Source organism: Deinococcus deserti VCD115, assembly GCF_000020685.1.
In the GTDB taxonomy this organism is placed as follows: domain Bacteria; phylum Deinococcota; class Deinococci; order Deinococcales; family Deinococcaceae; genus Deinococcus; species Deinococcus deserti.
In genome coordinates, this window is record NC_012526.1 from 1444205 (window position 1) to 1501668 (window position 57464).

Sequence of the window (57464 nt, forward strand, 5' to 3'; positions counted from 1 at the left end):
AGGTCATCAACCTGAGCCTGGGGGGCGCCATTTCAGCCGAGCAAGCCCGCCCCCTGTGCGACGCTGTGCATGCAGCGAAGTCGGCTGGATCGCTGGTCTTCGTCGCCGCCGGGAACGCTTACGGCACCACACCCTATTACCCGGCTGCCTGTCCCGGCGCCGTGGCCGTGGGCAGCGTGACCCTTTCCGGGGGCAGTGCTCCCAGGCACGCGTCTTACAGCAATGCCTATCCCGAAGTGCAGCTGAGCGCTCCTGGCGGAACAGACCAGTTTTCTGACGTATTCAACGGCGGGCTCCTGAACAACAAGGCCTTCCCGGACATGGTGTTTTCCACCGGCTGGGACTATGTCAAGAACGAGCCTCAGTACGAAGCCATGTCCGGCACCAGCCAGGCCACCCCTCAGGTCTCGGCGCTCGCAGCGCTGCTTCTGAGCAAGGGCGTGACCAGTGACGCGGCCGGCACCCTGGCGCGCCTGACTGCGACGGCCACCGACCTTGGAGCGCAGGGCCGGGATGACCAGTTCGGCTTTGGCATGGTCAACGCAGCTGCGGCCCTTGGCGCTCCTGCCATCAGCGACACGCTGGGGCTGCGGCTGCAGAACGCCCGGGGATTTGTGTTCCAGCCCAGGCTGGACAATCTCGGGCGCTTTGAGGCATACCTGGGCGACGGCACTTTCCGGGTCGTCGGCGGACGGGACCGCGACCGCAACCAGATCTACGGCGAAACGCATGAGCCGCGTGACGAGCGTACGGTTAAGCTTGGCCCGGATACTCCACAAGTCGAGCTGGGAACCCTGGAACCCAAATAAGGTCCGGGTTATGGAAGAGGGGGTGACGAGACTACGGTCACCCCCTCTGTAGTGCACCTGTGAATCTGCATATCAGGCTGGGCACCCGCCTTGAGTCTTACCTAGTCACATCAATCACAGTTCGGCCCCGGACCCGTCCAGCCAGAATTTCCTGCGCCAGAGCAGGCAGTTCGCTCAGGCCGCGTTCCTGGGTCATGGGAGCAAGCGTCGCGGCAGGCAGCTCGTGGGCCAGCCGGGCCCAGGCGGATTCGCGCCGCTCGGTCGGGCAGGTCACACTATCTATGCCGAGCAGATTCACGCCGCGCAGAATCATGGGATAAACCGTGGTGTTCAGCTCAGCCCCTCCCGCCAGTCCACAGACCGCCACGCTACCGTGAGTGCGGGTCGAGGCATAGGCGCCCGCCAGTGTGGCTCCCCCCACCGTGTCCACCACGCCCGACCAGCGCTCGCCTTCCATGGGACGTTTCAGCGCAGGCATCTCCTCGCGGCCAATGATGTGGCGCGCACCCAGGCCCGTCAGATAGTCGGCCTCTTCCAAGCGGCCGGTGCTGGCCGTCACCTCATACCCTGCGCGCGCCAGCAGGGCCACAGCCGTGCTCCCGACGCCTCCGGCTGCCCCCGTCACGAGGACCTCGCCAGCTTTCAACCCCTGGTCCTCAAGGGCCATCACCGCCAGCATGGCGGTAAATCCAGCCGTTCCGACCGACATGGCCCAGAATGCATCGGTGCCCTCCGGCGCCCGTACGATCCAGCGTGCCGGAACGCGTGCCAGGGTCGCGTAGCCTCCATCGTGGCGCTCGCCTACGCCCCACCCCGTCACAATGACGGTCTCACCAGGGGAATAGGTACCACTTTCGTCCTGCAGAACAGTGCCTGCAAAATCGATGCCCGGGGTCATAGGATAGCGGCGCAGGATCCCGGGGCGCCCGGCGACCGCCATGCCGTCTTTGTAGTTCAGGCTTGAGTGGGTCACTTGTACGGTGACCTCGCCTTGGGGCAGATCAGCGACAGGCAGGGTCTGCCGCTCGGCCTGGACAGTGCCCTGGGCGTCCTTAAATACCCGCAGGGCCTGGAATGTGGTGGGAAGAACAGCGCTGTCTGTCATGACCAATACACCTCGCACGAAAGAAAATTCTGGAGCCCTTACCTTAGCGTCTTACCGGGATGCCAGCCGGCTTGGGCATGATTGTGAGGGCCGGGCATGATAAACTGGCGTCTGTTTATGGAGCCTCCTAGTTCTGGCTCTCCTCTGACGCCCGGTGAACACCGCCCGACGGCGGCGTTTTTGCTGTGGTTTTCTGTCTTTTCCGGTCACCGACGCTGCGCCTGCAACAGGCGGCAGTGGGCAGCATGAGCCTTGCGGATCACCGGGGCGCGGCATGGAGCGCGCCACCACATGAATGACGTTTTCGGCCTTGTGGCCATGTTTGCACTTGTTCTGATGAACGGGTTCTTTGTTGCGGCGGAATTTGCGCTGGTGAGTGTACGCCGCACCCGAATCGATCAGCTGGCCGAGGAAGGCAATGCGACCGCGCGCCTGACGCAGAAGGCCCTGCAGAACCTCGACCTGTATATCGCTGCCACACAGCTGGGCATCACCATGGCCAGTCTGGCTATTGGCTTTGTCGCAGAGCCAGCGATCGAGCATCTGATCGAACCCCTGTTCGGAGAGGGTCAGTTCTCGGAGAGAGAAATCAAAACCATCTCCTTCGGCACGGCGTTTGCCATCAGCACCGTGCTGCATATCGTGATTGGCGAACTGGCCCCCAAGACCTGGGCATTGCAGCGCAGTGAGCAGGTCAGTCTGCTTGTCACGCGTCCCCTGCGAGTCTTTACCCTGCTGTTCCGATGGGCCATTGTGGCGCTGAATGCCATGGGTAACTGGGTGGTCAGGCTTTTCGGCATGCGTGGCGTGGCCGGACATCACACCGCCTATTCGGAAGAGGAAATCCGTATGATCGTCTCGGCGTCCAGCCAGGAAGGCGTGCTCGAAGACAGCGAGAAGGAACTCGTGTACAACGTGTTTGACCTTTCTGACACGACCGTGCGCGAGATCATGACGCCGCGGGTGGATATGGTCGTCACCGACAGCGCACTGCCCCTGAGGCGCCTGCTGGAACTGCGTGCCGATCATGGCTACTCGCGGGTGCCGGTCTACCAGGACACCGCTGACAACATTGTGGGTATCGTGCATACCAGCGATGTGCTGAGCCACCTTGATGCTTTGGACACCACCACACTGGCAGACATCATGCGTCCGGTCTTCTTCGTGCCGGAAAGCATGAAAATCAACGATCTGCTGGCCAAGATGCGGGAGAAAAAGAGCCACCTGAGTATCGTGGTGGACGAATTTGGGGGCACCTCGGGTCTTGTGACCCTGGAAGACGCCCTTGAGGAAATTGTCGGCGAGATCTACGACGAGACCGATGAGGAAGAACTGTCCAGGATTGAAGTGCTGGGCGAGGGCATCTACCTGATGGACGCCAGTCTGACCGTGCATGAGGTCGAGGAGCGCATCAACAGTGACATCGAGGACGGCGAGGGCGAATTCGACACCCTGTCAGGCTTTATGACCAGTCACTTCGGGGATATTCCCGAAATCGGCCAGAATTTCGTGCACAATGGTTGGTCCTTTACCGTAGAGGACGCGGACCAGCGCCGGGTCAACCGTGTGCGCGTCGAACGAGCCCCAGATACCGACCCTCTGACCCTACCGGAGACTTCAGTCCATGAATAACCCCAATGTCCTTAACCTCGTGCCAGATCCCCAGCTGCTGGAAGGCGCTGTTGCCGCGTTCAAGCAGGCTTACGCGCCGTATAGCAGGTTCCGGGTCGGCGCTGCCCTACGTACCGCAGACGGACGGGTCTACTTTGGCGCCAACGTAGAAAATGCCAGCTACGGCCTGGGGCGCTGCGCGGAACAGAGCGCCGTCCAGGCCATGGCCACGGCGGGAGCCCGCGAATTTACGGACATCGTGGTGTACTCGGAAGCCAGCCCTCCGGCCAGCCCATGCGGAGCCTGTCGTCAGGTGCTTTACGAATTTGCACCGGATGCGCGGGTCGTTTGCGTCAATCAGGACGGGGAGATTCTAAGCGGTCTAGTAAGGGATTTCCTGCCGCATGGCTTTCGACTGGAACAGCCAGAACAGGCTGAGGCTGTCGCGGAGTAAAAATCGGTGACCTGAGTGCCTATTGTTCTGACATGCCCCGCGACTCTGGATGAGATCGCGGGGCATGTTCTCATGATCCTGGCGGTGTCGAGCACTCGTCCTGAGCGGTGGTTATGCACGAAGCGTCAGTTCGGCTCTGGTCTGGTCTGCGGACGCCAGCAAACTGAATCACACCCCTTTCCTTGGCTCTGGCAACGGTAATTCCAGGTGGCCTGTGCGGCCTTCGAAATTGCGACATTCAGGACGTTGTGACTGCAGGGCTCATGTTGCAGCCAGTGGTGGAAACGTGACTACAAATGTCGTACCTACCCCAACTTCCGTTTCCACAGCTATGTCGCCGTGAAAGTGCCCGGTCACGATGTCGTGGATGATCGACAGCCCCAGGCCGGTGCCTTTCCCCACGTCCTTGGTCGTAAACATCGGGTCGAAGATACGCGGCAGAATTTCGGCGGGAATGCCTGTCCCCGTATCGGACACCCGCATCACCGTACGCCCGTTATCGGTGTCAAAGCTGACCGTTACCTGTCCTTTCGGGCGGCCGCTGTCCGAACAGGCATGTACGGAATTGACCACCAGGTTGGTGAGCACTTGCGTAAAGCGCCCTGGTTCACCTCGTAACTCAACCGGGCTTTTGGGCTGCTCGAGCAACAGATCGATTCCAGCACTCCTGGCTTCGTGCGCCACCATAATCAGCGTTTCAGAAGCCATTTTCACCGCGTCAAAATCCTGTACACCACTGACGGTGTCCCGGGTATGGCCACGCATACTCCGGATGAATTCTCCAATACGCGCGGCCGTTTTGGCCCCTTCCTCGATGGCGCCACACAATTCAGTGGCAATCTCGCGGTGATCGTCTTCGGTGACTTCAGAAACGCCCACCGAGTCCCTGTATTCCCGGGCCAGACGCGCCGCCTCATGCAGATAGTTCATGGTCGCGGCCAGGGGGGTGTTGACCTCATGAGCCAATCCGGCCGTCAGGCGTCCCAGACTGGCCAGCTTCTCGCTGGACAGCAGCCGGCTCTGACTGGCCCTGAGCGCCTCCTCCGCAGCCTTACGTTCGGAGATATCGCGCTCGATACTCAGCATCAGTTCCCGGCCGCCGATGTTGACCAGGGCAAGGTGAATTTCGATCGGAAAGAGGCTGCCGTCCTTCCGCCGGTGCGTGGACTCCATGCGTAGGCGCCCCTGCGCTCGGACGCTTTCCCGGAACTGATGATCGGCGGCAGGGTCAGCCATGAGTGTGTCCCCATGGGGCACAGTGATGTAAACGCTCTGCCCGATCAGCTCGTCTCTGGTGTAGCCGTTCATGACTGCCGCCACCTCGTTGCAGTGCACAATAGGCATGATGCCCTCGAAATCGATCAGCATGATGGCGTCCGGAGAGTGCTCAAACAGGACTTCGAAGGTACGGCGGCTTTCTTCCAGCGCTTCTTCAGAGGCCTTGCGCTCACTGACATCACGCGAGTTCATGACAATGCCCCGGACATGTGGGTCGTCGAGTCGGTTGGTGGCCACCCACTCCAGCCACCGGTAAGTGCCGTCCCGATGCTGGAAGCGGCTCGTCAGGGTACGCGTTGTTCCCGGGCCACCAAATACCGTCTGGGCAAATGCCTCCTGAATTTCTCCGAATTCATCCGGGTGCAGAAAATCCATCACCTGCCGTCGGAGCATTTCATCCGCTGGATATCCCAGGATGTGGATCAGCGACGGGCTGGTGTAGGTCATGTAGCCACCGCGGTTAACGACGGACACCATGTCGCTGCTGTGCTGAACCAGTGCCTTGAACCGCGCTTCACTGGCTGACAGCGCCGCTTCTGTTTTCTTGCGCTCGGTCATGTCCTGAGTAATGATCAACAGGACATCCTCGCTGTCCAGGTTCAGCAGTTCGGCAGACAGAAGCACATCCCGCAGTTCGCCGGTAGGGAAGTGATGCAGCTGGCTCTCGAAATCACGTACGCTGCCGCCCTCCTTGAGCCCCTGAACGATCTCGTCCCGGTCCCGTGGGTTGACCCATGGATCGACCTGCTCCAGACCACTGCCTACAAAAGCTTCCCGGGAGCAGCCGATGATCTCGAGAAGGGCATCATTGGTGTCCATGACGCGCCCGCTCTGAAGGCCGGTAAGCCCGATTCCCACCGGACTGGCAGAGAATACTTTGGCCAACCGGTCATGCGCTGATCGCAGCTGGTCTTCCGTCTTCTTCTGTGCCGTAATGTCCATCATGACGCCGCCGAGCTTAACCATCCGCCCCCTTTCATCGAACCTCGGGGTAATGCGGTCCCGTATCCATACGTATCGCCCGTCGCTGGCCTGAAGGCGGTAGTCAAGTTCATATGGTGCGCCGATTCCAATGAGCCGGTCGGTTTCTGCCAGGACTCGGTCCCGGTCGTCGGGATGGATCCGGTCCTCCCAGAAGCCGGGAGCAGTCGTCCATTCACTCTGCGTATAGCCGAGAAGAGACTCGACCATCGCAGAGACAAAGGTGTTGCGGCCAGTCTCAGGATCCGCTTCCCAGACGATTCCGTTGATCAGGTCCAGTAGTTCCAGAAGGTCCTGGCTCAGGCTTGTTGGGGCATTCCTCGCCTGATCTGCAGGACGCCCGGTAGGAAGGAAAGACATAGCTCTGACTGTAGAGGTTGTTGTCTTACTACCTTCATGTGCCAGGGCGGATGAATCCCTTCCGGACGGCAATCCATAAATGGTTCACCGGGGCTTGCTGGTGACTGACCTACTGGGCGACCGGGAGATGCTGACCGGCGAAGTGCCAGAAGTTCAGCATGGCGTCAAGCCTTGCTTCAAAGTCCTTGTAGGTCGAGGGTTTCAATACGTAAGAACTCACTCCAAGGCTGTAAGCCAGAGCAACCGATGCCATGTCATCAACGCTGGACAGTGCGATCAGGGGAATAAATCCTGACCTGGGATCGTTTTTTATTGTACGGATGAGGTCAACACCGGACTCTTTGGGCAGATAAGGCTCCATCAGAATCAGGTGTGGGAGGGTAAGGTCCGGATCACGAAGGGCACTGAGCACATCGGCAGCGCACTGACAGCAAGTCACAGCCACCGCAGGATGTCGGGACAGGGCTTCCTGCACCAGCAGCAGATCACCAGGATCTGGCTCCAGAAGAAGAATGCGCAGGGTAGGCCTCATAGAGCGTCATTGTGTTGCGCAGGCGCCCTGAGAATTCCATGGGTTTGACCAAACAAAGGAGAGCTTCCGGCCGTCCCCCCTCCAAACGTCGACGTTTCCTCAAGAATGGGCGCAGCCAGCCACGCTTCATCTGAGAATAAGCGCCGCGAGTTCAGGATGTTGCCAGACCACCGAACCGGGTCGCTGGTAACCGGGTCAATGCGCAGATATTCTGATGGGCTTGCCTATTACCCGGCACAGCTTCCAGAAGTCCACCAGCGCATTGTCTGCCGAACAACCATTAACTTTTCTGGGGCCTTGACGATGCAGGCGGTGGCACGAAGAGTGTAGGGCTGCACAATGTCTGGACGCCCGGAATCGGAGAGCATCACCACTGGCAGGTGAGCCAGCTGGGGATCACTCTTGATGGCTGCCAGAAGGCTCAACCCATCCAGGCCTGACGGATTCATATCAAGGACAACCACATCAGGCCACGGGCTCTCGGGGCCCCGGAGAGTCAGAAATGCCTGTTCCACACAGTGGCAGTCTGCGAGGTCATTTCCCGCGCCAATTTCATCGAATAGTGTCTCTGCCTCACGGTCCCTGTCTCATTTCCGTTGACAAACAGGAGGCGCAAAGACATAGCTAAGGAGTATGAAAAGCAGCGTAGACCAACCCATCCCAAGTGAGGACCTGAAGCCTTTGAAGGCTGATCCGATACACGCCTGAGGGGAGAGCCGGTGAAGGCTCTCCCCTATTGGGCGGTCATGGCGCAGCCGGAGGCTGCCTTGATGGGTTGGGGTCAGTCGTGCGCGCCAGCCAGCTCCTTGCCGAACTGCTCTGCTTCAGTGCTGCCTGCCAGGGCGGTTGTGCTGCTCTGGCCGCCGCCGGCTGCCGTACTGACCAGGTCGAAGTAGCCGGTGCCGACCTCGCGCTGGTGCTTGATGGCCGTAAACCCGCGTTCCTGCGCAGCGAACTCGCGCTCCTGCAGTTCCACGAAGGCGCTCATCTGGCTGCGGGCGTACCCGTAGGCGAGATCGAACATGCTCATGTTCAGGCTGTGGAAACCAGCCAGGGTGATGAACTGGAACTTGTAGCCCATCTTGCCGAGTTCCACCTGGAATTTGGCAATGGTTTCGTCGTCGAGGTTCTTCTTCCAGTTGAAGCTGGGGCTGCAGTTGTACGCCAGCAGCTTGCCGGGGAACTGGGCGTGCACAGCTTCTGCAAAGCGCCGGGCGTCTTCCAGGTTGGGCACGCTGGTCTCACACCAGATCACGTCGGCGTAGGGGGCGTAGGCCAGGGCGCGGCTGATCGCCTGCTCAATGCCGGGCTTGACGTAGTAGAAGCCCTCTGGCGTGCGCTCACCGGTGGTGAAGGGCCGGTCGTTCTCGTCGATGTCACTGGTCAGCAGGTTGGCAGCGTCGGCGTCGGTACGGGCGATCAGGACCGTAGGCACGCCACTGACGTCGGCGGCGAGGCGCGCAGCGTTCAGGGTCCGGATGAACTGGCTTGTGGGCACCAGCACCTTGCCGCCCAGGTGACCGCACTTCTTCTCGCTGGCCAGCTGATCTTCGAAGTGCACGCCGGCGGCGCCCGCCTCGATCATGGCCTTCATCAGCTCGAAGGCATTGAGGGGCCCACCAAAGCCGGCCTCGGCGTCAGCGACGATGGGCACGAAGTAGTCGATGTCGTGCTTACCTTCGCTGTGCTGGATCTGGTCGGCGCGGCGCAGGGTATTGTTGATGCGTTTGACCACGTCCGGCACGCTGGAAGCGGGGTACAGGCTCTGGTCGGGGTACATCTGCCCGGCGTTGTTGGCGTCACCGGCAACCTGCCAGCCGCTCAGGTAGATGGCCTTGAGCCCCGCCTTGACCTGCTGCATGGCCTGGTTGCCGGTCAGGGCGCCCAGGGCGTTGACGAAGGGCTCCTCTTTCATCAGGCGCCACAGCTTGTTCGCGCCGTGCTTGGCCAGGGTGTGCTCGATGGGCAGGCTGCCGCGCAGACGGACGACTTCATCGGCGCTGTAGTTGCGGCGGATGCCCTGCCAGCGTTCTTCGGTTTTCCAGGTCTTCTCCAGGATTTCGGCGGGCGTGCGGGGGGTAGAGGTCATGGTGGGCTCCTTGGGGTATGAGAGGCTGGCCCCTTGCCGTCAGGGCAAGGAACTGGGTCAGAGTGGCGGTGGCGCTCAGGCCAGGTGCTGGTAGCCGGGCAGGGTCAGGAAGTCCTCGAATTGCTCCTGGGTCACCAGGCGCTTGAGGAGAGTGGCAGCTTCGGAAATGCGGTCCTCACGGCCGGGCTGTTCAGCCTTCAGGCGCGCGGCGTGGGCGTCGATCAGGCGGGTCAGGCCTTCAGGGGTGATGGGCGTGCCTTCGTCGGTGCGCTGTTCGTGATGTGCCCACTGCCACAGCTGCGCGCGGCTGATCTCGGCGGTAGCAGCGTCTTCCATCAGGTTGTGGATGGGCACCGCGCCGCGTCCTTCGAGCCAGGCGGCGATGTACTGGATGCTGACGTCCACGTTGGTGTTGACGCCGCCTTCTGTAATGTGCCCTTCAGGAGGGGTCAGCAGGTCAGCAGCTGTGATCTTCAGGTCTGCCTGCTTGCCGCTGTCGATCTGGTTGGGTCCGGGCATCAGGCGGTCGAAGACTTCGGTAGCCAGCGCGACCATGCCGGGGTGGGCGACCCAGGTGCCGTCGTGGCCGTTGGTGGCTTCGCGTTCCTTATCGGCCTGAACCTGTGCGAAGGCACGTTCGTTGGCCGCTTCGTCGTTCTTGACCGGGATAAAAGCGCTCATGCCGCCGATTGCCGGGGCGCCGCGCCGGTGACAGGTCTGGATGGCCAGCTTGCTGTAGTTCTGCATCATGGGCGTGGCCATGGTGACCACGGCGCGGTCTGGCAGGATCTTGTCGTGCCGGCTGCGGAACTTCTTGATGAAGCTGAAGATGTAATCCCAGCGCCCGCAGTTCAGACCCGCACTGTGCTCGCGCAGCTCGTAGAGAATCTCGTCCATCTCGAAGGCAGCCAGGATGGTTTCGATCAGCACGGTGGCGCGGATGGTGCCTCGCGTCAGGCCGAGGGTCTCTTCCGTAAAGGTGAAAACGTCGTTCCACCAGCGCGCTTCGAGGTGGGATTCCAGCTTGGGAATGTAGAAGTACAGCCCCGTTCCCTGGGTGGTGCGCTCCTGCGCGTTGTGGTAGGCGTACAGCCCAAAGTCGAACAGGCTTCCTGACAGAACTTCACCGCCCAGGGTGGCGTGCTTTTCTTCCAGGTGAAGGCCGCGGGGGCGAACCAGCAGGGTGGCCGTCGTGTCATTCAGACGGTAGCTTTTGCCGCCCTGTTCCAGAGCAATGGTCCGGCGCACTGCGTCCATCAGGTTGACCTGACCCTCGATGCAGTTGGCCCAGGTGGGGCTGTTGGCGTCCTCGAAGTCGGCCATGAACACGCGGGCCCCGCTGTTCAGGGCGTTGATTACCATCTTGCGGTCCACCGGACCGGTGATCTCAACGCGGCGGTCAAGCAGGTCAGCGGGCAACGGCGCGATCTTCCAGTCAGCAGCCCGGATGTGGGCGGTGTCCGGCAGGAAGTCAGGAAGCTCGCCGGCGTCGAGCTGTTGCTGGCGCTCCTGACGGGCTTTGAGCAGTTCACGGCGACGGGCATCAAAACGGGTATGGAGTTCGTCCAGGAATGCCAGGGCACCTGCGGTCAGCACGCGGCCCGCGTCGGGGTGCGGCTGGTACTGTATGCGGGTGAGGGTCGTCTGCGTCATTCGGGGTGTGCCTCCTCTTTCGGTTGTGACTATTGTGCTTGGTCAATAGTCTCCAGATAGGTGGTGTACACGAAAATCACAGAAGTACACCAGAAGGACAGGTACACCACCGAGTGTAGGCTCATAAAAAACCGGGGCTGAGCCCCGGTCACCGAAAAACTTCCTTGTTACCGCACGGGTGGCGCAGTGTTCAGCCATTCGCCTAGCCGCGCCTCGAAGTCGGCGTGATGATCATGGTGGTAGAGCAGTCCATAGAATCCTGCCGCGTTGGCTGCGTCGATATTCTCCTGAACGTCATCCACAAAGGCCACCTGAGAGGCTGGTACTCCCATGGCCGCTTCCAGAGCTGCAAAAGCTTCAGGAGCGGGTTTCTTATGACCGATCTCATTACTGAACACCAGGGCGTCAAACCGGCCGAAACGGGCGTCGCGCCGCAGGTGGTCGCTGACCACCGGATAGTTGTTACTGAGCAGACCAACCTGCACTTCAGCAGGCAGGGCGGCCAGGGTGTCGTACATCGGCAGGTTATCCAGCACACTGCCCAGGTAGAGGGCCTCGAAATCACCGTAAGGGAGCGGCAGGCCAGCTTCCTCCTGCATGACGGTCCAGAAGTGCGGCAGGGTCCAGGCGCCCACTTCCAGCTGCCGCACGTGACGGAAGTAGCTTTCACGAACGCGCTCTACGGGAACTCCTGTCAGGTCAGCGAGGTTCTGTGTGCTGCGGCCGTCGAAGGTTCCCACGGTGAACACGCCACCCCAGTCAAAGGCCACATGGCGGGTCGGCAACTTGGAATCGGTCATGGGAGGCATTGTTCCTCAGGCAGACCAGCAGCACTCAGCGGCTGTGCAGACGGCCACCCAGTCGTCATCCAGCCGTACCGGTGGTGCCGGGGTCCTCGAGCAGCAGTCCACGCCGGGCCCAGGCCGCAACGTTCAGGGTATGAAGCGTCTGCCACGTCCGCATCCAGCCATTGGCATCCGTGGTCATAAGCCTCTGTGCCCGGCCATGGCGCAGCACATGCTGCCGGTGCGCAGCCAGAAGTTCTTCGGCGCCTGCACCAGGATGCTGATGTAGATCCACCTCCTCGCTGGGGGCCGGAGTTACTGCCCGGGAATTGCTGATGGAAAGCACACAGGCCGAGCCACTGGCCCGGTCCCGGAGCAGCGACAGGAATTCCAGATAAGCCACGGCTGTCCGGGACGACTCGGGCGTTTCGCTCCAGCGCAACGAGACGGCGATATCTGACTCCAGCAGGTACGCCCTGGCATGACGAACCTCGCTGACCAGCGGGAGATAAAACACTCCCAGCGGCGTAGCACCGCAGGCGCGCAGCTGCGCGTCATGGGAACCCAGCGCCCGGGACTGCTCGGGGGTGGCACCCCAGGAACGGTCTTCCAGCGGCTGGGCTTCGAAGGTCGTATTCAGCACAGGCCCCGCCAGGGCGCGCTGTTCCAGGCGTGCGCGGCTGACTTCCGGAAGCCGCAACTGCGCGCCGTCCTCACCGAACAGGGCCGCAAGTTCCTCGGGGGTCAGCGCAGCAAGGTTCAGGCGGACAGACACACCCGCCAGCATAGCGTGGGCAAGGCCAAGGAACCTGGAAGCGCACGATTATACTCGCCGGGTGATTGCCCACAACGATTCCAGCCCTCACTATGCCAAGGAAGTTCGTAGCGCCGCCGAGCTGTTACGCCTGCACCCTGGGCCGATCGTCGTGGTGGCGCACGAGAATCCTGATGGCGACGCCTTGGGCAGCGTCCTCGGACTGACCCGGGCCCTGCGCGCCATGGGCCGGGAAGTCATTGCACCGATGACCGTGCCGCGCTACCTGAGCTTCCTGCCCGGGCTGGGGGAACTGAGCGAACCGCTGACCTCGTGGCCCGAAGGCGCGTTACTGGCCGTACTGGATGTGGACAATAATGACGCCGCCCGGGTAGCTGGAGGTGACCTGAGCACCTTTTCCGGTCCGGTCGTCAACCTTGACCATCACGGCACGAATCTGCGGCAGGCCACGGCAGGTGTGGTCGATCCGGCCAAGCCTGCTGCTGCCATGATCGTGGCGGACGTGATCGATGCTCTGGGTGTGGAGTGGTCAGAGGCCATCGCTACTCCGCTGATGCTGGGCATGATCACCGATACCGGAAATTTCCGGTTCAACAGTGTGACTCCCGAGGCTTTTGAAACCGCTGCCCGTCTGCGCTCCCACGGCGCCCGCCTGGGATGGCTCAGTGACCAGCTGAGTCAGAACCCGAGAACCTATTACCTGCTGCTGCGTGAGGTGTTAGGAGGGCTGGAGTTCCTGCACGACGGCCGCGTGGTCCTGGCCAGGGTGGATGAGGAGATGCTCGCCCGCGCAGGAGCAAGCTGGGAAGAGGTCGAATCCTACGTGTCGATGCTGCGCAATGCCGAAGGTGCACAACTTGCAGTCATGATCAAGGACTATGGCCACCGGGTGAAGCTTTCCCTGCGTTCGCGGGGAAACGTCAGTGCACAGAACGTGGCCGTAGCCCTGGGCGGGGGCGGACATGTGCCGGCGGCAGGCGCCAGCATTGACGCACCCTACCCGGAGGCGCGTGCCCGACTGGACGCGGCTATCCTGGCGGAGCTGACCCGCAGCGCTGCTGAAGGCTGAAATCCCGGATCTGCCTGCGCCCAGGTCGCCTGTCAGTCCTGCGCTGCCTTGCTCATCATGGAATTCTGGCGGCTCAGGACAGCGTCCACGCCCGCATTGATCCAGGCGAAAGCACGCTTGGTCAGCGGCATGGTGTAGGGCTGATCAGCTCCATGCTGCATAAAGGCGTAGACCACGTGACGTCCGTCTCTGGTCTGGAAATAGCCGCTGTAGGTCAGGATGCGCCAGCCATTTCCTCCCTTTCCTCCAAAGGAAGCGACATTCCCAGCATGGTGAACTCGAAGCGCTGAACGGCCATAACCGCTGGCCATCACTTCGTGCTGCCACTTCTGGGCGCGTGGGGAAAGGCCGGGCTTGAGAAACTTGTGCGCCAGGAGGGTTCCCAATTCGTATGGCGTGCTGAGATTGTGCACGCGCAGGTCATCGTCGGGGTGATACCGCTGCTCAAAATAATCGTCGAGCCTCCGCTGGAGATAATCGGAGCGGTAAGCCTGGGCGTCCCGGTCAATCTGCATGGCCAGCTTCAGGCGGTCCTCACCCCTGGCGGATGCCCAGCGCGTTGTGCCGTTAAAGGTTTCAGACAGGCCGACCTGCGCGACCCACCAGTCACGCGTGGGCAGGATCAGGCGCGTATGGCACAGGCCCAACCCGTCAGCCACAGCCTGTACCCTGTCCAGACCAACCCGCCGGTGAAGAATGTCAGTGGCGGTGTTGTCACTGAAGCGGATCATGCGCATGGAAAGATCGCGCAGGCTGGTGCCGTCGTAGGGATAGCCTCCCAGGCTCTGGTTCTGACGGGTCACGTCGAACCTTTCGGTCGGTGAGATCCGGCCGGCGTCGAATTCCCGCAGCACCGCCCAGAGCACCGCCTGCTTATAGGTGCTGGCCAGCGGAAACACGCGGTCGGGATTGGTTGCCACTGCCCTGACCGGGGCCAGCGTGACCGGGTCCACCTCAGCAACCCATAGTCCAAGTCGCCCACTCAGGTGCAACGGCGGCGGTGGAGCTTTGGTGACCGCCGGGGCGCTGTTCAGACAGCCGTCAGGACCACGGAGCGGAGCGGACTTGGGCAGATCAGGAGTCTCAGGCAGGACCTGGCGTTCCAGCACCAACGGCGAGTGTGCCGAGCCGAGATCCGCCTTCCGGCAGCCACCGACAGTCAGGGACAGGCCCAGCAGAGCCAGTGTCAGAACAAGAGCCTTCACGTCAGACGGTGACTGGTTCCATGACAGCGCCGACTGTACCAGGGCCGGCATGCGTGCCGACAACCGCACCGATCTTGTGGTTGCCCAGATCGTCGAACCTGACCCCGCTGAGGCCTGCGCGGACCTCTTCCACAAAAGCCTCGCCCTCCACAGTGGACATCAGCGCCACGCGCGCGCCGCCGTGGGTGTCGATGTACTTGCGCACATAATCCACGATGTCCTGGATTGCCTTCTTGTGTCCGCGCACCCGGCCGCCGGACTCGACCCGCCCATTACGGACCACCAGCACAGGTTTGATGTTCAGCATTCCGCCGAGCAGTGCAGCGGCGCCCCCGATACGGCCATTGAGCTTCAGAAATTCCAGCGTACCTACGGTGAAACGGATATCAGCCTGACGGGCCACTCGCTCCAGGGTCTGCACAATGTCCGGCACGCTGTGTCCCTGACGGGCCAGTTCTGCAGCACGCAGCGCACGCAGACCCAGACCCATGCTGACCGAACCGCTGTCCACCACCGTGACGCGGTCTCCGAATTCCTGCGCCGCCAGGCGTGCGCTGCCCACCGTGCCCGAAAGCTGGCCACTGATATGGATACTCAGCACCTGCTCTGCCGACTCGAGCACCCGGCGGTACACCTCAGCAAATTCAGCCGGACTCGGTTGACTGGTGCTTGGAGTCTTTTTCCCCGCCCTAAGACCGGCAAACAACTCCTCTGGAGTCAGGTCAATGCCGTCCTTGTGCATCTTGCCGTCAAACAGCACATACAGGGGCACGCTGACAATACCGTAGTGATCCAGCAGTTCCGGGCTGAGGTCACTGGTGGAGTCGGTGACGATGGCGATGGTCATATCTCCAATACTACCGTGAGTCTGGACATGAAGAAAACCTGAACACAATGCCGCGCCGTTTATCAGAAAACGGCGCGGCATGTGAGTTGATCAGTTCTTCTTGGGTTGCCACTTCTTGCGGCCCGACGCGGCCTGGCTGTCGGGTGCCGGCTCCGGCTCCAGGGCCGGTAGAGCCTGTGACTCAACTTCCGCCTCCGCTGGCTCAGCCTGAACCGTCACTTCGGCAGCTGGTTGTGCGTTCCCCGCGCGTGCTTTAGGTGTCCACTTGGGTCTCTCAGCCGGAGCAGCAGTGGCAGTAGTTTCAACGCTCGCAGGCGACGTATCGGCGTTCTGAACCCCGGGTTCCTGGGACCCCGGATCCGAACTACTGACAGGTTCCTGCGGCTGAACCGAAGCAGTGGTCCGGGGTGCCCACTTGCGCCGTTCACCGGAAGAGGCCGGCGGAGCGACAGGACCCGGCACCGGAGCCAATGCTTCAGCCTGCGGGGAGGTTTCTATGGGAGACGGTCCAGGCTTGACGACACCGTCAGGCTCAGCTCCCGCAGGAGCCTTGGGCTTCCAGGCTTTGCGCGCCGGTTCCGCGGTCGCTGGCGTGGCCGTCGCAACGTCAATGGCAGGCGCAGTTTCACCTGCAGGCGCGGGGTTGACGTCAGCCGCCGGTTTAGGTTTCCAGGCTTTGCGCACGGCGGGCTCAGAGGTCACCGGCACCGGGGAGGAACTGACATCATCACTGGACTTGGGCTTCCAGCTTTTGCGGGCCGGGGCACTGTCACCGGGCGCTGATGCCACTTCAGCCTGGGCCTGTTTCGCTTGGTCTGGCTCTGTCGCCGCAGGAGCCGGCTGAACTGGCGCGGCGCTGACGTCGTCGCTGGGCTTAGGCTTCCAGCTTTTTCTGACTGGGGCGTCTCCCTGGCTGGTCAGGGGACTGGGCGCAGCAGCCTGGGGTTCAGGCTGGGTATGCGCGTTGTCCAGCGGGCTTCCCGGCTGAGCATTCTCGGTTTCGGCGCTGGTGGTGCCCAGTACCCCCTGCGGGGCGTCGGCCGAAGGAGTCTCATGGGTGCGTTCCATGGGGGTCTGCGTGTTGGGAACAGCAACGTCGTCGGCTCCGGGGGCAGCCGTGGGGGCTGCCCATTCACCTGTGGCCCGCTGAACGCTTTCAAGCATCAGCTCGGCCACGTCCTTGACCACGATATCGTCCCGTTTGGCCTTCTCGGGGGTGGAGTTCATCATGGACTTGCAAAAAGGGCAACCCACAGCAACGACCTTGCCGGTCTGCTCGAACTCGGCGCTGGCTTCTGCGGCACGGTCCAGGCGGGTCTGCAACTCGCGGAAACGGTTGTCGCTGACGCGCTCGCGGCCCTCTTCCTCTTCCTTCCAGAACTGGGCGCCACCGGCACCGCAGCAAAAGGAGCTTTCGCGCTCGCGCTCCAGGCTCAGCACCTCGCCAGCCATTTTGGTAATCAGCGTGCGCGGCGCGTCGTACACGCCATTGTGACGCCCGAGGTAGCAGGGATCGTGGTAGGCGACGTTCTGGTCAAGCTCGGCCAGCGGCAGCTTCCCCAGGGTGACGAGCTGCTCGAGGTACTCGGTGTGGTGAACGGTGCGGTAATCCCCGCCGATCTGGCGGTACTCGTTACCGATGGCGTTCATGCAGTGCGGACAGGTTGCCACGATCAGCTTGGGCGCCACCTGATTGAGGGTCTCGACATTTTCCTGGGCCAGCTGCTGGTACAGGAACTCGTTCCCGGCCCGGCGGGCGCTGTCGCCGGTACAGGCTTCCTTCTTGCCCAGGACGGCGTAGTTCACGCCGGCCTTGTCGAGCAGCTGCACGAAGGCGCGGGCAACCTTCTGGGCACCGGGGTCATAGCTGGCCGCGCAGCCAACCCAGTAGATGACATCCGGCTCCGGGTTCTCGTCGATGGTGGGGACCTTCAGGCCTTCGGCCCATTCCATACGCTTGTCCCGTGAGATGCCCCAGGGGTTGCTGGCACGCTCCATACCGCGAAAAGCCGTCTGAAGCTGCGCCGGGAACTCGCCAGCGACCATCACCTGATGGCGGCGGATATCGATGATGTCGAGCATCTGCTCGTCCTGCACCGGGCAGACTTCCATGCAGGCGCCGCAGGTGGTGCAGGCCCACACCGCTTCCTCGCTAATGGCGTACTCGAGCAGCGGGTGAGCCGTTGACGCCCCGGTCTCGAAGGCCGCCGGCTTCAGCGTGAAGGGGCTGGGATGCGCGGCGATCACGTTGAGTTCCATCCGCTTGTTGATTTCCAGCGCAGCCGGGCTCAGCGCCTTGCCGGTGGCGTTGGCCGGGCACACGTCCTGACAGCGGTTGCACTGAATACAGGCGTAGGCGTCAAGCAGGCGGGGCCACTCCAGATCCTCAAGCTTCTCCACACCCAGCCGGGGCTCTTCCTGCTCCATGGCCTCTTCCAGCCCCTTCATGGGAGGCAGGGTTCCGGTGTTGACCGGGCGCTTGAGGGCGTAGTTAAGCGGCGCCATGAAGATGTGAATGTGCTTGCTGTACGGAAAGTAGGACAGGAAGGCCAGGATGCTGCCCAGGGCCCCCCAGAAGCCGAAGATGCGCCAGCCGGTGATGGCCTGCTCGCTCAGCCCACCGAACAGCACAGATCCCAGGGCGCTGGAAAAGGGCTGGAAGGCGTCGTACTGCCCGCCGTGCAGACGGGCTTCCTCGACCATCTTGGCCGCGTTGCCAATCAGGCGGCTGCCCACGTGAAAGGCAATGAATCCCGAGACGATCAGGCTGTCACGCCGGATGTAGCGCTGCTTGACCAGTGGATGAAGCAGGCTTTTTTCGTTGAACTGGAAGTCACGCCGGCTCTTGCCCCACAGACGCCGGGCAACCAGACTGACCACCCCGACCAGAACCGCCACACTCAGCAGGTCCGCCAGAAAGTTGTAGGCGGCGCCCAGGGGATTATCCGAAGTGATGCTGAAAGGGAAATAGCCTTCCAGGGCGTCCACGACATTGACCAGCAGGTAATACGTGAACCCGTAGAAGATAAACGAGTGCAGCACGCTGACCCAGCGGCGTTTGCGGAAAGTGCGCTCCTGGGTCAGGCTGGTCATGATGGCGTAGCCGATTCGGGCCGGCAGGTTATTGACCCGCGTTTCGGTGGAGGGTGCGCCGCGGCGGATGCGCAGGTAGAGCCGGTAAAAGCCCCAGACGCCCAGCGCACCGGCAATCAGTGCAAAGACGAAAAACAGAATTTTATGCTCAAGCGGCAGCAAGTCGGTCTCCTCGGGTGGATGATGTCCGGAATTTTGTACTGAGTAAAAGTATAACCATTCAGCGTACCTTCAGGGTACATGGCAGCCGGGTCTGGGCGGATCCAGAGGGCTTCCTCCGGGCGCCACTTGATTCCAGTCGCCTTTCGGGAAGAAGAAGTCAAACTGGCAGACACCGCTGTGACAACCGGGCCTCAGTTTTCGGTCACCAACAGATACCACAGAGTGGCCCGCATGCCCGGACTCAAATGCTCTAGCCTGCCAGCATGAGTCTCACGCCCACCGAACTGCAGTCCTACCTCAGCGCACTGATCAGCGGGGAACTGAAGCTCTCCACCATGATCTGGGGGCCTCCAGGAGTAGGCAAAAGCAGTGTGGTGGCGCAGGTGGCGTCCCGGCACGGCCTGGAGTTCGTCGACGTGCGCCTCTCTCAGCTGGCGCCGACGGACCTGCGGGGCCTGCCGGTCCCGGAAGCTGACGGGCAGGGCGGCGGCGTAAGCAAGTGGTACCCCCCGGAGTTCCTGCCGCGTGCCGGGCACGGCGTGCTGTTTCTGGATGAGGTCAATATGGCGCCGCCCACCATGCAAGGCATGGCGCAGCAGCTGATCCTGGACCGGCGGGTCGGCAGCTACGAACTGCCTGAGGGCTGGTTTGTCTGGGCGGCCGGCAACCGCAAGGAGGACCGCGCCAGCGTATTCGACATGCCCGCGCCGCTGGCCAACCGCTTCCTGCACCTGAGCGTGCGGGCAGACTTTGACGCCTGGCGTGCCTACGCCCTGAGCCGCGGGCTGCATGAGCATGTCATTGCCTTTCTGACCTTCCGCCCGGAACTGTTGCACCGTCTGGATCCTTCACAGCCGGCCTGGCCCAGCCCCCGGGCGTGGGAGATGGCCGCGCAGCTCCACCGCGCCGGTCTGGACGCCTCGCCTGCCATTGGTGACGCCGCGGGTGCAGAATTCAGCGCCTTCGTGCGGTTGTACGAGCAGCTTCCCGACCTGGGCCACGTGCTGCAGGGCAGGGGCACCGGCCTGCGCCTGCCCGACGAACCCAGTGTGCGCTACGCCGCTGTGGTGGGACTGGCCGCCCGCGCGGCGACCGCTGACGAGGCCTTTCACGCTTTCACCTGGCTGGCCGACAGTGCCGGTCCGGAATGGTTGCAGCTGTACGTGGCGACGCTGGTCAGCAAGTTCCAGGCTATCGGTCAGCTGGCCGACCTTGCGGAGCTGGTGGGCCGTGACCCGCGGCTGGCCGACCTGGTGCAGCAGACCCTGACCCTCACGGAGGGCTGAGCGATGAGCCGGCCACATGTCACCACGCCTGACTTCCAGAGGCTGATCTCCGGCTCACGGCTGCGGCTGCGGGGGCGCTCGGCATTCTTTGCCACATTGCTGCTGCACGCTGAATTTGTCCCCTCGAACGAGGTGGCAGCAGCTGGCACCGACGGGGAGCGGGTGTACGTCAATCCGGAGGTGGCTGCCAGTCTGGCGCCGGAGGTGCTCGACAGCCTGTTGCTGCATGAGGTCCTGCATGCGGCGCTGTCGCACATCGAGCGGCGCGGCCCCCGCGAGAAGAAGCGGTGGAACCGCGCGGCAGACCTGATCGTCAACGGCATGGTCTCAGCGGCAGGTCTGCCCACCCCGCCGCAGTTCCAGCGCGACGAGCACCTGGAAAAGCTCAGTGTGGAAGAGGTCTACACCTCCATGGAGGGCGAGGCGCAGGACGAGGGCGAAGGCGAAGCAGACGGCGACGACCTGCTTGATGGCCCGCCCGGTGACGTTCCGCCCCGGAACGGCCGCCCAGGCAGCAGCCCGGCGAAGCAGTGGCAGCAGGCGATGGCTCAGGCCCGCAGCGTGGAGGCCATGAGCGGCGAGCATGGTCACGATCCACTGGGCATGCACCGCGAGCTGATGAGGCTGGCACCCGCGCGGCTCGACTGGCGCGCCCAGCTGTGGCGTTTCCTGGCACGCACCCCAGTGGACTTCGGGGGTTTTGACCGGCGCTTCGTGGGACGCGGGTTGTATCTCGAGGCCCTGGACGACGAGACCCTGACTGCCCTGGTGGCCGTGGACACGTCCGGAAGCGTGGATGACGAGGCCGTCCGCGCTCTGGTGGCGGAGGTGCAGGGGGTGCTTGGCGCGTATCCGCATGTCAAAGCCACCCTCTATTACGCCGACACCCAGGCCTACGGCCCCTATGAACTGCGGGCCGGAGACCCCGTGCCTGATCCTGAGGGCGGCGGCGGCACCGACTTCCGGCCCATATTCGAGTTGCTCGACGCTCACGAGCCGGATGTGCTGATTTACCTGACCGACGGCTACGGTGATTTCCCGGAACAAGCTCCACGGGTCCCAACCCTGTGGGTGGTGCCTCCGGGCGGCCTGGAGGACGAGGGCTTTCCCTTCGGAGACGTGCTGAGGCTCGAGGAGTAGTTCGGCGTTCTGCAACGTGGCGAAGGGTCGTTCAGCCCGTCATCTGCCATCATTTGCCTCATGACGTTTTCCGATCTGGACCCCCGCACGCTGACGATCCTGAGCGTCGAAGAGGCGCGCGAGGCTGCCTCTGCGCCCCGGGCGACTGCGGAGAGCCTCTCGGGTCTCAGTGCGCATCCTGATTCGCGCGTCCGTGCGTTGGTGGCGCGCCACCCCAATACGCCAGTGGATGTCCTGGGCCTCCTGGCTGCTGACTATCCGGCCGAGATATTGAACAACCCCGGACTGCCCCTGATGCGGTTGGCACGTCCGGGTCTGCTCGGCAGCTTTCCGGCTGAGGGTGTGGTGGCCCTGCTGGGGCTGCCGGGTGTGCCGGCGTGGGTCCTCGACAGCGCCCTGCGGCACGAAGATTACACCGTCCGTACAGCTCTGGCTGGGCACCCGGACCTCAGCGACGAACGAATCACGGCGCTGGCCCAGGACGCCGGCTGGCAGGTGCGTGAAGCGGTTGCCCGGCGCCCCGGACTCTCGGCTGCACTGGTCAGGCAGCTGGCGGCTGACGACGATTACGACGTTCGCAAGGCGGTTGCCTTACGCCCTGACCTCCCCGGTGACGCGATTCGTGAACTGGCGAGTGACCTGCACGGTCTCGTGCGCTCCAGCGTGGCCCGGCGCCTGGACCTGCCCCTGGACTGCATGCTGACCCTGGCGGCTGATGACGACGCCGACGTGCTGGCCACCCTGGCCCGCCGGGTTGACCTGCCGCGCAACGTACGCAGCTGGCTGGCCACACATGAAAGCGATGTCGTGCGGGCTGCGGCGCTGCAGGCCTGGAGTGTGCCTGCCGAGTGGCTGGCCAGGGCCGAGCACGACGCCGACCCGGAAGTTCGCGCTGCGCTGGCTCGCCGGCCTGACGCCGACCCAGCGCTGCTCGAACGGCTGGCCGAGGATGAGTCCGAAACAGTACGCCGCGCCCTGCTGGAGCGCAATGATCTGCCGGACGGCGCGGTACTGGCGCTGGCCCGCTCCCCCGAACAGGACATCCGGCTGCAAGTCGCCAGCGCGGAGGGACTTTCAGCCGAGGTGCTGGACGTGCTGCTCACCGACCACGATCCGGCCATCCGTACGCTGCTGGCCGTTCGCCCGGATCTGAACGCTGACCAGCTTTCGCGCCTGGCTGAGGACGAGAGTGCCGATGTGCGCCGCGCAGCAGCCTATGCCGCGCGGGTCAGCCCGGCGACCCTTGCCCGGCTCGCGCTGGATTCCAACGCCGGAGTGCGGCGGGCTGCGGCCCGCCACCCACAGTTGCCGCCAGATTCACTTCCCGCACTCGCCGCTGACCCGGACGATGGCGTGAGGCTGGCGGTGGCAGGCCGGGCCGACCTCTCCCCTGCGCTGCGTGCGCAACTGGCAGAAGACCCGGATGCCAGCGTACGCACGGAACTGGACGCACAGGCCACTTGACGGACGCGCCGCCCACCCTGGTCTGACACACTGCTGCGGTGAAAGACGTCCGCATGATGCTCGATGGAGTGAGATTCAGCCTCAGGGCCGTGATCCTGTGTATCCGGGACGGTCACCTGCTGGTCAACCGCACCGCTGGCGATGACTTCTGGTTTCTGCCGGGGGGCGCAGCCGGGATCGGCGAAGACACGAGGCTGGCCGCAGCGCGCGAATGGCAGGAGGAAACCGGCCTCGCTGCCGGTCCCATGCAGCTCGTGGGTGTGGTGGAAAATTTTTTTGGTGCTCCTCCCCGGCGCGAACATGAGGTCGGCTTCTATTACCGGATGGACGCTCCAACGGAACTGCCGGGCGGGTCCTTTCAGCTGGCCGATAACCCGGATGTGCAGGCCGAATGGCTTCCCGTTTAGGTGGTCCGTTTCCGCAACGTGTACCCGTCAGCTACGTGCGCCCTGCTGGATGTGGCGCCGGGTGAAATCAGGCACCTGATCAACCGGGACTGAGTGAACCGGGACCGACCTTCAGGCGGGTGTGAGGTTGGCGAACTTGACAATCAGTTTCTTGGTGCCCGCCGAAGCGAAGTGCACCGTGACTTCCTGCTTCTCGCCGGTGCCTGCCACCGCCAGCACCTGCCCCTCACCAAATTTGGGGTGCCGGACCTTCTCACCGCCGCGGTAGGCCATGCCGGCTGTCATGGGGCTGGTGTTTTTCACCGCACTTGGCGCGGCGGGCACCGTGGGCCGGTATTGCTTCCAGGTGGTCGCGCGGTACTCGATGACCTGCCCGTACGGGTCAATGGTCTCGAAGCCGCCCTCGATTTCTTCAAGGAAGCGGCTGTCCTCGGCGGCGTTGGTCTTGCCGTACTGCATGCGGTTCTGTGCGGCAGTCAGGAAGAGCCGTTCCATGGCGCGGGTGATGCCAACATAGAACAGGCGCCGCTCCTCCTCAATGCCTCCAGCCTCGACCAGGGCGCCCTTGCTGGGCAGCAGGCCTTCTTCCGTGCCCACGATAAACACCACCGGAAACTCCAGCCCCTTGGCGTTGTGCAGGGTCATCAGGGTGACCGCGTCCTCAGGCACGTCCTTATTTTCCTTACGGGTGCGCATATCGTCCACGCTCGACAGCAGCGCAGCGTCATCCAGGAAATCGGCGATGGTGCCCTCGTTGGTCTGGGACCATTCCTCAGCGGCGTTGACGAGTTCCTCCAGGTTCTCCATGCGAACCTGACCTTCCTGGCCTTCCTGGCGCAGCAGGTCCAGGTACCCACTGTTCTCGATCACGTAACGCAGAAAGGGGGCTGGCTCGTAGTTGTCGGCGGCGTCGGCCATGGCCTGCATCAGCTCAGCAAAATCGACTGGCTTCTGTGCGCCCCGGTCCAGGATGTTCCGCTCAGAGGCATTGGCACAGGCTGTGAGCAGGCTGGTTTCGTTCAGGCGGGCCCATTCCATCAGCTTTTCCAGCGCGGTGTCGCCAATGCCGCGTTTGGGCCGCCCGATAATGCGCCGCAGCGCCACGTCGTCGGACGGGTTGATCGCCAGCCGGGCATAGGCCAGGATGTCGCGGATCTCGCGGCGGTCATAGAAGCCCACCCCACCGACAATCTTGGCCGGGATCTGCACGCGGCGCAGCGACTCTTCGATCACACGCGACTGGGCGTTCGTGCGGTACAGGATCGCCATATCCGCGAACTTGCGGCCTTCGCCTCGCATGCGGGTCAACCATTCGGCCACAAACTCGCCCTCGCCACGGTGATCCATGGCGCGGTGAAACATGACCGGGTGACCTTCCTCCTTCACCGGCTTGAGGGTCTTGTCGAGGCGCTCGGTATTGTTCTCGATGAGCTTGTTGGCCAGGTTCAGCACTCTGGCGCTGGAGCGGTAGTTATGCTCCAGCATGTACACCTTGGCGTCAGGGTAGTCCTTCTGAAAGTCAAGGATGTTCTGAATGTCCGCGCCACGGAACTTGTAGATGCTCTGGTCCGGATCACCCACCACCAGCAGGTTGCGGTCGCGCGAGGCGAGCAGACGGGTCAGTTCGTACTGCGCCTTATTGGTATCCTGATACTCGTCCACGTGAATAAAACGGGCGCGGTTCTGAACAGCGTTCAGGACGGCCGGAACCTCGTGAAACAGCCGGACGGTCTCGGTAATCAGGTCCCCGAAGTCGATGGCGTTCTGGCTGCGCTTGCGGGCCTCGTAACGCCGGTAGGCCTCGGCAGCCACCTCACGGGGCAGACCGCTGATGTACGGCTCGCCGCTGCGGCCCAGATCCCCAGGGGTAATCAGGTTGCTCTTGGCGCGGTCAATAATGCCGCGCAGCACCCGCGGACTGGTCTCGGGTCCAATGCCGGGAATACTGCCCATGACTTCCTTGAGGATGTCACTCTGGTCATCGTCGTCATAGATGACAAAGCCGCGCTTGAGCCCGATGTGCTCCCCGTAGGCACGCAGAATACGCACGCCCGCAGAGTGGAAGGTACTCATCCACAATCGGTCGGCGCCTTCGACCAGGTGTTGGGCGCGTTCGCGCATCTCGGCCGCGGCCTTGTTGGTAAAGGTCACAGCGAGAATCTCGCCTGGGTCTACGCCGTAGTGCTGGATCAGGTGGGCAATGCGGTACACCAGCGTGCGTGTCTTGCCGCTCCCGGCACCGGCGATCACCAGGGCCGGCCCCGTAAAATGGTCGGCCGCCTGCGCCTGGGTATCGTTGAGCTGGCTCAGTAGATCAGAAGGGGGAAGGTCCGGGCCCGAATTCACCTTGGGATTCTAGCAGGGCTGGTTCTGTTGAAAGCGTAATGAGGCTTGCCTGACCTGCGGCTGACAGCGTGATCAACGTCAGCTGACAGCCGGAGATGATCCTTGGCGACATGAGCGCAGCCCCTCGTCTGTCTTCTTCGAACCGGCCTCTGATGCTGGCTCCAGCGGTCCAGGCTTTCGTTAGAGGCCTGGCGGACACGCAGCAGGCGCAAGCTGAAGCGACCCTCATGGCACTGGATGAGTACCTCGGTGGAACTTCTCCTCTTCTGGCGTATACCCGCCTGACTGGAGACGCCTGGGTGCGTACGCTGCCTGAGGCTGACCGCCCAGATGCGCACACCCTGCTGGATCAATTCCGCGGATTTCTGAGGGACAATGGGTGGCTGGACGCCGCCCGGCCTGTCAACCAGTTCGATTGAAGTTGGGGCGGGCTAAGAATCTGGTGACGGTATCAAGCCTTGTTCATTCTGCCCCATGCCCTGCAGAATATTCATTTTTTTGTGACCACCAGAGAAAGCTGCGCAGATGTCCCATGATATATGGGCTCTTTTTCCAGCCAGGACGACCTAGCGGGTCGCCGCAAGAATCAGCTCCGCTGTCTCCTTGGGCATGTCCCACTGTGGAAAGTGGCCACTGTGCTCGAACCAGCGGAGGCGGGCATCAGGAAACAGGGCGACCGCCCGGCGTGCCTGTCGGGGAAGACAAACGCGGTCGTGTCGGCCCCAGCCAATCACCAGAGGCTTTGTAAGCTGCCCAGGCGCGATCCCTTGCTGTGTAGGGCCTTCAACCAGATCACGCAGAACCGCATCAATCGAAGGGGAAGCCGCGAAAGAGCGCATTTCTGTGAGGCTCAGTTGCCCTCCAAGCGTCCAGGGATGCGACGAGAACTGAGCGAACAGCACGGTCCGCCCAACGGCACTGCCGGTCAGCGCAGGCATGACCGGCTGTAACAACCGGATCAGATCCACTGAGAGCTTCACTGTCTGGTAGAAAAACGCTTTCTCCCAACCGCGCCAGAAGCCGCCAGGGTCGAGTGACACCACCGCGCCCAGGACTCCCCGCCGGGCCAGTTCCAGGACCAGCCGCGCTCCCATTGAACTGCCGACTGCGTCTGTACCGACCAGATTTTCCTGGCGTAGGAACTCTTCAACCGCGTCAGCGAGCCTCGCAAACGTAGCCTGACCGGGCAGCGGCGGTGTATGTCCGAACCCCGGCAGATCTATTGCGACAATTTCCCGCTGGGCACTTAGTGCGGGCAGTACCGGCTCCCATGAGCGCCAGCTGCTTCCGAGTCCATGAATCAGCAGGAGCGGCTTTCCCTGCCCACGCCGGATAACGTTGAAGTGCATTCTGAACAGTAGGAGCCACGGATCGTGCCGGGTGCTGCGCGACCCACAATTGGACTGCAGATGAAGACAATCTGGAGAACCTGCATGTGAAGATGCCTGGGTTCAGTTGACTTGATGCAGGCGCAGTGAGAGCGCTCATACCGGCCCGGACACAGAAGCTGCCCGGCAGATCCGCACCGTGCTCCATGCACTGCATTAACTTGCCCGCATCCGTCTCGGAGTACCTATCCGCGGCCCATCCAAACTGCTCTAATCCGGCATCTGTGGCTTATAGCGTAAGAATTTCGTGGCCTTTGGGCGTAATGGCGATGGTGTGCTCGAACTGAGCACTGGGCTTGCGGTCGGCCGTAATCACGGTCCAGCCGTCTGGCAGCAGCCTCGTTTCCGGGGTGCCCAGGTTGATCATGGGTTCGACTGTGAATACCATTCCCGGCTGCAGCTTCAGTCCGGTGTGCCGCGCCCCCCAGTGGTAGATCGTGGGTTCCTCGTGCAGGCGCTTGCCGATTCCGTGCCCGGTATATTCGCGGACCACGCCGAATCCGCGGCTTTCTGCCAGTGACTGGATCGCGTGACCGATATTTCCGGTGCGGCCACCGGGTTTGCATTCGGCCAGACCCGCATCCAGGCACTGCCGGGTCGTTTCGACCAGCCGCTGGACCTCGGTGCCGACCTCGCCCACCATGTACGTCGTGCAGGCGTCCCCGTACACTCCGTTCATCAGCACCCCGATATCCACACCGATGATGTCGCCTTCCTTGAGTTCCTGCGCGCCGGGAATCCCGTGGCAGATCACCTCGTTGATGCTGGCGCAGATGGTTGCAGGGAAGGGATTGCTTTTGGGGCCATAGCCCAGATACGCGGGTACAGCGCCGGCTTTGCGGATGTGCTCCTCAGCGATCCGGTCAAGCTCACCCAGGGTCACCCCGGGCTTCACATAGGGCTCAAGGATTCTGAAGGTCTCCGCCACCAGCGCCCCCGCACGGCGCATCAGCTCTATTTCACGGGCAGATTTCAGGGCGACTCGGCTCATAACAGGTCACGGTAGCACGCATGAATGCAGCGCAGCAGGTAGGCTGGGCGGATGAAAGTGGTGATCAGCGTGGACATGGAGGGCGTGTGCGGCGTCTCGAGCTGGGTTCAGGTCAGTCCACCCGAGTTCGGCGGGCTGGTCAACAGCACCGAATATCAATCAGCGCGCGAGCGTATGACCCGCGAGGCTGCCGCCGCCGCTCTGGGTGCCCTGGCCGCCGGAGCCACGGATGTGCTGGTCAACGACAGCCACGACGGCATGCGGAACCTGCTTCCTGATCTCCTGCCGGATGAGGTCAGGTACACCACCGGCAACGATAAGCCGCTGAGCATGGTGCAGGGCGTCCAGGAGCCGGATGTGGCGGCCCTGCTGTTCGTGGGCTACCACGCCAGGGCCGGCAGCATCCACGCGCCTCTGGCCCACACCTGGAACGGCTATGTACGCAGTGTCCGCTTCAACGGCATTGAGACCGGAGAGTACGGCATCAATGCCCTGCTGGCCGGACACTACGGTGTCCCGGTGGTTTTCGCCTCCGGTGACGACATCGCCATGCGTGAGATCACGGCGGAACTGGGTTCCCAGGTGGTGACCGTACCGGTCAAGGAAGGACTCAGCTCCTTCTCGGCGATTCACCTGCACCCGCGGGAAGCGCAGCGCCGGATCCGCGACGGTGCTGAGCGGGCTGTCCGGACTGCCGGGGAAGCCAGGCCCTACACCACCCACTGGCCAGCTGTGTGCGAGCTGGGGTTTGACCATCAGGCACGGGCCGACCAGTGCGAGCGCGTTCCGGGAGTGACGCGGACCTCGGCGGTCACGGTCGGCTGGGAGAGCCCCAACGCCTGGCACCTGTTCCAGACCTTCCGTATGCTGGCCCAGGTGGGTGACGTTCGCCTCAACGGCTGAAATTCTCACCGCGCTTGCGTACACTGCGCGCCGTGAAACGCATCGTTTTGGTTCTTCTCGCTCTTGGTTCCGGTGGGGCCCAGGCCGCTGTAGCCTGGGCCGGCGTCAATGCCTCTACTTCTGGCTATGGCGTCCATGCAGGCGTGGCCGTTGTGCCCGTGCCATTTGTAGGCACATTGGGCGTGGAAGCAAGTGCAGAGCGGGCCTGGAGCACTGCGGGCCCAAGCCGCCTCGCCGCCGGCCTTACTGTGAGGGACCTGAATCTGCCCCTGACACGGGTGGACGCTTTCGGTACGCTGGGCGGTGAATACCGTACATCCACAGCGTCACAGCCAGCTGCTCTGGCTGCATTTGCCGAAGCCGGCTTGCGTGGACGACTGGCTGGACCAGCCGGCTGGCGCGCCTTTGCCCGCGCGAATACATCCGGAGCATTCGGGGCTGGCCTGGGGCTTGAACTGCGGTTCTGACACGAAACGAGCAGGTGCCCTACAGCCGGGACTGGTCATGATGACCAGCGCGTTCTCCCACCTTTGAATGGAACGGGTGCCGACTTCGTCATTCTCCCTTCAAAAACAGCGAAAACACAGGAACACCCCTCCCTGAACAGCCAGGAGGGGTGCATTGTCATGCAGATTTTACTTTCGGAAATAGTTGTTCAGCGCATCGAGGTCCAGCGTACTGCTGACGCCGTGCAGGGCGGCACTCTGCTGCGCAATGGTCTGACGGTTGCGCGCCAGGGCCTGCAGGCCCTGAGCATCTTTCACAGCCTGTGCCCGGAGGGACTGCTTGCTCAGGCTGCCGGTGGTGAATTTCTCACCCACAGGATAGACCTGGGCTTCGTACGGCAGCGGCTTGGCCGAGCAGGCGGTGAGCTCAGCGCCAGGCAGCTCTCCGGTGAGGAAGTAGCGGGTGACCGGCAGGTCCACACAGTCCGTGTCATATGGGAAAGCAGCATGCTGCGGCTCGTCGTCGATCATGATCATGCGGGCGTTCGGGGTGGCCTTGAGGGCCGCCAGAGCACCTTCTTTCGGGGTGGCCGGGTCGTACTCGTTTTGCAGCAGCAGGACAGGAGGCATATCTGCCGGCACCTCGGGCTTCTTCACAGTAGGTCCGCCCTTCCAGTACAGGCAGGGAAGCGATACAAACGAACCCCCGATAAGCGGCGACTCGACGGCGTCGCGGTTATCCACGCTGCGCCAGTAGCCCAGATCCTGGTTCCAGGCCGTGTCGTTGCAGATCACTGCCGTGTTGGTGGCGCTGCCCTCTGTGAGCACCACAGGAGCAGGCGTCTGCATGGCCAGGCTTTCGCGGTAGTACAGCAGCTGGACAGCCAGCGAGCGGGACAGGTCGTTCAATTCCTGATTCGGGAAGTAGGTGGCCTGGGCTGCCTGAGCCAGCCACACTTCCATCCCCGCATGCGGGCTGGCCTTGATCAGACGGTCCACTACGCTGGCGACTTTGAGCAGCACACCGATTGTGGGGTATTCGTCGCGACTGTACAGCAGGCTGGCGGTGGTGCTGCCAAGTACGTTCTTGATGGGTTCACCAAGAGTGGCGTACTTCGCGTACACCTGCTCAGGGGTTTTGCCCAATCCGAACAGGTCTTGGAGACGCGTCAGGTAAGGCACCACGACCTCGCGGAAGTCACGCTGGAAGGTCATGGGGTCAGCTTCGAACGCGGCCTGCATGGTGGCGTGGAAAGGCATGTTGGCATCCAGCAGCATGCGTCCGGTGGTCTTTGGGAACCGCTTGGCGTACCACGAGCCCAGCCATGTGCCGTAGGAGTACCCGATGTAGTTGAGTTTCTTATCCCCAAGAAGCTCGCGGGCCAGGTCCAGGTCGCGCGCGGTGGCGTCCGTATTGATGAACGGGGTCAGCGGGTTTTTCTGACATGCGCTGGCTACCAGTTGACCCACCCGGATCATGGCCGACACGTTCTGCTCACTGCGGTCACTGGCCGGCGAGCGAACAACCGGGGCCAGCTCGTTGCTGCCGCAGTACAGGCGGGAACTGGCGCCCACGCCGCGAGGCGAGAAGCCCACCAGGTCGAACTGTTCAGTCATCTTTTTCAGGTTGGCGCCCACCGGGGTGTTGGTATCTGCCTTCCCCCAGGCAAAGCCGAACCAGGGAGCAAACCCCAGACCGTCACCGCCGGGGCCTCCAGGATTGAAGAAAATCGCACCCTGACGCTGGTCGGCGTTGGCAGCCTTGAGGCGGATCAGGGAAACGCTGGCCTTGCCGGCAGATGGCGCTTCCCAGTTCACTGGGACTTGCATGTCAGCACAGACCAGACGGTCGCCCAGGGCCTTGAACAGTTCGGTCTCGTCTTCCCCCAGGATGGTGGGATCGCAGGCCTGCCAGTTGAGTTTCTGATCCTGAAAGGTCCGGTCCTCGGGTACCTTTGATTCAAAAAGGCCACAGCTGGCCAGAGTGAGAGGAAGCAACAGCAGAAGGGTGGCTGGACTTGAGGGTCTCTTCATAATTTCTCCTGTCTCACCATAGCCACCCATTCAGGGGTTGCATGCCACAAATGTGGAACGATGGTCCGAGGCTTGCCGAAAGCCACCGAATGCAGGGCTGGTACGAAGTCTTCGCTCCGTACCAGCCCTGAATCTGTCGCCCAGCGGCGACAAAAGTCCCCCCCGTCAGCCAAGCTGTTGTCTTAACCGCTGCACTTCCATGCGCCACGTTTCCGCGTCTGCACCGTCTTCCCATTGATCAGGCAGTTCACTGTCTGGTCCAAGGGTGCGGTCCACGGCCTCGCGCGCCAGATCACGCCACTGGGCCATCTGCGTTCTTCCTGAGGCCGAATGGCCCTGAACCCAGGCGCGCAGCCCGGCGTCGGTAAGCGAGGAGGTTTCTCCCTCCAGCACCGCGACCAGAATCTGGGCGGCTGCCAGAACTCGGTGGCCTTCTTCCGCCGCCAGGAAATCCGTGTCCGGGTCGAGGGCAACCTCAAAGGCTTCAGCCAGGGCCAGGGGGCCGTCCTGCTGCACTTCCTGCGCAAAAGCTGCGCCGGTTTCGTTGTCAAAAGGTCCGGTTCCCCACACGTTCATTGACGGACCTCCTGGAGGCCGTAGCGGCGCTCGACGTAGGTTTCGAGCAAATCCTGAAAGTCTTCAGCAATGCGCGGCCCGCGCAGGGTCGTCAGTAATTTGCCGTCCTGATACACCGGCGCGCGCGGATCTTCTCCGGTGCCGGGCAGCGAGATCCCAATGTTGGCATGCTTGCTTTCGCCGGGACCGTTCACGATGCAGCCCATGACCGCTACCTGCATCTCCTCTACACCAGGGTAACGGGCCTTCCAGTCCGGCATGGCGTCGCGGATGTAATCCTGAATTTTCTGGGCCAGTTCCTGAAAGAACGAGCTGGTGGTGCGCCCACAGCCGGGGCAGCTGGTGACCTGCGGCAGGAATTGCCGCAGCCCCAGGCTCTGCAGGATCTGCTGCGCGACCTCGACTTCCAGCTTTCGGCTGGCCCCGGGTTCGGGCGTAAGGCTGACCCGGATGGTGTCGCCGATGCCTTCGGTCAGCAGCGGCGCCAGGGCCACGCTGGAGGCCACCATGCCCTTCATGCCCATGCCCGCTTCGGTCAGGCCCAGGTGCAGGGGGTAGTCGCACTGTGCCGCCAGTTTGCGGTAGACCTGCCACAGTTCCGGCGCGCTGCTTACCTTGACCGAAATCAGAATGCGGTCGTGTGCCAGCCCCAGGCTTTCGGCGTACTGGGCCGACTCCAGGGCGGAGATCACCATGGCGTCGATCATGACGTCCGTGCCGCTTTTCGGGCTGCCCTGGGCCGTGTTCTCGTCCATAAGGCGAGCCAGGACCTGCTGGTCGAGGCTGCCCCAGTTGACCCCAACCCGCACGGGTTTATCAAATTCCTTTGCGACCTCGATCATGGTGGCGAAGTTTGCGTCATGGTGCTGTCCGGCGCCGACATTGCCCGGGTTGATGCGGTACTTGGCCAGCAGCCGGGCGGTTTCGGGATATTCCCGAAGCAGGATGTGCCCGTTGTAGTGAAAGTCGCCCACGATAGGCACATTCAGCCCGACTTCCTCGAGGCGGGCGATGATTTCAGGAATGGCGGCAGCGGCCTCGCGGGTATTGACCGTGACGCGCACCAGTTCCGAACCGGCCCGCGCCAGCTGTGCCACCTGAATGGCAGTGGCTTCGGCGTTGGCCGTGTCGGTGTTGGTCATGGACTGCACCACGATGGGGTGGGCCGATCCCACGGGCACACCTCCTACGTTCACGGTGACGGTCGGACGGCGGGTAATCATGCCCTGAGTCTACGCGGGGCAGGCCGGGACGGTCAGGAAGACGGGTTACGGGGCATGTGCGCCGCCTCCATGTGATCGAGCAGGGCGGTCAAGCCCACCGCGAGCCCGCCACGAGGGCCGCTGTCACCGTACAGGCCCTGCTGTTCAAGCATGGCGGCGCCGTGCAGGAAGGTCCAGAAGGCGACGGCGTGGTCGGTGTCGTCAGGGTGGCCGCTGAGGTTGCCTACCAGTTTCAGGAGCGTATTCCACAACGCTTTGGCCGGACTTGGATCCGGCGTGGTCGTTCCGGCGGGGTTATCGCAGAAGAGCATCAGGGCGTAGGCGTGTGGGTGGATCCGGGCGTAGTCGAGGTAGGTGTGGGCAGCTGCGTTCAGAGCGTCGCGTGGCGCTCTGCCCTGTACGGCCAGCGCAATGCTGTCCTGCAGTGCCAGCACCCCTCGCTCGGCCAATGCGCGAATCAGCGCTTCACGGTTTTCCACATGTCGGTAAAGACTCGCCGGCCGCACGCCAAGCACCTCAGCCAGGGCGCGCATGTTGAGGGCGTTCTGGCCACCCTCGTTCAGGAGGGTCCAGGCGGCATCCATGATGGAAGATGCTGACAGTCGAGCTGGAAACGGCACAGTGTTCACTGTACGCCTTGACACGTCCAAGCTGAAGACTTACGGTGTTAACCATGAAGACGAACACTGTTCGCATTGAGCGAGAAGCGTCCGGCACACCGTTACCAGGGCCAGACTCCTGGAATCCTGAAAGAGCCTGGGGCAGCGCCGGGACACCAATCAGCTCCTATCCGCCTTATGAATGTCCCGGGCCTGATCAGTGGGCTTTGCAGCAACACGCCGCTGATGGCCGTCAGAGCTCCCCTTTGCACTGCGCGGGAGACTCCCGATGAACGGCGCTCCGCATCGCCTGACTCAATACGGCCTGATCAATTCCTATCTGGTTGAGGAAGACGACGGCTATACCTTGATTGATGCCGGTCTTCCAGGCCTCGAGCGATCGGTTCAGCGCACCCTGCAGCGCACCGGCAAACCATTGCAACGCATCGCATTGACCCATGGCCACGACGACCATTTTGGCGCCTTGGACGCACTTAAAACGGCCCATCCCCGCCTGGAAGTTCTTGTTGGCACGGGAGATACGAGTCTCCTGGCAGAACGCGGATGCGGGACGCGGCCCACACAGAACCTCCAGGACGGCGACCGCGTCGGGTCCCTCGTCGTCATCGCCACTCCGGGCCATTCTCCCGGTCACGTCGCGTACTTCGACGAGCGCATAGGCGCCCTGTATGCCGGAGACACCTTCGTCAATGTGCCGGCCCTGCGTGTGGCCAGCGAATTGAGCGTGGTCTTCCCGCTGCCGACATTGGGCACCCATGACCCGGTGCAAACGGTGCGGAGTGCGCGCCTCCTGCTGGATGTGCCGGCGCGGTCTCTGGCTGCTGGACACGGTCCGGTCCTGGTCAATCCGTTACCGGCCATGCGCCGCGCCGTAGAGGCCGCAGAAAGAAGCAATCCCCGGTCACGCGTATCCCGTGTGGTCGCAGAAGCGGTGGCCCGGCTGACTTCTGCCGCAACCAGTGCAGGCACCAGCCTGCAACAGAAAGCCTTGCAGAAACACTGAACGGGGCTTCCAGGGGCGAACCCTGGAAGCCCCGTCAGCTGTCTGTTCCTAGACGCCCAGGTACGCCTTGATGATGTCCGGGTCGCCCATCAGGTCGCGGCTGGGCCCTTCCTTGACCAGCTGACCAAGTTCCAGGACGTAGGTGCGGTCAGTGACCCGCAGCACCTGCCGGACGTTCTGTTCAACCAGCAGTACCGTCAGGCCCAGCTCACGGAGACTGCCAATCACCCGCATCACCTCGGTCACCACCAGCGGAGCCAGGCCCAGGCTGGGCTCGTCCATCAGCAGGACCTCAGGCTCGCTCATCAGTGCGCGGCCAATGGCGACCATCTGCTGCTCACCGCCGGACAGCGCCGCCGCCGGAGTCAGGCGCTTTTCTGTCAAGCGCGGGAAGAAGTCGTAGACCTTCTGCAGATTCGCGGCGCGGTTGGCCTTCGTGCGGGGCAGATACGCACCCATCAACAGGTTTTCTTCCACCGTCATCTGCCCAAACAGCTGACGGCCCATCGGCACGTGCGCCACACCCATGTCAGTGATCAGGTGAGGTGGGACGCCGTTGAGGTTCTGTCCTCGGTAGGTCGCAGTGCCCGCCCGGGCTTTGAGCATGCCGGACAGCACTCGCAGGATGGTACTTTTCCCGCTGCCGTTGCCGCCGACCAGACCCACGAGTTCGCCCTTATCCACATGCAGGGAGACTCCGAAGACAACCTGCACCTCGCCGTAGGCGACTTCCAGGTCAGTAGCGTCCAGTACCCGGTCTCCGGGAACGAAGACAGGCCGGGCCGGCATCGCAGTCTTGTCAGTCATGGTCATCTCCCAGGTAGGCGCGGATAACGTCCGGGTGGGTAGACACCTCACGCGGGTCGCCTTCCGCCAACAATTCACCGAAGGCCATGCAGATCACGTGGTCGGACAGGCTCATGATCACGTGCATGATGTGCTCGACCATCACGATGCCCAGCCCCGAGCGGGCCAGTTCGCGGATCAGGGCGACCATCTCCTGCTGGGCCGGGGGGTTAAGACCGGCGATGCTCTCATCCAGAAACAGAAGGCGGGGCTGCAGGGCCAGGGCCTTGGCCAGTTCAAGGCGGCGGCGGCGGGCCAGGTTGAGCTGTGCGGCAGGTTGCGTGGCCCGGTCAGCCAATCCGACCCGTTCCAGCACCTCATAGGCGTGGTCCTCGGCGGCCCGGCCACGATTCTTCAGGAACGATGCCACCAGCACGTTTTCCAGCACGCTCAGGTCCTCGAAGGGACGCTCGACCTGAAAGGTTCGGGCCATTCCCAGTTTCGCCCGGGCCTGCGGCTGCATATGAGTAATATCGCGCCCGTCGAGGGTTACGCGGCCCTGGCTGGCGCGCACAAACCCGGTCAGGGCATTGAACAGAGTGGTCTTGCCCGCACCGTTCGGGCCGATCAGTCCCAGAATCTCTCCGGGTCGCACCGCCAGGCTGATGTCCTTGACGGCCGTGACACCGCCAAAGCGCACGGTGACTCCTTCGGCCACCAGGAGGGGTGGTCCCTTGGGCGCGTGGATCACTTCACCAGGAAAGGTGGTGAGTTCCGGCAGAACAGGCTGGCCGGTCATCGTGCCGTCCCCAGTTTCTGCCCGCCACGCGCGAACAGGCCCATGATGCCATTCGGCGCATACAGCGTGACCAGCAGGATCAGCACGCCGTAGATCAGCAGGTTGGCGCTGCTGAACACGTTGCGGAACACCTCACCGAACGTTGCCAGCAGGACCGCCCCGATCAACGGCCCCTGAATGCTGGTGCGCCCACCGATAATCGCCATCAGTGCGATCTGGACACTGATAGGCAGTTCCAGCAGCGTATGGGGCTCGAAAGCCTGCAGGTAGATGGCATACAGGGCGCCGCCCAAGGCGGTCAGCGCCGCCGAGATCATGAAGGCAATCAGCTTCATTCGCGTGGGATCAATGCCCAGTGCCCGCGCGCCGTCTTCGTCTTCACGCACGGCCTGCAGAGCGTAGCCGAGGCGCGACCGCCGGATCAGGTGTGTGACCAGCAGGGTCAGGACCACAAAGGCGAAAGACAGCCAGTACTCCACCCGGCGGTCAAACAGATCCAGGCCAAAAAAGCGCGGTAACTCCGGCATAAACAGGCCTTCGCTGCCACCGGTCCATTCGCTGTTGATGGCGACCAGACGGATCACGAGCGCTACCGCAATGGTGGACAGCGTGAAGTAGCTGCCGCGCAACCGGAAGGTCAGGGCGCCCCAGACGGCCGCGAGCGCTACGGCCAGCGCCATGCCGATCAGCGTTCCCCACCAGGGAGCCACCGGTCCGCCAAACAGCGCGGGAACACGTTCAGGCGTGGCCAGCAGGGTCATGGTGTACGCCCCAATCCCCAGCAGGGCAGCGTGGCCCAGGCTGGTCTGCCCTGCCCAGCCACCCAGAATGTTCCAGCTCATGGCCAGCCCGGCAAACAGCAGTGTCGAGATGCCGAAGTTCATGGTTTTGCCGAAGACGAACGGATAGATAAACAGCACAGCCAGAATCACGGCACTGAGCCACACATTGCCAAAGGTCAGTGCGCGCGGTCGCGCCACCGATACAGAAGAGGCGGTCATACGCGTTTCACCGTCTTCCCGAAGAGTCCCTCAGGACGCAGGAGCAGCACCAGCAGGAACGCAATCAGACCGTAAGCGTCGCGGTAGTTGTTGCTGACATAGAAGGCGCCGAGCGACTCGATGACCCCCAGGACCAGCCCGCCCACCACCGCGCCCGGCAGGTTCCCCAGTCCGCCCAGGACGGTCACGATAAAGGCTTTGGTGGTGTAGTTCTCCCCCACCGTGGGAAAGGCATACAGCAGGGGCATCAGCAAGACACCGGCAATCGCAGCAAACGCGACGCCCATACCGAACACAATGGCCTGGATATTGGCGGTCCGGACGCCCTGCAACTCCGCACCCAGCGGGTTCTGGGCGGTGGCCCGGATGGCGCGGCCCAGTTCAGTGCGGTACAGCAGCAGGTTGAGTCCAGCAATGACCACCAGGGTGCCCAGACCAGCGACCAGCAGCGGAATACTGACCTGCACCCCTGCAAACGAGAAGGTTTTGATGGCGTACGGAACGTTGATGCTCTGCGGCTGGGCTCCAAAGCCCAGCAGCAGCGTGTTGCTGATAATGAGCCCCAGCCCCAGCGTGGCCAGCATGCTGCCCTCACCCAGCCGGTCACCCAGGCGGGTCAGGACAAAACGCTGGATCGCGTATCCCAGTGCAAATCCGACCGGCGCCGCCACCAGCAGACTCAGATAAGGGTCGATGTTCAGGGTCCGGAACAGCGCCAGGGTAATGAACATTCCGATGGCCAGAAAATCACCATGTGCGAAATTGATGACTTTCATCACACCGAAGATCAGGCTCAGGCCGGTGCCGATCAGGGCGTAGAGACCCCCGGTCAGCAGGCCCTGCACCAGGGTCTGAAAAAAAGCCGTGACGGCTACTTGGTCCATGCAAGCTCCTAGAGCGAAGACAAGAAAGGGTCGCAGAGAAATCTGCTGCGTCGGTGTGATCGTGATCAGCCCGGCATCACGCCGGACAGACCGTCATTGCGCTGCGCCTGTCATGCCCGGTTCCCTGGGTCATGTGCAGAGGCAGCGGGCCGGCATTTTCCGGCAGAAGGGCGGCCGCAGGTCTCACTGCGGCCGCCCCCGAAGCCTTATCGCTCGAACTTGATGGCCTTGGGGACCACGCTCTTGGGGTAGATAGGCACGAACTTGCCTCCCTGCACCTGCTGAGCGACCATAACCAGAGGGTTCTGGTTGCGGAACCCGTCGTAGTCCTTGAACTGGATTGGACCGAACGCAGTCTGCATGTTCACGCTGTTCAGTGCTTCTTTGACCTTCTCGCGGTCGGTATTGCCAGCGCGGCGGATGGCTTCGGCCGCGACGATCACTCCGGCGTAGGCCTGAGCGGCGTGATAACTCGGCTCGTGACCGCCCAGCGCCTTGACCAGTTCCACGTTGAGCTTCTGCACACCGGGGTAACGCAACTGCGGAATCCAGGCAGTCGCCGTAATGACGCTTTCCGCTGCGCTGCCGCTGTCCTTGACGAACTCGGGCAGTGCGAAGCCGGCTGCACCTCCGGCGAAGAGGCGGGGCTTGACGCCCACCTCACGCGCCTGACGCATCAGGGCCACGCTGTCCTCGGCGTAGGAGACCATCAGCAGGCCATCGGGGTTCTTGGCCTTGATCCGGTTGAGCACCGGGCGGAAGTCAGTCAGACCCTTGTCGTAGCGCTGGTCCTCCACGATGCTGATGCCGTATTCCTTGGCAATAACCTGGGCGGCGTCTGCAACGCTCTTTTCGAAGGCGCCGGTACCAGCGATGACGGCCATGGTCTTGAACTTCTTGTCGCGGAAGATATTCAGAATGACGCGGGCGTATTCGGTGGCCGGCTGGTTGAGGCGGAAGATATAGTCACTTCCCGGCTTGGTGATGTCGTCGCCGCTGGATGTGATGACGAGGTTCGGCACCTTCTGGCGTGCCAGATACTGCGCCTGGGCCTTGACCAGCGAGCTGCTGTATTCGTTGATCACCAGAGGCACGCCCGCATTGACAAGGCGCTCGGCGGCGGCCAGACCCTTGTTGACGTCGGAGGCGTTGTCCTCGATCAGCAGTTCGATCTTGCGGCCACCGATACCGCCTTTGCGGTTGACTTCCGCCACTCCAACCTTGAAGCCGGCCAGCTGCATTTTGCCGAATTCAGCGAAGCGGCCGGTGATTGAGGTGATCGCACCGATCTTGATGGTGCCCTGGGCTGCGGCGCTGCCGGCAAGGGCGATGGACAGAGTGAACAGCATGACTTTACGCATGATTTTCTCCTGGAGGGGAATGAAGTGCTGAGGAAAGATGGGACGAATGTAGGGCCCGGATAGAACTCGCTATGCGGCGCAGGTGGGCACGCATGGCCAGTTCGGCGCCGGGTCCATCGCGTTGGCGCAGGGCTCGTTCGATGACGCGGTGCTCCTCATGGCTGAGTTTCAGGTGAGCTTCACTGCCCAGGAGCCAGGGACCTGCCAGACACATTTCGCGCGAAAGCAGTTCTGCATGCCGGGCAAGCCTGGCGTTTCCGCTGGACTGCACGATGATCAGGTGAAAGCGGCTGTCCAGGGTCCGGAACTGCCGGGCGTCGCGCAGGGCCGCCGCCCCCTGGGCATCGAGAACGCCACGCAGGGCAGTCAGCTCGGTGGCGCTCATTCGGTCAGCCGCCAGCGCAGCGGCCAGCGAATCGGTGGCGGCACGCAGTTCATACAGCTCCAGCACGTCGGACAGGCAAAGTTGAGCGACCTCCACACCACGGCGTGAATGCTCGACCGCCAGACCTTCACCAACCAGCAGCAGAATCGCCTCACGCACAGGAGAGCGCGATACCTCTAACTGCCTTGCCAGTTCCGGCACGCTGAGGCGCGTACCGGGCGCCAGATCACCAGCCAGAATGGCCTGACGCAATCGGTCCCGGACCACATCCACCACACGGGCGCTGGCCACCGGCTGAAACACCACGTGCACCTCCTTTCATTTGCCAGGACTATTGCCAGGAAATGAAATTACTCAGCAGAATTTGGAACACGTAAAGTATTACATGTAAACGACTGCAGCACAAGAACCGTCATATAGCCTGGACTGACGCTTGACCTGAGCAGGATTGAACATGCAGACTTCTGAAAATTCACAGGCAACGCTTGCCGTCCCGGCACGACCTCCCGCACAGAGACGGGTGAGTTGTACCGGGACGGCTCTTTTGGAGGATGGACATGCTTTTTCAAGGTTTCGAGGCACAGCACGATCACACCCCGGCATATACCGAGCAGCTGGGTGCAGCGCTGGGCCAGACAGTACGTGTCCGGATGCGGACCACACTGCCGGTCACGGATGTGGCCCTTAAAGTGGTTCAGGTCGGAGAAATCGAGACCCTGCCGGCACAGGAGATCACCGGTCCCGCCGGATTTTCCGGTGAAGGACGCTGGTTCGAGGCCCATCTGCCGCTTCATGATCAGCGGGTGCGTTATGCCTGGCAGCTCAATCTGACTGACGACCACCTGAACCTGACAGCACTGGGACTACACCGCAGCCGCCGGGGATTTCGCAGCTGGTTCCAGTACCTCGCGGGGCACGTGGCGCCCGAATGGGCCTGGCGCAGCGTCTTCTACCAGATTTTTCCAGACCGTTTCCGCAATGGTGACCCCACCAACGACGTACAGACCGGTGAATACATCTATGAGGGCCGGCCGGTAGAACATGTCGCCTGGGACCATCCGGTTGACGCTCATGGCGATATTCACGGGCACTATGGCGGTGACCTCAATGGGGTGACGCAGGCCCTGCCCTATCTGAAGGACCTGGGCATTACGGGATTGTGGCTGACGCCCATTTTCGAGTCTCCCAGCAACCACAGGTATGACATCACCGATTACCGGCGCGTCGATCCCCACCTGGGCGGCGAAGACGCCTGGGATGAACTGGTGCAGGAGGCCGACCAGGCAGGAATCCGTATCGTGCTTGACGGCGTCTTTAACCACATGGGCAACGAAAATGCCCTGTTCCGCGCCGCGCTGGAAAGCGAGGACGCCCCGGAGCGCTCGCTGTTCACGTGGCGCGACGAGCCCGGCAAGCCTCCTTACCATTCATTTTTTGACGTCCCCACGCTGCCCAAGATCGATTACCGCAACGAAAGCGCCGTGGAGGAGTTCTTCAGTGGAGAAAGCAGCGTCGTGCGCCACTGGCTCCGGCAGGGCGCAGCTGGCTGGCGCCTGGACGTCGCACACATGATCGGCGCTGGAGGCACCGACACCGACAATCTGCCCCTGCACCGGGCGCTGAAGACCGCCGCGCGTCAGGAACGCCCGGATGCCTATGTGTTCGGCGAACGCTTCTACGACCCGGAGCACGCCCTGGACGGCCAGGGTGAAGACGGCACCATGAACTACCACGGCTTCGGGCTGCCGGTCATGCAGTGGCTTGCTGGCGCCACCTATTTCCAGGAACCGAGCCGGATCAGCGGCCCGGAAGTCGCCGAAATCATGTGGGACGCCTATCACGCACTGGCTCCTGAGGTTGCGCTCAGCATGTTCAACCTGCTGGAATCGCACGATATCGGCCGGGCACTCTATCGCCTGGGCAACGACCGCACGCGCTTCCTGTCCGCCTTTACGCTGCTGGTCGCCTACCCGGGCGTGCCCTGCACGTACTACGGCACCGAGATCGGACTGTCGCAGAGCCGCCCCGGAAATATGCCCTGGTGCCGCGAACCGATGCCCTGGGACGAAAGTCAGTGGGATCTGGAGCTGCATTCCAGGGTCAAGGCCCTGATTGCTGTGCGGCGACAGACTGCGGCGCTGCACAGTGGCAACCTGCGTTTCCTGCACGCTGAGCCGGACGCCCTGGCCTTCCTGCGCGAAATTACGGGAGCCGACGGGCAGACTTCACGTGTGATCGCCCTAGCCAGCCGGCGCACAGATGCCCACGAAGTGAGCCTGACCCTGCCTGCTGGCGAGTGGCGCGACGCGCTGACCGGCGAGGCCATGGCCGGCGGCGCGGCTATCCTCAATGCCACAGGCGGCCGGCTCCTCCTGCAGCACTAACGGCGCAGCAGGCACCAAGACGAGCAGCCATAGCAACAAAGGCACGTGACTTCACCTGGTCACGTGCCTTTGCTGTAGTTGACGTACATGACCCAGTAAGTCTGGCGCGTCAGCACCTGATACCTGGGGTGAAAGCAGGCCACGGAACTCTCCCGTCGGTCGGGGACAGGACGACGCCAGCTGCCATTCCTGGCGGCCAGCCGGCGGTGTCCTGGTAACGCCAGTCGGTTCACACATGAAATGCGCCGACTCATCCACTTCGGCCACCGCCGACCGTCTTGTTCATCACCTGTGTGGCGCATCATTCACACCCTGCAGGAATTCCACTAGACTTGTGTCACATGTCACATGCATCGGACTCGGCGTTGTACGCGCAGTGGGTAGAGTTACTGAGTTGGCTTCAGGAGGAGGCAGCCGCACGCGGTCTGAGCTTCGAGAAGGTCGCCGACTTCCCCGACTACATCTACCGCATGGAGCGGCCCTATGAGTTGCCGACGACCGTAATGAGCGTCAGCCTGAGCGCAGGCGGTCAGCCTCAGATCGTGGCAGCAGTCAGCCCGCGTCACGCAGACCTCAAGGCCGTCAGCCTGCGCGTGATGGGAGCCAGCAAACACTGGCACCTACATGCGGGGGATGGCGTTCTGCTGGAAGGCAAGCGGCCATTTACCCGTGCTCGGCTCCAGACCTTGCTTGACAGTGCCATGCGGGGCGTACAGGCCGTCTAACAGCGAGTAATTTAAGCGCGCGTTGACATCTCTTCGTGATGGTATAAGTTTGGCTTTCAAACTTTTCAATAGGATTTACTTCCGCGCAGCGAACTCTTAGAGCGCTTGTATCCAGCAAGACGGCGCAAAACGCACGCAGCAAAGCCCCAACTTGTCGGATCACGTCCGATTGAAGGGCCAATCTTCTGGCACGAATTGCGCCTCAGTACAATCGGCCCCTGAGGTAGCAGGTCGTCGCGCACCTGGACATGGATAGCATCGCCGAACCGGCGCACCAGAAACGAGGCCACCTATGGGTGGCCTCGTTATTATCTGCCTAATTATTTGCCGCTTTTACTCTGATTGATCTGCAGGTAATCGACAACAGCATTGCGGTCCTGCTTTGTCGCTTCGTTATATAGATCGTTTACGAAAGTCAAGGTTATGGTCCCACCAGGACTCAATTGCATGCGCCCAAACGACCGCTTTTCGTATTGCGTGTTGTCCAGAGTCACAATGCGATCGGGTCCGTCCACGCTGCTCAGTGATACTTGTGGGGGTCCCATGTATTGCTCGCCGCGTCCTACTATCGAAACAGTATATTCCTGGGCTTTCAAGTTATTGGGAAGCTTGAACGTAACTGTCTGGTGAGTGCTCAGCAAGATTACGGCGCTCCCACCGCTGGCCCCAGGATCCATAATGACCTGACTCCCTTCAAATGGCCGGGGCTGCCCTACCTGCTGCGGTGTGACTGCCACCATTAGCTCAGCCTGTGTAGCCTCCAGCTGAAGATCCTCGCTGGCCGGCGTGACTGCGGGAGATCCACAACCAGCCAATACTAGAGCGGTCAACAGGCCGAGAAGGGTATGGGGAACGCGGGCGGTCCTGCGAGGGTTTGTCATGCCAAGCTCCTTTGAAAACACAGTCAGCCGCCCAGACAACCCGTGCCGTAGACGCTGTCAGGTGCAGTGTGTTCCAGGTTTTCGTTGGCACCAGTATGCATGTTGTACTGAACCTCGTTCAGCCCATAGGCGCTGCACAGCAGTCGTTCATCTTTCAAATACTCATCGCAGCTATTGGGGACGCATATCGAATAACCCGCGCCCAGCAGCCTATCCATCTAAATGAGGACTATTACGCTGGCTTGTATACAGTGACTGTCGCTAACTACCCCGGCCGCCCAAGGTGACCAATCAGTGCGACTCGAACAACTACGCAGCTTCCAGCCCCAGGCGCGCCAAATTCCAGAATGATGGCCGCTGGAGTTCAGGTTTGACGTCCTCAAATTTTCGGAGCAGGCATCTTCACCGCACCACGAGAGTCAAACAAGTTCCGAGGACCAAGAAAAATTACGTGCCAGCGCCAAGACCCAAACCTCATGCCCCGGGCAACCGCTAGAACACGTGAAAAGACAGCCAGCCTACGACGATGCCCAGCAAAGACCCGACCAGCACTTCCAGATACGTGTGCCCCATCAGTACCCGGAGTGGCAAAGGAGCAAATCCCTCGCGCACGACGGCCCGCAGTTCTCCTACAAGTTCGTTGAGAAGCCGGGCCTGCTGACCACTACTGTGGCGCACCCCCGTGGCGTCGTACATCACGATCAGCGCAAATCCAGCCGATACAGCGAAGAGTGGACTTCCGAAGCCCTGAGTCAGGCCCACTCCCGTGGCCAGCGCTGTCACCATAGCGCTGTGGCTGCTCGGCATGCCGCCGGTTTCCATAAAAGCGCCGGGGCGCCAGCGCCGCTCCAGGAGCAGAATCAGAAGCACTTTGATCACCTGGGCGCCGGTCGAGGCCAGCACTGCGGTCCACAACCACGGATTCCCGAAAAGTTCTTGCAGGACGTTCACACTGCTCTCCAGTCTATCTGCCGTTCCGCCGCAATCACGGTATTCAGCATCAGCTGGGCCACGGTCAGGGGTCCCACGCCACCAGGCACAGGTGTCAGGGCTCCGGCGACATTTGCGACTTCTGGATGTACGTCCCCCGTCAGGTGAAGCTGATGACCGTCCCCTGGGATGCGGTGAATACCCACGTCCACCACGGCCGCTCCGGGCCGAACCATATCCGGAGTCATCAGCCACGGCTGCCCGGCGGCCACCACCAGCACGTCAGCTTCGCGAGTGACCGCCCCAAGGTCTGAGGTCTGTCGGTGGGCGACAGTCACTGTGGCATCAGCGCCCAGCAGCACGGCTGCCATGGGCCTTCCCACAATGTCACTGCGGCCAACAACCACGGCCCGCCTCCCGGCAACCGGGATTTCGTAATGCCTCAGCAGGGCAAGCACACCCAAGGGCGTACAGGGAGCAAGCAGGGGGTGGTCAGAACCACCGCCTCCCGTCCATAGACGCCCCACGTTCAGCGGATGAAACCCGTCCACATCCTTGCGCGGATCGACCGCTTCCTGAAGTAAAGCAACCGGCAGGTGAGCCGGGAGAGGCAGCTGAATCAGAATGCCGTGAACGTCCCTGTCGGCATTCAAAGTGGCAATCAGCGCCAGCAGTTCCGGGAGCGTAACGGATTCAGGCAGTGCATGTACAGTACTGCGCAGGCCGGCTATGTCTGCGTGGCGCTGCTTGCCCCGCACATAGCTCAGGCTGGCCGGATCGGTGCCGGCACGAACCAGAACCAGGTGCGGGCGATCAGGCAGTTTCACAGCGCGCTGCGAAGCCTGGGCCAGAATCGCCTGAGCGGCAGGCGCGCCCGCCAGAATGCGGGCCCCCACGCTAATCCTGAGCGGTGTCTGCCTGCTCGTCAGCCTTGGCCACTCCGGCCGACTGCAAGCTGCGGCTCAGACCAGCCAGCACCCCGTTGACGAAGCGCCCGGAGTCATCTCCACCGAACTTACGTGCAATGCGCACCGCACTTTCGATCACAGGGGGATGAGGCTCGGCCGTGTAGATTAGCTCGAAGGTCGCCAGACGCAGCACATTCAGGTCGGTTTGCGCCATCTGATCGAAGCTCCAGCCACGGATGGTCCTGCGCAGCGTCGTATCAATATCGGCGCGGTGCTTCTCCAGACCACGGACCAGTTCGTTGGCAAACGTCAGGGCGTCGGCACTCAGCTGCGGAAACGTGTCGTCGCCTTCCCGCATGGCACCCTCGGCACGGGTGAACACGGTGTCCAGAGGCAGGTCACCCCGATCTGCCTCAAAAAGTACACGGAACACGAACTCGCGCGCGGCACGGCGCGTGCCGACTGGCTGCACTGCTTTCTCCCGGCGGCGTGTCAAGCGGCACTTCCCTTCGGCAGGCACACACCCTGTACGGTGATATTCACGGCCCGGACCTTAAGACCGGTCATCAGTTCGATGTTCTCGCATACAGCGCGCTGTGCCTGCTGGGACACAGCCACCAGATTGCGTCCATAGTCCACGTTGAGGCCGACATCGACCGTTACGTCGTTCCCTTCACGGGTCACTTTCAGGGCGCGGGGTTTGCGGGCGCCCTGCTGGTTGCGCAGAACTTCTCCGACCTTGATCGGTGCGCTGGAGATCTCTGTGCCTTCAATGCCCTCAAGGGTGGTGGCGGCAATGTCCAACAGGACACTCTTGCTGATTTCGACTTCACTGGTGCTCATGGTGTGGTGCCTCCGGGCGCAGCGGGAATAGGCTGCGCGGTTCTTCTCAGTTTAGACGGTGGACGCTGCGGACGCCTGAACGCCAGGAAGCTGCACGCCACGCTGGTGCAACAGCGTGCCCAGCGCAGCCTCATCAAGCACCGGGACGGCCAGTTCACGCGCGCGGTCGAGCTTGCTACCGGCGTCCTGCCCGGCGATAAGGTAGCTGGTTTTCCTGGTCACGCTTCCGGTAACCCGCGCACCTGCAGCCTCCAGAAGAGCCTTGAGTTCATCTCGCGGCTGAGACAGCGACCCGGTGATCACGAAGTTCAGGCCAGCCAGCTGCTCACCGCGAACTGTCTGCGTCTCTTCTGGACTCATGCCAGCAGCGCGCAGCCGCTCAATCAGGTTCCGCATGGTGGGGTCAGCCAGCGCAGCACTGACGCTCACGGCAGTCACTTTACCCATCCCTGGGACAGCCTCGATCTGTTCGGGGGTGGCTCGCAGCAGCGCGTCGAGGCTGCCAAATGCACGGGCCAGCGCCTGGGCATTGCGCTCTCCGACGTGGGTCATGCCCAGGGCATTGATCAGCCGCCACAGGGGGCGCGTCTTACTGGCTTCAAGCTGGGCCAGGACATTCTGCGCCTTCTTTTCCCCTCCGCGCTCCAGGCCGGCGAGCTGCTCAGCGGTCAGCAGGTAGAGGTCTGCAGCGTCCCGGACCAGACCGGTCTCGATCACCTGTATGACCAGCTTTTCTCCGATGCCTCGGACATCCATCGCACCCCGCGACACGAAATAGCGGATCCGCTCGAACCGCTGGGCGGGGCAGGCAGGGTTGGGGCAATACGTGTTGGCGTCCCCTTCGGCGCGGGTGACCTCATGGCCGCATTCCGGGCAGTAGGTGGGAAACACGAATGGCGTGGTTTTTTCCGGACGCTTCTCGGTCACCACTCGCATAATCTGCGGAATGACCCCGCCCGACTTACGCACCACGACTGTGTCGCCGACGCGCAGGTCCATCTGCCGAATGTAGTCCTCGTTGTGCAGGGTGGCTTTACTGACGGTGCTGCCTTCAATCAGACGTGGGGCAAGATGAGCCAGCGGCGCGAGCTTTCCGGTGCGGCCCACGTTGACGGTGATTGATTCGAGGACCGTTTCCACCTGTTCCACCGGAAATTTGAAGGCAATCGCCCAGCGCGGAGCGCGGCTGGTAAACCCGGCTTCTTCCTGAAGTGCCAGAGGGTCAAGCTTGATCACAGTGCCGTCGGCGTCAAACTCGAAGTTCGACCGCGCCTCGGTCATCCGGCGGTGGTAGTCAGCCGCGGCGACATACCCACGGAACGTTTCGCTGTAATGGCTGACCGGAAAACCACGGCCTGCCAGCCACTGAAGAACTTCGCTCTGGGTGCGGGCTTCTACACCGTCGCGTCTGCCAAGGCTATAAAAAATTGCCTTCAGATTGCGGGTGCGGGTGACTTCCGGGTCCTTCTGGCGCAAGGCCCCAGCGGCACCGTTCCGGGGGTTTTTGAGCAGAGGCGTGCCCAGTTCCTCAGCCTGCGCATTGAAAGCTGCAAAGTCTGCCCGGCTCAGGTAGACCTCGCCGCGAACTTCGAGCTGACCTTTCAAGCCATCGAGGTGTTGGGGAATCCCTGGGATGGTCAGCACCTGGGCCGTTACCATCTCCCCCACGCGGCCATTTCCACGGGTGGCCGCCCACTGCAGGGTGCCGTCCAGGTAGTACAGGTTGACGCTCAGGCCATCAATCTTGATCTCACCTGTAAAGGTGAAGTCATCCGACTCTGGCGGCAGGTTCAGGGAGCGCGCCAGTTTTTCCTGCCACTCACGCAGTTCGTCTGCATCAAACACGTTATCCAGGCTGGTCATGGGGGTGAGATGCGCCACAGGCTCAAAGGCCGCACTCGGCGCCCCGCCTATGGTCTGAACCGGGCTGTCATCCTCGACCCATTCGGGGTGCCGGGCTTCCATGTCGCGCAGAGCGCGGGCCAGGGCATCGTATTCGTCGTCGGAAATTTCTGGCGCATCCTGTTCGTAATAGGCGCGGTTGTGGCGGGCAACCTCGGCACGCAAAGCAAGGTAACGGGCGTGGTCATCGGGCGAGGCGGCCTGATCCATTTGGGAAGCGTATCACTGGCCCCTCGTTCGTGCCTCAGCGGAACTTTGAGGTGATCCCCTCTGTCCCTTTATTTCCCTGTCAGCGCGCTGTCAGGCCGGCATGATATTTATCTAGTCTGTACAACACACTCATTTCGTATACTCTGTACACGATTTTCCCTCAACTCTTAAGGAGCACCATGAAGAAATTTCTGACCCTGGCCCTTGCCCTGACGACGACCATCGCTTCCGCCCAGACCCTGCGCGTTGGCATGGCATACGACGCTGGCGGCAAGTTCGACAAGAGCTTCAACCAGAGCGCCTACGAAGGCAGCCTGAAGGCGACCAAGAACCTGGGCGTGAAGGTTAACGACTTCGAACCCAGCGACCCCAGCCAGATCATCCAGGGCATCCGCTCGTTCGCCAACGAAGGCTTTGACCTGACCATCGGCGTGGGCTTTGCCAACAACGCCAGCATCACCCAGGTTGCCAAGGAAAACCCCGACCTGTACTTCGGCCTGATCGACGATGTCTCCCCCCAGAAGAACGTCGCCAGCCTGGTCTTTGCCGAGCAGGAAGGCAGCTACCTGGTGGGCTACCTGGCCGGTATGAACAGCGCGACCGGCGTGGTCGGCTTCGTCGGCGGCATGGACATCCCCCTGATCCACAAGTTCGAGGCTGGTTACACCGCAGGCGTCAAGGCCGCTAACCCCAAGGCGCGGGTCATTGCCCAGTACGTCGGCACCACTCCTGACGCCTGGAACAACCCCGGCAAGGCCAAGGAAATCGCAGCCAGCATGCGAGCCAAGGGTGCCGACATCATCTTCGCCGCAGCCGGTGGCAGCGGTAACGGTGTGATCGACTACATCAAGCAGACCCAGTGCGTCAAGGCAAGCGGCGCCGTGAAGTTCTCCAGCAACAACTTTGCCAAGGTGCCCAAGAGCGCGGCCTACCAGAAGGCCTGCGCTGGCAATACGCGTCCAATGTTCTTCATCGGCGTGGACAGCAACCAGAACTACCTGGGCGACTTCGACAAGAACCCCGCGACCCTCAACCACGGCCTGACCAGCATGCTCAAGCGCGTGGACAATGCCGTCTACTCGCTGATCAGCGACGTCAAATCCAACCGCTTCAAGGGTGGCGAGCGCCGCTTCGGCCTCAAGGAAAACGGCGTGGGATACGCCGTGGACCAGTACAACCGCAACCTGATCACCAATGCTCAGGTCGTCAAGCTCGAGTCCATCAAGGCCCGCATCATCAAGGGCGCCATCAAGGTTCCCAGCAAGTAAGATCGAGTCTTTTCAGCTGGAGCGCTCCTGAACTGGAGCGCTCCTTTTTCATGGTGTTCTCCCGCATAGGTGGACTGAGTGCTTCTTCTGTACGTTGCCGGGGCCTGGGGACACGTGCCTCGCCGCTGTCCCTGCACAGAAACTGCACAGAAAAAGGAGCCGTGCATTCATGCCGGCTCCTTTGCAGGTCTGATGCTCAGCGTGTCTGTCCGCCGCCCGACCCTTCTGACAGGGGGCGTCCCTGTTCATCCACCACATTGACCTGCGTATAGGTTCCAGGCACCCGGACGATGGTCCAGGGGCTGGTGATGGCCTGTGTCGTGATGCTGTCAGGTCCTGGAGCCGTCACACGGACCGTAAGTGTCAGAGTCCCTCCGCTGGCGCTGGCTCCGGTCACGCGGACGGCGTACCCCCCGGTGGAGCGCTGTCCCAGGAAAACGCCGACCAGGGTTGCGCCTGACACGCCCGGCGCTGAAGGGGGACTGGTCTGGCGTCCGTAGGCCTGGGCATACAGCGCACTGGCTGCCGCCTGAGTCGTCGCCACCTGGACGCTAAATGAAGTTACGGCTGCGTTGTTGCCCTGCGCCAGTTCAGTGATATTCACGCGTGCTCCTGTGCTGGGGGGGCTGCTGGGAGGTGGAGTCGGCGCAGGCCGAACTGGGGAAGCGCCAGATGGATTGGGGGGAACTGTCACGACACCGGGAAGGATGTAAAGCGCTGTGCGCAGGTATTCGGTCGGGCGAGGCTCCACCGCCAGTGCTGCGTCGGGAACACGGGTTTCGTCCAGAACAGCGACTGCCAGGGGTCCCTGGTTCTGCAGCGCAGATCCCAACGCCGTGGCCTCAGCATCCGTCAGCCGCCCGGCACCACGCAGCCCCTGCACTGCCTGAGCTCGCACGACACCTGTGGTTCCCGAAAGCTTCTGCCAGCTGCGCCCATCGGTGTAAAACACCGCTTGCACCGGAACAGCCATGTTCTGCACGACGGTGAACAGACCATCAGACCCACGGACCACGCTTAAACTGGTCTCCATGCGGGTGGTCGGCGTGCGGTAGGTAGCATTGCCGTTGACACTGAGCGTGCCGGGGAGAGCCAGAGGATCCTGAACCTGGGCCCGCACCTCTGTGACAGCACCTCCAATTTTCAGGCTGCCCGGCCCCCCACTGACATTCCCGTAAACCCAGGTGATGCGCTCCTGGGTACCGCCGTAGAGCAGGACCTCATGTATGCGCAGATTGCTGGGGCCGGTCATGCTGCATGCGGAAAGAAGACCGGAACTGACGCCGAGCGCCAGGAGAAGAGACCTGTTCATGAGGCCCAGCTTATGCAGGGGTTCTGATGGCCGACTGAAGGGCACCTTGAGGAAATGCACATCAGCCCGGGCCCAATGACCGCTAGGAGGTCTGCGGCACTTCCAGCAGTTCACGGGCATGCTTGAGTGCTGCGTCCGAGGTGTTGCCACTGAGCATCCGGGCAATTTCCTCGAGACGCTCATCAGGCGTCAGGCGCCGGACACGGCTGACGGTGCGCCCGCCCTCTACCGCCTTTTCCACCTTGTAATGATGATCGGCACGGGCAGCAATCTGCGCCAGGTGCGTCACCACGAAAACCTGCCGTTCCCGGGCCAGCCGGCCGAGCTGGGCGGCCACAGCCAGAGCTGCCCCTCCCCCGATGCCGGCATCCACCTCGTCGAATACCACAGCCGGCGTGTCAGCCCCCAGAACGGTGCTGATGGCCAGCATCACCCGTGAGAGCTCACCGCCTGAAGCGACGTCCGAAAGCGCAGCAAGGTCCTCGCCGGGATTGGCGGTGAAGCGGAGCGCTACATCACTCAGACCGTGTGCAGTGGGCTCGCCATGCGGCGTCAGCAAAAACTCCAGGCGCGCATGTGGCATGCCCAGCTGCCGGATGACATCGACCAGCTCTGAGGCCAGCGGACCAGCCCGGAGAGAACGTGCCTCGTCCAGGCAGCGGCCGGCCTGCTCAACGACCGTGCGCAGATGGCTGACCTCGGCGTCCAGTGTTCCTGCGTCCTGCTCGTCACGGGTCAGGAGAGCCAGTTCCTGCTCCACACCAGCGTGAAACTCCAGCACATCGTTCATGGTCGGGCCGTACTTGGCGCGCAGCTTGCTCAGGGTCCCGAGGCGTCCCTCGACGCGGGCCAGCTCCTCGGGGTCCGGAGCGCTGCTTTCAGCCACACTGCGCAGTTCCCCCACGATGGCCTGCACGCTTTCAAGCGCCGTTCGCAGCTCAAGCTGCAGCTGGGCGCTGGTCTCATCGTACCGGGCACTGGCATTCAGGGCGCGGACGGCTTCCGCAAGGTACCCGGTCGCGTTTTCTTCGGCCTCGCTGAGCAGTTCCAGCGCACCGGCTGCTCCCTGAGCAATGGTCTCCAGATTGGACAGCCGCATCAGATCGGCCTGCAGGGGCTCTTCCTCACCGACCTGCGGAGCAACCTGGGAAATCTCCTGGGCCTGAAAGGTCAACAGGTCCAGTTGCCGTGCTCGCTCGCGCTCGGTGGTGCGCAGGGTTTCAAGCCGCTCTCTGGCCTCCTGCCAGGCGCGGTAGGCCGCCTGATAGGCCTGCATTTCCCCCGTAACCTGACGGTCAAGCAGCGCACGCTGGTTGGCCGCAGACAGCAGGCTCACGGCGCTGTGCTGCCAGTGAATGGTCAGGCGCCGCTGGGCCCAGTCCTGCAGCTCGCGGAGGCTGACCACCTCGCCATCCAGACGTGCGGTGCTGCGCCCCTGGATGGTCACCCGCCGGCTGGCGATGTCTTCGTCCTGCCAGAAGCCGCTGACGAGTAGCCCGTCCTCGCCAGTCCGGATCAGGTCCGTGTTCGCACGCGCGCCCAGCAGCAGCCCCAGGGCGTCTACGATGATGCTTTTCCCGGCACCAGTTTCACCGGTAAAGACACTGAAGCCAGGAGCAAAGTCCAGGTCCAGCGATTCGATGGTCGCCAGATTCCGGACTTCCAGCCGCGCCAGGGCCGGACCCACGGGGGCAGATTCTGCCACCGGCGGCGGGCTTGTCACGGTTGCAGCGCGGGGAGAACGGGCCTTACGGGTCACGCTCCCGAGTGTAAAGCCTGGGTACGGTACACGACTGTTGTTTGGGCTGGGGTATGCCACCAGCACCACACTGAGCCGGAACATGAATTTCTCGTTACATTCTCCCCACGTTGCGCTGGCAACCCGCTGCCCACAATGGAGCGGATCTGCCTGACCGGGAATTGCCGGCCTCAGGCGAGAAAGGAGAGGCAGATGAACAATGATATGAACACTGGCGTCAGTAACCGCAGCCTGCTGCTGCTGGGCGCCCTGGCGGCACTGACCATGAACCGTGACGCCCGCACCCGTCTGGCAGGCGGGACCCGCAATGCGTTTGAGGGGGCTCACGTGGCCCTAGATGAAACCATTAAACCCGCGCTGGGCACGGCCGCCACTCAGGCACACGAACTGGCGCAGGTGGCCGCTCAACGCAGCGCCAGCACCCTGGGTACCATCCGGGAAGAAGTGCCGGGCCGCGCTCAGGCCATGCTGCACACAGCCATTGAAGCAGCAGGAAGCCTCGCAGAAACCGTGCAGGAGCGTGCCGGAAATCTGACAGAAGAGGCAGGTCACACGGCCGATCAGCGGCGCCAGCAGGCTGGACGCGTATTGAAGGCCACCAGCAAGGACCTGGGAGAAACTCTGCATAGTGTCCAGAAAACCGGGCTGGGAATTCTTACAGGGGTCCAGGAAGGTATACAGCACCTGTTCCATGATGCCGGAGACGACGTGGCGGCGGGGCGCAAGCGGGTCGAGCGGCGGCTGGCCCAGGCACGGCGCGAAGCCGAATATGAGCTGCGTCAAGGCGGAAAGAACTGGAAGCAGGCAAAACTGGAGCGTGCCGTGAACAAGCGAATTGCACCATTACACAAACAGACCCGCCGGGAACTTGCTCAGCTGGATAAGCAGGCCATGAAGCGTTACAAGGCCACTTCCGGGCATGGCGGCCTGGGCAGCGTGCTGACGACAGCTGCCCTGATCGGAACCGGAATCGTTGTGCTGGCCCGGGTTCCGACGGTACGCCAGAGCATCCTGCGTGCGGTGGAGGGCGTGAACCCGGAAGCAGCCCAGTCGTTACGTCGGATCAGCCGCAATGCACGCGACGTGATCGGATCCGCGTGGCTTGACAGCATCGAAGAAAATAAGCAGACGCCGGCACCGGGTGCGGCAGCTCCTACTCAGGCGGCCACGACGGGCGGCACCTGGGGGGCAGCGGTCGAGCCTGGTTCACCAGCTGCTGCCCGAACTCAAGCAGAGCAGCGGCAGGAGAGCACCGGCGATACCAAAGCCAGCGCCGCAGGCACAGGGGAACAAGCTGGGAAGAACGAAAAACAGAACAATTAAGCACCTGAATACCCGGAGGCGAGCCGATATGCTCGCCTTTTTTGATTTTCCACTGACAAGAAATTTGCATTGCTCAGTTGCCGTTTGTCCAGACACCTGGGACAAGGGGTTCCAAATCGTTGTTCCCAGACACGTGACAACACAAAAGTTGGCGTGGAACCGCTTCACGAGCGACAATATCTGAGTTTGAATTCACACCAAGTCCTGTCCAGAGTCAGCCCAGCGCTGTCCGGAGGTAATCGATGACTACACTTAATGCTCCTTTAGCCGATCTCGGTCTCAAAAATGTACGTATTCATCTGAACCCTGGCGTCGATCAGCTGTATGCCGATGCCATCCGTCTGGGCGAGGGAGTGCGGGCCGCGACTGGTCCGCTGGCGGTGAAAACAAACAAAACCGGCCGTAGCCCCAAAGACCGGTTTATCGTGGAAGATGACCTCACCCGCGACACGGTGTGGTGGGGAGGCTTTAACACTCCCATCTCGCCGGACATTTTTGACCGCCTGCTGACCAAAATGGTCGCCCACGCGGAGGGGAAGGAGCTGTTCGTTCAACAGGTCTACGCCGGCACCGACCCGAAGCACCGTATCGCCGTACGAATGGTCACCGAAATGGCGTACCACAGCCTGTTCATCCGCAATATGTTTGTTCGTCCCAGCCCTCAGGAGCTGGAAGACTTCCAAGCCGACTGGACGGTGCTCAATATCCCCAGTTTCAAGGCCGATCCAGCGACGGACGGCGTACGTAGCGACACCTTTATCATTGTCAATTTCACCAAAAAGATGATTATTGCTGGCGGTACCCAGTATGCCGGCGAAAACAAGAAAGGCATTTTCGGCGTGCTGAACTTCCTGCTCCCCGAACGGGGTGTCATGCCCATGCACTGCTCGGCCAATATTGGGGCAGATGGTGACACGGCCCTGTTCTTCGGCCTGAGTGGTACCGGTAAAACCACCCTGTCGGCTGACCCCACCCGCCGCCTGATTGGCGACGATGAGCACGGCTGGACCGACACCGGCGTCTTCAACTTCGAGGGCGGCTGCTATGCCAAGGTCATCAACCTGAACCCGGAAGCCGAGCCGGCGATCTACCGCACCACCGAAACCTACGGCACCGTGCTGGAAAACGTCGTGTTGCGCCAGGACGGCACACCCGACCTCGATGACGGCTCCCTGACCGAGAACACCCGCAGTGCCTACCCTATCGATCAGATCGACAACCGCCAGCCGGACGGAATGGGGGGTATTCCCAGGAACATCGTCTTTCTGACTGCTGACGCTTACGGCGTGCTGCCTCCCATCAGCCGCCTGAGTCCGGAACAGATGATGTACCAGTTCATCAGCGGCTTCACAGCCAAGATCCCCGGCACGGAAGACGGCGTTACCGAGCCCAGCCCGACCTTCAGCACCTGTTTCGGCGCCCCCTTTATGCCACGGCACCCCGGCGAATATGCCCGGCTCCTGGCGCAGAAGGTCGAGGCGAGCGGCGCGAAAGTCTGGCTGGTCAACACCGGATGGAGCGGCGGCATGTATGGCCAGGGCAAGCGCATGAGCCTCAAACACACCCGCGCCATGATCAACGCAGCGCTCAATGGCGAGCTTGATAGTGTTGCCTTTGAACGAGAGCCTTTCTTCCACCTGGAAATCCCCACCGAGGTTCCCGGGGTTCCCGCCGAGGTCCTGAACCCACGCGAGGCCTGGGCAGACAAGGCCGCCTACGACGAGACCGCGCGCAAGCTTGCCCGGATGTTCCGGGAGAACTTCAAGCGGTTTGAGGAAGGCGTGGACCCGGCCGTCACCGCCAGCATGCCCAATCCCGACGCCTGAGTTGCCAATGCAAGTGCCCCCGCACTGTCGGGGGCACTTGCATTTCTGCTGTCAGGCTGGTTCAGAGCGCCACTCGGTCTGTATCTGTAGCCAGAGGCCTCACTACCCCATGCCGGTGTCCAGCAGCAGCCGGGGACGGAACCGCAGCCCGTCGGCAGCGACCAGATAAGCCGGGATGCCTCCGACATGCCGCATGGCCCGCTCTGGAGACACCCCATGCAGATGCCCGTACACCACGAGATCCGGCCCGGCTGCCTCGATGACCTGCGTCAGCGGGTTGGGCGGGTATGGGGGTGATGCGGGCGGGTAGTGCAGCATCAGGATCAGGCGGTCACCGGGCTGACGTATGCGGCGCGCTGCTTCGACACTCAGGGCCAGGCGTTCAGCTTCACGGCGCAGGAGACGGTCATCCTCCTCGCCCAGCGGCTCATATCCGGGCGTAGTCCACCCCCGCGACCCACAGACCACCACCCGCCCGATGCGCACTGCATCGTTGTGTACGGCCAGCATGCCAGCTGGGAGCGCGGCACGCAGCTTAGAGGCGGTCGGCCACCAGTAGTCATGGTTGCCCCGGAGCAACACCTTGGTTCCGGGCAGTGCTGCCACCGGCGCGAGGTCTGTCATGGCATCCGGCAGCCGCATGGCCCAGGAAAGGTCTCCTGGAAGAAGAACCAGATCCTCAGGCCGCACCATCTCGCGCCACTGGGTAAAGATGGCGTCCGGGTGACCGGCCCACTGCGGCCCGAACACCGTCATGGGCTTGGGTGTCACAGTGGCCAGATGTAGGTCAGCAATGGCATAGACACGCATAGAACTCCAGAGCGGAAACGGGAACAGGCAAAAGCCTCCCGCGAAGGGAGGCCTTTTATCGTGGTCGGGGCGAGAGGATTCGAACCTCCGACCCCTTCGTCCCGAACGAAGTGCGCTACCAGGCTGCGCTACGCCCCGCCGAACCACGAACCAATCACGACCGGAAAACAGCTATGGATTGGCGCGACGGGTAGTTTACGCGCCCCTTCCGGACAGTGTCAAGCAAAGCGGCACCGTCGCTAGCTTTCCTCCTCAGGCACGTCAGACACGTCCAGGCCGGCCTGCGCCTGCTGCTCCCGAATTGCCGGCCAGATCAGTGCACCGGAATATCCCCTCCGGGCCAGAAAGGCGTAGGCACTGGCCGCAGCGTCCTTTTTTCGGGCAAACGAAGACCAGCGGCGCTCCAGCAGGTTGCGGATCTCCTGGGCTTCCGCCTGAGGATCGCGCGCAGCCACCGTATCTTCAATCAAGGTCTCCTCTACACCACGCCGCTTGAGGGTCTGCCTGACGCGGAAGGCGCCGATACCACGCC

The 57464-nt window shown here is 62.4% G+C and carries 52 protein-coding genes and 1 tRNA gene (2 of these 53 running past the window's edge); 17 read left to right on the plus strand and 36 right to left on the minus strand.

The window, feature by feature from the left end:
- On the plus strand, nucleotides 1-809 hold the 3' end of the coding sequence (locus DEIDE_RS06875; protein ID WP_012693225.1) for a S8 family serine peptidase. 1330 nt of this gene lie to the left of the window's left edge; 809 of the gene's 2139 nt are visible here — the last part of the coding sequence; its start codon lies beyond the left edge, outside the window; the stop codon is at nucleotides 807-809.
- Between the two features lie 97 nt (nucleotides 810-906).
- On the opposite strand, the gene DEIDE_RS06880 is transcribed toward DEIDE_RS06875, so the two are convergent.
- Nucleotides 907-1914: an MDR family oxidoreductase gene (locus tag DEIDE_RS06880; protein ID WP_012693226.1), complete on the minus strand. Its 1008-nt coding sequence runs from the start codon at nucleotides 1912-1914 to the stop codon at nucleotides 907-909.
- A gap of 291 nt (nucleotides 1915-2205) precedes the next feature.
- On the opposite strand from DEIDE_RS06880, the gene DEIDE_RS06885 reads away from it, so the two are divergent.
- Entirely contained in the window at nucleotides 2206-3546 is a 1341-nt protein-coding gene (locus DEIDE_RS06885; RefSeq protein ID WP_012693227.1) for a hemolysin family protein, read from the plus strand.
- Nucleotides 3539-3979 carry a cytidine deaminase gene (gene cdd, locus DEIDE_RS06890; RefSeq protein ID WP_012693228.1) on the plus strand — a complete coding sequence of 147 codons (441 nt, stop codon included), beginning with the start codon at nucleotides 3539-3541 and terminating at the stop codon, nucleotides 3977-3979. Before DEIDE_RS06885 ends, cdd begins: the two co-directional genes overlap by 8 nt.
- 261 nt (nucleotides 3980-4240) lie before the next feature.
- Here the strand turns inward: cdd and DEIDE_RS06895 are convergent, their stop codons facing one another.
- From DEIDE_RS06895 to DEIDE_RS06925, 7 genes are all read right to left on the minus strand, one after another.
- A complete protein-coding gene (locus DEIDE_RS06895) occupies nucleotides 4241-6598 on the minus strand; it encodes a PAS domain-containing protein (RefSeq protein ID WP_041227160.1) in 2358 nt (785 codons plus the stop codon).
- 109 nt (nucleotides 6599-6707) lie between these two features.
- Nucleotides 6708-7130: a response regulator gene (locus tag DEIDE_RS06900; protein WP_012693230.1), complete on the minus strand. Its 423-nt coding sequence runs from the start codon at nucleotides 7128-7130 to the stop codon at nucleotides 6708-6710.
- 227 nt (nucleotides 7131-7357) lie between these two features.
- Entirely contained in the window at nucleotides 7358-7645 is a 288-nt protein-coding gene (locus DEIDE_RS19855) for a response regulator (RefSeq protein ID WP_049760450.1), read from the minus strand.
- Nucleotides 7646-7911: 266 nt separating this feature from the next.
- A complete protein-coding gene (gene aceA / locus DEIDE_RS06910; protein WP_012693231.1) occupies nucleotides 7912-9219 on the minus strand; it encodes an isocitrate lyase in 1308 nt (435 codons plus the stop codon).
- Nucleotides 9220-9294: 75 nt separating this feature from the next.
- The gene (aceB, locus tag DEIDE_RS06915; protein WP_012693232.1) at nucleotides 9295-10872 is read right to left on the minus strand and encodes a malate synthase A; all 1578 of its coding nucleotides are present in this window, start codon (nucleotides 10870-10872) and stop codon (nucleotides 9295-9297) included.
- Nucleotides 10873-11039: 167 nt separating this feature from the next.
- Nucleotides 11040-11672: an HAD family hydrolase gene (locus tag DEIDE_RS06920; RefSeq protein ID WP_012693233.1), complete on the minus strand. Its 633-nt coding sequence runs from the start codon at nucleotides 11670-11672 to the stop codon at nucleotides 11040-11042.
- A 64-nt stretch (nucleotides 11673-11736) separates the two neighbouring features.
- Entirely contained in the window at nucleotides 11737-12432 is a 696-nt protein-coding gene (locus tag DEIDE_RS06925) for a hypothetical protein (protein ID WP_242402880.1), read from the minus strand.
- Nucleotides 12433-12493: 61 nt separating this feature from the next.
- Here DEIDE_RS06925 and DEIDE_RS06930 point away from each other — a divergent pair, with 61 nt between their 5' ends.
- Entirely contained in the window at nucleotides 12494-13501 is a 1008-nt protein-coding gene (locus DEIDE_RS06930) for a DHH family phosphoesterase (RefSeq protein WP_012693235.1), read from the plus strand.
- Nucleotides 13502-13533: 32 nt separating this feature from the next.
- Here DEIDE_RS06930 and DEIDE_RS06935 read toward each other — a convergent pair whose 3' ends face one another.
- The 3 genes from DEIDE_RS06935 to DEIDE_RS06945 all read right to left on the minus strand — a co-directional run bounded on the left by DEIDE_RS06935 (nucleotide 13534) and on the right by DEIDE_RS06945 (nucleotide 18808).
- Nucleotides 13534-14706 carry a serine hydrolase gene (locus DEIDE_RS06935; RefSeq protein ID WP_012693236.1) on the minus strand — a complete coding sequence of 391 codons (1173 nt, stop codon included), beginning with the start codon at nucleotides 14704-14706 and terminating at the stop codon, nucleotides 13534-13536.
- Between the two features lies 1 nt (nucleotide 14707).
- A complete protein-coding gene (locus DEIDE_RS06940; protein ID WP_012693237.1) occupies nucleotides 14708-15553 on the minus strand; it encodes a DegV family protein in 846 nt (281 codons plus the stop codon).
- A gap of 90 nt (nucleotides 15554-15643) precedes the next feature.
- Nucleotides 15644-18808: a (Fe-S)-binding protein gene (locus DEIDE_RS06945; RefSeq protein ID WP_012693238.1), complete on the minus strand. Its 3165-nt coding sequence runs from the start codon at nucleotides 18806-18808 to the stop codon at nucleotides 15644-15646.
- 263 nt (nucleotides 18809-19071) lie between these two features.
- Here DEIDE_RS06945 and DEIDE_RS06950 point away from each other — a divergent pair, with 263 nt between their 5' ends.
- From DEIDE_RS06950 to DEIDE_RS06965, 4 genes are read left to right on the plus strand one after another with little or no spacing between them, the layout of a single operon-like run.
- Nucleotides 19072-20094 (plus strand): ATP-binding protein, encoded by a 1023-nt coding sequence (locus DEIDE_RS06950; RefSeq protein WP_012693239.1) that lies wholly within the window; start codon nucleotides 19072-19074, stop codon nucleotides 20092-20094.
- Nucleotides 20095-20097: 3 nt separating this feature from the next.
- A complete protein-coding gene (locus DEIDE_RS06955; protein WP_012693240.1) occupies nucleotides 20098-21234 on the plus strand; it encodes a vWA domain-containing protein in 1137 nt (378 codons plus the stop codon).
- A gap of 60 nt (nucleotides 21235-21294) precedes the next feature.
- Complete coding sequence (locus DEIDE_RS06960; RefSeq protein ID WP_012693241.1) at nucleotides 21295-22698, plus strand: hypothetical protein; 1404 nt, start codon at nucleotides 21295-21297, stop codon at nucleotides 22696-22698.
- Between the two features lie 38 nt (nucleotides 22699-22736).
- Entirely contained in the window at nucleotides 22737-23105 is a 369-nt protein-coding gene (locus DEIDE_RS06965) for an NUDIX hydrolase (RefSeq protein ID WP_242402881.1), read from the plus strand.
- Between the two features lie 111 nt (nucleotides 23106-23216).
- Here DEIDE_RS06965 and DEIDE_RS06970 read toward each other — a convergent pair whose 3' ends face one another.
- Entirely contained in the window at nucleotides 23217-25451 is a 2235-nt protein-coding gene (locus tag DEIDE_RS06970; RefSeq protein WP_012693243.1) for an ATP-dependent helicase, read from the minus strand.
- A gap of 110 nt (nucleotides 25452-25561) precedes the next feature.
- Between DEIDE_RS06970 and DEIDE_RS06975 the strand changes: the two genes are divergently transcribed.
- On the plus strand, nucleotides 25562-25870 hold the full coding sequence (locus DEIDE_RS06975; RefSeq protein WP_012693244.1) for a hypothetical protein: 309 nt from the start codon (nucleotides 25562-25564) through the stop codon (nucleotides 25868-25870).
- A gap of 147 nt (nucleotides 25871-26017) precedes the next feature.
- Here the strand turns inward: DEIDE_RS06975 and DEIDE_RS06980 are convergent, their stop codons facing one another.
- Nucleotides 26018-26800, minus strand: coding sequence for an alpha/beta fold hydrolase (locus DEIDE_RS06980; RefSeq protein ID WP_012693245.1), 783 nt, complete (start codon nucleotides 26798-26800; stop codon nucleotides 26018-26020).
- A 268-nt stretch (nucleotides 26801-27068) separates the two neighbouring features.
- Nucleotides 27069-27830: a type I methionyl aminopeptidase gene (gene map, locus DEIDE_RS06985; protein ID WP_012693246.1), complete on the minus strand. Its 762-nt coding sequence runs from the start codon at nucleotides 27828-27830 to the stop codon at nucleotides 27069-27071.
- Nucleotides 27831-27881: 51 nt separating this feature from the next.
- Here map and DEIDE_RS06990 point away from each other — a divergent pair, with 51 nt between their 5' ends.
- Together DEIDE_RS06990 and DEIDE_RS06995 are read left to right on the plus strand one after the other, a co-directional pair.
- On the plus strand, nucleotides 27882-28733 hold the full coding sequence (locus DEIDE_RS06990) for a M55 family metallopeptidase (RefSeq protein WP_012693247.1): 852 nt from the start codon (nucleotides 27882-27884) through the stop codon (nucleotides 28731-28733).
- A gap of 32 nt (nucleotides 28734-28765) precedes the next feature.
- Entirely contained in the window at nucleotides 28766-29200 is a 435-nt protein-coding gene (locus DEIDE_RS06995; protein ID WP_162485411.1) for a hypothetical protein, read from the plus strand.
- Between the two features lie 168 nt (nucleotides 29201-29368).
- On the opposite strand, the gene DEIDE_RS07000 is transcribed toward DEIDE_RS06995, so the two are convergent.
- The 4 genes from DEIDE_RS07000 to DEIDE_RS07015 all read right to left on the minus strand — a co-directional run bounded on the left by DEIDE_RS07000 (nucleotide 29369) and on the right by DEIDE_RS07015 (nucleotide 33596).
- On the minus strand, nucleotides 29369-31213 hold the full coding sequence (locus DEIDE_RS07000; protein WP_012693249.1) for an alpha/beta hydrolase: 1845 nt from the start codon (nucleotides 31211-31213) through the stop codon (nucleotides 29369-29371).
- Between the two features lie 165 nt (nucleotides 31214-31378).
- Nucleotides 31379-31789, minus strand: coding sequence for a DUF4259 domain-containing protein (locus tag DEIDE_RS07005; protein WP_012693250.1), 411 nt, complete (start codon nucleotides 31787-31789; stop codon nucleotides 31379-31381).
- A complete protein-coding gene (gene ispG, locus DEIDE_RS07010; protein ID WP_012693251.1) occupies nucleotides 31786-33012 on the minus strand; it encodes a flavodoxin-dependent (E)-4-hydroxy-3-methylbut-2-enyl-diphosphate synthase in 1227 nt (408 codons plus the stop codon). The genes DEIDE_RS07005 and ispG overlap by 4 nt, the downstream gene beginning before the upstream one ends.
- Nucleotides 33013-33044: 32 nt before the next feature.
- Nucleotides 33045-33596 carry a TetR/AcrR family transcriptional regulator gene (locus DEIDE_RS07015; protein WP_242402882.1) on the minus strand — a complete coding sequence of 184 codons (552 nt, stop codon included), beginning with the start codon at nucleotides 33594-33596 and terminating at the stop codon, nucleotides 33045-33047.
- A 304-nt stretch (nucleotides 33597-33900) separates the two neighbouring features.
- Between DEIDE_RS07015 and DEIDE_RS07020 the strand changes: the two genes are divergently transcribed.
- Nucleotides 33901-34635 carry an MBL fold metallo-hydrolase gene (locus DEIDE_RS07020; RefSeq protein ID WP_012693253.1) on the plus strand — a complete coding sequence of 245 codons (735 nt, stop codon included), beginning with the start codon at nucleotides 33901-33903 and terminating at the stop codon, nucleotides 34633-34635.
- Between the two features lie 48 nt (nucleotides 34636-34683).
- Here the strand turns inward: DEIDE_RS07020 and DEIDE_RS07025 are convergent, their stop codons facing one another.
- The 6 genes from DEIDE_RS07025 to DEIDE_RS07050 all read right to left on the minus strand — a co-directional run bounded on the left by DEIDE_RS07025 (nucleotide 34684) and on the right by DEIDE_RS07050 (nucleotide 40157).
- A complete protein-coding gene (locus DEIDE_RS07025; protein ID WP_012693254.1) occupies nucleotides 34684-35442 on the minus strand; it encodes an ABC transporter ATP-binding protein in 759 nt (252 codons plus the stop codon).
- Nucleotides 35435-36220 (minus strand): ABC transporter ATP-binding protein, encoded by a 786-nt coding sequence (locus DEIDE_RS07030; protein ID WP_012693255.1) that lies wholly within the window; start codon nucleotides 36218-36220, stop codon nucleotides 35435-35437. Before DEIDE_RS07030 ends, DEIDE_RS07025 begins: the two co-directional genes overlap by 8 nt.
- Nucleotides 36217-37221 (minus strand): branched-chain amino acid ABC transporter permease, encoded by a 1005-nt coding sequence (locus DEIDE_RS07035; protein ID WP_012693256.1) that lies wholly within the window; start codon nucleotides 37219-37221, stop codon nucleotides 36217-36219. The genes DEIDE_RS07030 and DEIDE_RS07035 overlap by 4 nt, the downstream gene beginning before the upstream one ends.
- The gene (locus tag DEIDE_RS07040) at nucleotides 37218-38105 is read right to left on the minus strand and encodes a branched-chain amino acid ABC transporter permease (protein ID WP_012693257.1); all 888 of its coding nucleotides are present in this window, start codon (nucleotides 38103-38105) and stop codon (nucleotides 37218-37220) included. The genes DEIDE_RS07035 and DEIDE_RS07040 overlap by 4 nt, the downstream gene beginning before the upstream one ends.
- 206 nt (nucleotides 38106-38311) lie before the next feature.
- Entirely contained in the window at nucleotides 38312-39466 is a 1155-nt protein-coding gene (locus DEIDE_RS07045; protein ID WP_012693258.1) for an ABC transporter substrate-binding protein, read from the minus strand.
- A complete protein-coding gene (locus tag DEIDE_RS07050) occupies nucleotides 39459-40157 on the minus strand; it encodes a GntR family transcriptional regulator (RefSeq protein ID WP_012693259.1) in 699 nt (232 codons plus the stop codon). Before DEIDE_RS07050 ends, DEIDE_RS07045 begins: the two co-directional genes overlap by 8 nt.
- A gap of 251 nt (nucleotides 40158-40408) precedes the next feature.
- On the opposite strand from DEIDE_RS07050, the gene DEIDE_RS07055 reads away from it, so the two are divergent.
- Nucleotides 40409-42235, plus strand: a complete 1827-nt coding sequence (locus DEIDE_RS07055; protein WP_012693260.1) for an alpha-amylase family glycosyl hydrolase — start codon at nucleotides 40409-40411, stop codon at nucleotides 42233-42235.
- 341 nt (nucleotides 42236-42576) lie between these two features.
- Nucleotides 42577-42960 (plus strand): NADH-quinone oxidoreductase subunit 15, encoded by a 384-nt coding sequence (locus DEIDE_RS07060; RefSeq protein WP_012693261.1) that lies wholly within the window; start codon nucleotides 42577-42579, stop codon nucleotides 42958-42960.
- Between the two features lie 320 nt (nucleotides 42961-43280).
- Here the strand turns inward: DEIDE_RS07060 and DEIDE_RS07065 are convergent, their stop codons facing one another.
- From DEIDE_RS07065 to ligA, 7 genes are all read right to left on the minus strand, one after another.
- On the minus strand, nucleotides 43281-43841 hold the full coding sequence (locus DEIDE_RS07065) for a carbohydrate-binding domain-containing protein (RefSeq protein ID WP_012693262.1): 561 nt from the start codon (nucleotides 43839-43841) through the stop codon (nucleotides 43281-43283).
- A gap of 23 nt (nucleotides 43842-43864) precedes the next feature.
- On the minus strand, nucleotides 43865-43999 hold the full coding sequence (locus DEIDE_RS19750; protein ID WP_275040558.1) for a hypothetical protein: 135 nt from the start codon (nucleotides 43997-43999) through the stop codon (nucleotides 43865-43867).
- 334 nt (nucleotides 44000-44333) lie between these two features.
- Nucleotides 44334-44792, minus strand: a complete 459-nt coding sequence (locus DEIDE_RS07070) for a divergent PAP2 family protein (protein ID WP_012693263.1) — start codon at nucleotides 44790-44792, stop codon at nucleotides 44334-44336.
- Entirely contained in the window at nucleotides 44789-45667 is an 879-nt protein-coding gene (locus tag DEIDE_RS07075) for a bifunctional methylenetetrahydrofolate dehydrogenase/methenyltetrahydrofolate cyclohydrolase (protein WP_012693264.1), read from the minus strand. The genes DEIDE_RS07070 and DEIDE_RS07075 overlap by 4 nt, the downstream gene beginning before the upstream one ends.
- A gap of 1 nt (nucleotide 45668) precedes the next feature.
- Nucleotides 45669-46175 carry a transcription antitermination factor NusB gene (nusB, locus tag DEIDE_RS07080; RefSeq protein ID WP_012693265.1) on the minus strand — a complete coding sequence of 169 codons (507 nt, stop codon included), beginning with the start codon at nucleotides 46173-46175 and terminating at the stop codon, nucleotides 45669-45671.
- On the minus strand, nucleotides 46172-46522 hold the full coding sequence (locus DEIDE_RS07085) for an Asp23/Gls24 family envelope stress response protein (protein ID WP_012693266.1): 351 nt from the start codon (nucleotides 46520-46522) through the stop codon (nucleotides 46172-46174). Before DEIDE_RS07085 ends, nusB begins: the two co-directional genes overlap by 4 nt.
- Before the next feature lie 51 nt (nucleotides 46523-46573).
- Nucleotides 46574-48634 (minus strand): NAD-dependent DNA ligase LigA, encoded by a 2061-nt coding sequence (gene ligA / locus DEIDE_RS07090; RefSeq protein ID WP_012693267.1) that lies wholly within the window; start codon nucleotides 48632-48634, stop codon nucleotides 46574-46576.
- A 179-nt stretch (nucleotides 48635-48813) separates the two neighbouring features.
- Here ligA and DEIDE_RS07095 point away from each other — a divergent pair, with 179 nt between their 5' ends.
- A complete protein-coding gene (locus DEIDE_RS07095) occupies nucleotides 48814-49902 on the plus strand; it encodes a BMP family lipoprotein (protein ID WP_012693268.1) in 1089 nt (362 codons plus the stop codon).
- 196 nt (nucleotides 49903-50098) lie between these two features.
- Here DEIDE_RS07095 and DEIDE_RS07100 read toward each other — a convergent pair whose 3' ends face one another.
- Nucleotides 50099-51214, minus strand: coding sequence for a protease complex subunit PrcB family protein (locus DEIDE_RS07100; RefSeq protein ID WP_012693269.1), 1116 nt, complete (start codon nucleotides 51212-51214; stop codon nucleotides 50099-50101).
- Between the two features lie 82 nt (nucleotides 51215-51296).
- Complete coding sequence (locus DEIDE_RS07105; protein ID WP_041227481.1) at nucleotides 51297-52973, minus strand: DNA repair protein RecN; 1677 nt, start codon at nucleotides 52971-52973, stop codon at nucleotides 51297-51299.
- 192 nt (nucleotides 52974-53165) lie between these two features.
- On the opposite strand from DEIDE_RS07105, the gene DEIDE_RS07110 reads away from it, so the two are divergent.
- Together DEIDE_RS07110 and pckA are read left to right on the plus strand one after the other, a co-directional pair.
- Nucleotides 53166-54296, plus strand: coding sequence for a hypothetical protein (locus DEIDE_RS07110; protein ID WP_012693271.1), 1131 nt, complete (start codon nucleotides 53166-53168; stop codon nucleotides 54294-54296).
- Between the two features lie 242 nt (nucleotides 54297-54538).
- Nucleotides 54539-56122 carry a phosphoenolpyruvate carboxykinase (ATP) gene (pckA, locus tag DEIDE_RS07115; RefSeq protein WP_012693272.1) on the plus strand — a complete coding sequence of 528 codons (1584 nt, stop codon included), beginning with the start codon at nucleotides 54539-54541 and terminating at the stop codon, nucleotides 56120-56122.
- A 102-nt stretch (nucleotides 56123-56224) separates the two neighbouring features.
- Here the strand turns inward: pckA and DEIDE_RS07120 are convergent, their stop codons facing one another.
- The 3 genes from DEIDE_RS07120 to recX form a co-directional block, all read right to left on the minus strand.
- On the minus strand, nucleotides 56225-56932 hold the full coding sequence (locus DEIDE_RS07120) for a metallophosphoesterase (RefSeq protein WP_012693273.1): 708 nt from the start codon (nucleotides 56930-56932) through the stop codon (nucleotides 56225-56227).
- 61 nt (nucleotides 56933-56993) lie between these two features.
- Nucleotides 56994-57070 (minus strand) — tRNA-Pro (locus tag DEIDE_RS07125).
- 101 nt (nucleotides 57071-57171) lie between these two features.
- A protein-coding gene (gene recX / locus DEIDE_RS07130) for a recombination regulator RecX (RefSeq protein ID WP_012693274.1) crosses the window boundary here: on the minus strand, nucleotides 57172-57464 show its final stretch. It continues 295 nt past the right edge of the window; only the last 293 of its 588 coding nucleotides appear in the window; its start codon lies beyond the right edge, outside the window — the gene reads right to left on this strand; it ends in the stop codon at nucleotides 57172-57174.

Coding starts and splice junctions, on each gene's coding strand:
- DEIDE_RS06920 (WP_012693233.1), bottom strand. CDS start 11,672: ATGACCGATTCCAAGTTGCCGACCCGCCATGTGGCCTTTGACTGGGGT.
- DEIDE_RS07120 (WP_012693273.1), bottom strand. CDS start 56,932: ATGCGTGTCTATGCCATTGCTGACCTACATCTGGCCACTGTGACACCC.
- map (WP_012693246.1), bottom strand. CDS start 27,830: ATGAGCCGAGTCGCCCTGAAATCTGCCCGTGAAATAGAGCTGATGCGC.
- DEIDE_RS07000 (WP_012693249.1), bottom strand. CDS start 31,213: ATGAAGAGACCCTCAAGTCCAGCCACCCTTCTGCTGTTGCTTCCTCTC.
- DEIDE_RS07040 (WP_012693257.1), bottom strand. CDS start 38,105: ATGGACCAAGTAGCCGTCACGGCTTTTTTTCAGACCCTGGTGCAGGGC.
- DEIDE_RS06940 (WP_012693237.1), bottom strand. CDS start 15,553: ATGACCATCGCCATCGTCACCGACTCCACCAGTGACCTCAGCCCGGAA.
- DEIDE_RS06990 (WP_012693247.1), top strand. CDS start 27,882: ATGAAAGTGGTGATCAGCGTGGACATGGAGGGCGTGTGCGGCGTCTCG.
- DEIDE_RS06895 (WP_041227160.1), bottom strand. CDS start 6,598: ATGTCTTTCCTTCCTACCGGGCGTCCTGCAGATCAGGCGAGGAATGCC.
- DEIDE_RS06955 (WP_012693240.1), top strand. CDS start 20,098: ATGAGCCGGCCACATGTCACCACGCCTGACTTCCAGAGGCTGATCTCC.
- DEIDE_RS07030 (WP_012693255.1), bottom strand. CDS start 36,220: ATGACCGGCCAGCCTGTTCTGCCGGAACTCACCACCTTTCCTGGTGAA.
- aceB (WP_012693232.1), bottom strand. CDS start 10,872: ATGACGCAGACGACCCTCACCCGCATACAGTACCAGCCGCACCCCGAC.
- DEIDE_RS06880 (WP_012693226.1), bottom strand. CDS start 1,914: ATGACAGACAGCGCTGTTCTTCCCACCACATTCCAGGCCCTGCGGGTA.
- DEIDE_RS07025 (WP_012693254.1), bottom strand. CDS start 35,442: ATGACTGACAAGACTGCGATGCCGGCCCGGCCTGTCTTCGTTCCCGGA.
- DEIDE_RS07060 (WP_012693261.1), top strand. CDS start 42,577: ATGTCACATGCATCGGACTCGGCGTTGTACGCGCAGTGGGTAGAGTTA.
- DEIDE_RS07100 (WP_012693269.1), bottom strand. CDS start 51,214: ATGAACAGGTCTCTTCTCCTGGCGCTCGGCGTCAGTTCCGGTCTTCTT.
- DEIDE_RS07045 (WP_012693258.1), bottom strand. CDS start 39,466: ATGCGTAAAGTCATGCTGTTCACTCTGTCCATCGCCCTTGCCGGCAGC.
- DEIDE_RS07055 (WP_012693260.1), top strand. CDS start 40,409: ATGCTTTTTCAAGGTTTCGAGGCACAGCACGATCACACCCCGGCATAT.
- aceA (WP_012693231.1), bottom strand. CDS start 9,219: ATGACCTCTACCCCCCGCACGCCCGCCGAAATCCTGGAGAAGACCTGG.
- DEIDE_RS06975 (WP_012693244.1), top strand. CDS start 25,562: ATGAGCGCAGCCCCTCGTCTGTCTTCTTCGAACCGGCCTCTGATGCTG.
- ligA (WP_012693267.1), bottom strand. CDS start 48,634: ATGGATCAGGCCGCCTCGCCCGATGACCACGCCCGTTACCTTGCTTTG.
- DEIDE_RS06980 (WP_012693245.1), bottom strand. CDS start 26,800: ATGCACTTCAACGTTATCCGGCGTGGGCAGGGAAAGCCGCTCCTGCTG.
- cdd (WP_012693228.1), top strand. CDS start 3,539: ATGAATAACCCCAATGTCCTTAACCTCGTGCCAGATCCCCAGCTGCTG.
- DEIDE_RS07065 (WP_012693262.1), bottom strand. CDS start 43,841: ATGACAAACCCTCGCAGGACCGCCCGCGTTCCCCATACCCTTCTCGGC.
- DEIDE_RS07110 (WP_012693271.1), top strand. CDS start 53,166: ATGAACAATGATATGAACACTGGCGTCAGTAACCGCAGCCTGCTGCTG.
- pckA (WP_012693272.1), top strand. CDS start 54,539: ATGACTACACTTAATGCTCCTTTAGCCGATCTCGGTCTCAAAAATGTA.
- DEIDE_RS07015 (WP_242402882.1), bottom strand. CDS start 33,596: ATGGATGCCGCCTGGACCCTCCTGAACGAGGGTGGCCAGAACGCCCTC.
- DEIDE_RS06960 (WP_012693241.1), top strand. CDS start 21,295: ATGACGTTTTCCGATCTGGACCCCCGCACGCTGACGATCCTGAGCGTC.
- DEIDE_RS07095 (WP_012693268.1), top strand. CDS start 48,814: ATGAAGAAATTTCTGACCCTGGCCCTTGCCCTGACGACGACCATCGCT.
- DEIDE_RS06885 (WP_012693227.1), top strand. CDS start 2,206: ATGAATGACGTTTTCGGCCTTGTGGCCATGTTTGCACTTGTTCTGATG.
- DEIDE_RS07005 (WP_012693250.1), bottom strand. CDS start 31,789: ATGAACGTGTGGGGAACCGGACCTTTTGACAACGAAACCGGCGCAGCT.
- DEIDE_RS07035 (WP_012693256.1), bottom strand. CDS start 37,221: ATGACCGCCTCTTCTGTATCGGTGGCGCGACCGCGCGCACTGACCTTT.
- ispG (WP_012693251.1), bottom strand. CDS start 33,012: ATGATTACCCGCCGTCCGACCGTCACCGTGAACGTAGGAGGTGTGCCC.
- DEIDE_RS07085 (WP_012693266.1), bottom strand. CDS start 46,522: ATGAGCACCAGTGAAGTCGAAATCAGCAAGAGTGTCCTGTTGGACATT.
- DEIDE_RS06950 (WP_012693239.1), top strand. CDS start 19,072: ATGAGTCTCACGCCCACCGAACTGCAGTCCTACCTCAGCGCACTGATC.
- DEIDE_RS06900 (WP_012693230.1), bottom strand. CDS start 7,130: ATGAGGCCTACCCTGCGCATTCTTCTTCTGGAGCCAGATCCTGGTGAT.
- DEIDE_RS07020 (WP_012693253.1), top strand. CDS start 33,901: ATGAACGGCGCTCCGCATCGCCTGACTCAATACGGCCTGATCAATTCC.